Source organism: Acinetobacter sp. ABJ_C1_1 (assembly GCF_044684115.1).
Lineage (GTDB): Bacteria > Pseudomonadota > Gammaproteobacteria > Pseudomonadales > Moraxellaceae > Acinetobacter > Acinetobacter nosocomialis_A.
The window spans coordinates 346030-403700 of sequence record NZ_JBITPU010000001.1 but is presented as its reverse complement, the minus strand read 5'-3'; the positions used below and the strand labels follow the sequence as shown (position 1 = coordinate 403700).

52 protein-coding genes and 1 pseudogene (2 of these 53 only partly in view) are annotated in these 57671 nt (G+C 37.1%); 36 read left to right on the top strand and 17 right to left on the bottom strand.

Features of this window, described 5'->3' with window-relative positions:
- From ACG59Z_RS01995 to ACG59Z_RS01975, 5 genes are all read left to right on the top strand, one after another.
- Positions 1 to 7314, top strand: the 3' portion of a protein-coding gene (locus tag ACG59Z_RS01995; protein ID WP_400197726.1) for a hemagglutinin repeat-containing protein. It extends 4728 nt beyond the left edge of the window; the window shows 7314 of its 12042 coding nt (coding positions 4729-12042); its start codon lies off the left edge, out of view; its stop codon occupies positions 7312 to 7314.
- The gene (locus ACG59Z_RS01990) at positions 7315 to 7629 is read left to right on the top strand and encodes a hypothetical protein (RefSeq protein WP_191011901.1); all 315 of its coding nucleotides are present in this window, start codon (positions 7315 to 7317) and stop codon (positions 7627 to 7629) included.
- Positions 7630 to 7782: 153 nt separating this feature from the next.
- Positions 7783 to 8178, top strand: coding sequence for a hypothetical protein (locus tag ACG59Z_RS01985; protein ID WP_400197724.1), 396 nt, complete (start codon positions 7783 to 7785; stop codon positions 8176 to 8178).
- Positions 8179 to 8358: 180 nt separating this feature from the next.
- Positions 8359 to 8973, top strand: a complete 615-nt coding sequence (locus ACG59Z_RS01980; RefSeq protein ID WP_400197722.1) for a hypothetical protein — start codon at positions 8359 to 8361, stop codon at positions 8971 to 8973.
- A 257-nt stretch (positions 8974 to 9230) separates the two neighbouring features.
- A complete protein-coding gene (locus ACG59Z_RS01975) occupies positions 9231 to 9557 on the top strand; it encodes a hypothetical protein (protein WP_033846047.1) in 327 nt (108 codons plus the stop codon).
- Between the two features lie 86 nt (positions 9558 to 9643).
- Here the strand turns inward: ACG59Z_RS01975 and ACG59Z_RS01970 are convergent, their stop codons facing one another.
- Positions 9644 to 10186: an RNA 2'-phosphotransferase gene (locus ACG59Z_RS01970; RefSeq protein ID WP_400197720.1), complete on the bottom strand. Its 543-nt coding sequence runs from the start codon at positions 10184 to 10186 to the stop codon at positions 9644 to 9646.
- A 130-nt stretch (positions 10187 to 10316) separates the two neighbouring features.
- Here ACG59Z_RS01970 and ACG59Z_RS01965 point away from each other — a divergent pair, with 130 nt between their 5' ends.
- From ACG59Z_RS01965 to ACG59Z_RS01940, 6 genes are all read left to right on the top strand, one after another.
- Positions 10317 to 10649: a hypothetical protein gene (locus ACG59Z_RS01965; protein ID WP_151740397.1), complete on the top strand. Its 333-nt coding sequence runs from the start codon at positions 10317 to 10319 to the stop codon at positions 10647 to 10649.
- 519 nt (positions 10650 to 11168) lie between these two features.
- Complete coding sequence (locus tag ACG59Z_RS01960; protein ID WP_400197717.1) at positions 11169 to 11543, top strand: hypothetical protein; 375 nt, start codon at positions 11169 to 11171, stop codon at positions 11541 to 11543.
- Positions 11544 to 11636: 93 nt separating this feature from the next.
- Positions 11637 to 12104: a hypothetical protein gene (locus tag ACG59Z_RS01955; protein ID WP_400197716.1), complete on the top strand. Its 468-nt coding sequence runs from the start codon at positions 11637 to 11639 to the stop codon at positions 12102 to 12104.
- 78 nt (positions 12105 to 12182) lie between these two features.
- The gene (locus ACG59Z_RS01950) at positions 12183 to 12479 is read left to right on the top strand and encodes a hypothetical protein (protein WP_400197715.1); all 297 of its coding nucleotides are present in this window, start codon (positions 12183 to 12185) and stop codon (positions 12477 to 12479) included.
- 148 nt (positions 12480 to 12627) lie between these two features.
- On the top strand, positions 12628 to 13011 hold the full coding sequence (locus ACG59Z_RS01945; RefSeq protein WP_400197713.1) for a hypothetical protein: 384 nt from the start codon (positions 12628 to 12630) through the stop codon (positions 13009 to 13011).
- A gap of 778 nt (positions 13012 to 13789) precedes the next feature.
- Positions 13790 to 14350, top strand: coding sequence for a TetR/AcrR family transcriptional regulator (locus tag ACG59Z_RS01940; protein WP_400197711.1), 561 nt, complete (start codon positions 13790 to 13792; stop codon positions 14348 to 14350).
- Between the two features lie 55 nt (positions 14351 to 14405).
- On the opposite strand, the gene ACG59Z_RS01935 is transcribed toward ACG59Z_RS01940, so the two are convergent.
- Positions 14406 to 15527 carry a hypothetical protein gene (locus tag ACG59Z_RS01935; protein WP_400197709.1) on the bottom strand — a complete coding sequence of 374 codons (1122 nt, stop codon included), beginning with the start codon at positions 15525 to 15527 and terminating at the stop codon, positions 14406 to 14408.
- Between the two features lie 244 nt (positions 15528 to 15771).
- On the bottom strand, positions 15772 to 16689 hold the full coding sequence (locus ACG59Z_RS01930; protein ID WP_400197708.1) for a LysR family transcriptional regulator: 918 nt from the start codon (positions 16687 to 16689) through the stop codon (positions 15772 to 15774).
- A gap of 97 nt (positions 16690 to 16786) precedes the next feature.
- Here ACG59Z_RS01930 and ACG59Z_RS01925 point away from each other — a divergent pair, with 97 nt between their 5' ends.
- The 3 genes from ACG59Z_RS01925 to ACG59Z_RS01915 all read left to right on the top strand — a co-directional run bounded on the left by ACG59Z_RS01925 (position 16787) and on the right by ACG59Z_RS01915 (position 21347).
- Entirely contained in the window at positions 16787 to 18169 is a 1383-nt protein-coding gene (locus ACG59Z_RS01925; protein WP_400197706.1) for an aspartate aminotransferase family protein, read from the top strand.
- A gap of 109 nt (positions 18170 to 18278) precedes the next feature.
- Positions 18279 to 19847 (top strand): CoA-acylating methylmalonate-semialdehyde dehydrogenase, encoded by a 1569-nt coding sequence (locus tag ACG59Z_RS01920; RefSeq protein WP_400197704.1) that lies wholly within the window; start codon positions 18279 to 18281, stop codon positions 19845 to 19847.
- 102 nt (positions 19848 to 19949) lie between these two features.
- Positions 19950 to 21347, top strand: coding sequence for an amino acid permease (locus tag ACG59Z_RS01915; protein ID WP_400197703.1), 1398 nt, complete (start codon positions 19950 to 19952; stop codon positions 21345 to 21347).
- A gap of 149 nt (positions 21348 to 21496) precedes the next feature.
- On the opposite strand, the gene ACG59Z_RS01910 is transcribed toward ACG59Z_RS01915, so the two are convergent.
- Positions 21497 to 21730 carry a DUF2171 domain-containing protein gene (locus ACG59Z_RS01910; RefSeq protein WP_024439164.1) on the bottom strand — a complete coding sequence of 78 codons (234 nt, stop codon included), beginning with the start codon at positions 21728 to 21730 and terminating at the stop codon, positions 21497 to 21499.
- Between the two features lie 298 nt (positions 21731 to 22028).
- On the opposite strand from ACG59Z_RS01910, the gene ACG59Z_RS01905 reads away from it, so the two are divergent.
- From ACG59Z_RS01905 to ACG59Z_RS01880, 6 genes are all read left to right on the top strand, one after another.
- Complete coding sequence (locus tag ACG59Z_RS01905) at positions 22029 to 23003, top strand: acyl-CoA dehydrogenase (RefSeq protein ID WP_400197702.1); 975 nt, start codon at positions 22029 to 22031, stop codon at positions 23001 to 23003.
- Positions 22991 to 23785: a PIG-L deacetylase family protein gene (locus ACG59Z_RS01900; protein WP_400197700.1), complete on the top strand. Its 795-nt coding sequence runs from the start codon at positions 22991 to 22993 to the stop codon at positions 23783 to 23785. The genes ACG59Z_RS01905 and ACG59Z_RS01900 overlap by 13 nt, the downstream gene beginning before the upstream one ends.
- A complete protein-coding gene (locus ACG59Z_RS01895; protein ID WP_400197699.1) occupies positions 23760 to 24359 on the top strand; it encodes a class I SAM-dependent methyltransferase in 600 nt (199 codons plus the stop codon). Before ACG59Z_RS01900 ends, ACG59Z_RS01895 begins: the two co-directional genes overlap by 26 nt.
- Positions 24356 to 25000 carry a glycosyltransferase gene (locus tag ACG59Z_RS01890; RefSeq protein ID WP_400197698.1) on the top strand — a complete coding sequence of 215 codons (645 nt, stop codon included), beginning with the start codon at positions 24356 to 24358 and terminating at the stop codon, positions 24998 to 25000. The genes ACG59Z_RS01895 and ACG59Z_RS01890 overlap by 4 nt, the downstream gene beginning before the upstream one ends.
- A gap of 285 nt (positions 25001 to 25285) precedes the next feature.
- Entirely contained in the window at positions 25286 to 25648 is a 363-nt protein-coding gene (locus ACG59Z_RS01885) for a NirD/YgiW/YdeI family stress tolerance protein (protein WP_400197696.1), read from the top strand.
- Positions 25649 to 25810: 162 nt separating this feature from the next.
- Positions 25811 to 26281 (top strand): AnBLUF65 family BLUF photoreceptors, encoded by a 471-nt coding sequence (locus ACG59Z_RS01880; protein ID WP_263614117.1) that lies wholly within the window; start codon positions 25811 to 25813, stop codon positions 26279 to 26281.
- Here the strand turns inward: ACG59Z_RS01880 and ACG59Z_RS01875 are convergent.
- Together ACG59Z_RS01875 and ACG59Z_RS01870 are read right to left on the bottom strand one after the other, a co-directional pair.
- Positions 26278 to 26604: a hypothetical protein gene (locus ACG59Z_RS01875; RefSeq protein WP_263614116.1), complete on the bottom strand. Its 327-nt coding sequence runs from the start codon at positions 26602 to 26604 to the stop codon at positions 26278 to 26280. The genes ACG59Z_RS01880 and ACG59Z_RS01875 overlap by 4 nt on opposite strands.
- A gap of 697 nt (positions 26605 to 27301) precedes the next feature.
- Positions 27302 to 28453, bottom strand: a complete 1152-nt coding sequence (locus ACG59Z_RS01870; RefSeq protein WP_400197694.1) for an alpha/beta fold hydrolase — start codon at positions 28451 to 28453, stop codon at positions 27302 to 27304.
- A gap of 358 nt (positions 28454 to 28811) precedes the next feature.
- Here ACG59Z_RS01870 and ACG59Z_RS01865 point away from each other — a divergent pair, with 358 nt between their 5' ends.
- Together ACG59Z_RS01865 and ACG59Z_RS01860 are read left to right on the top strand one after the other, a co-directional pair.
- The gene (locus ACG59Z_RS01865; RefSeq protein WP_400197693.1) at positions 28812 to 32108 is read left to right on the top strand and encodes a M10 family metallopeptidase C-terminal domain-containing protein; all 3297 of its coding nucleotides are present in this window, start codon (positions 28812 to 28814) and stop codon (positions 32106 to 32108) included.
- A gap of 153 nt (positions 32109 to 32261) precedes the next feature.
- On the top strand, positions 32262 to 33095 hold the full coding sequence (locus ACG59Z_RS01860) for a metal-dependent hydrolase (protein ID WP_400197692.1): 834 nt from the start codon (positions 32262 to 32264) through the stop codon (positions 33093 to 33095).
- A 59-nt stretch (positions 33096 to 33154) separates the two neighbouring features.
- Here ACG59Z_RS01860 and ACG59Z_RS01855 read toward each other — a convergent pair whose 3' ends face one another.
- Complete coding sequence (locus ACG59Z_RS01855) at positions 33155 to 33835, bottom strand: hydrolase (RefSeq protein WP_000106451.1); 681 nt, start codon at positions 33833 to 33835, stop codon at positions 33155 to 33157.
- A gap of 182 nt (positions 33836 to 34017) precedes the next feature.
- Here ACG59Z_RS01855 and ACG59Z_RS01850 point away from each other — a divergent pair, with 182 nt between their 5' ends.
- Together ACG59Z_RS01850 and ACG59Z_RS01845 are read left to right on the top strand one after the other, a co-directional pair.
- Positions 34018 to 34938 (top strand): LysR substrate-binding domain-containing protein, encoded by a 921-nt coding sequence (locus tag ACG59Z_RS01850; RefSeq protein ID WP_400197691.1) that lies wholly within the window; start codon positions 34018 to 34020, stop codon positions 34936 to 34938.
- A 248-nt stretch (positions 34939 to 35186) separates the two neighbouring features.
- Complete coding sequence (locus ACG59Z_RS01845; RefSeq protein WP_400197689.1) at positions 35187 to 36110, top strand: S1 family peptidase; 924 nt, start codon at positions 35187 to 35189, stop codon at positions 36108 to 36110.
- A gap of 68 nt (positions 36111 to 36178) precedes the next feature.
- On the opposite strand, the gene ACG59Z_RS01840 is transcribed toward ACG59Z_RS01845, so the two are convergent.
- The 4 genes from ACG59Z_RS01840 to ACG59Z_RS01825 are packed head-to-tail and all read right to left on the bottom strand — an operon-like array spanning position 36179 to position 40679.
- A complete protein-coding gene (locus ACG59Z_RS01840) occupies positions 36179 to 37684 on the bottom strand; it encodes a flavin-containing monooxygenase (RefSeq protein WP_400197688.1) in 1506 nt (501 codons plus the stop codon).
- A 55-nt stretch (positions 37685 to 37739) separates the two neighbouring features.
- Positions 37740 to 38660 (bottom strand): alpha/beta fold hydrolase, encoded by a 921-nt coding sequence (locus ACG59Z_RS01835; RefSeq protein WP_400197687.1) that lies wholly within the window; start codon positions 38658 to 38660, stop codon positions 37740 to 37742.
- Between the two features lie 8 nt (positions 38661 to 38668).
- Positions 38669 to 39616, bottom strand: a complete 948-nt coding sequence (locus ACG59Z_RS01830) for a metal-dependent hydrolase (protein WP_400197686.1) — start codon at positions 39614 to 39616, stop codon at positions 38669 to 38671.
- A 22-nt stretch (positions 39617 to 39638) separates the two neighbouring features.
- The gene (locus tag ACG59Z_RS01825) at positions 39639 to 40679 is read right to left on the bottom strand and encodes an NAD-dependent epimerase/dehydratase family protein (protein ID WP_400197684.1); all 1041 of its coding nucleotides are present in this window, start codon (positions 40677 to 40679) and stop codon (positions 39639 to 39641) included.
- 164 nt (positions 40680 to 40843) lie between these two features.
- Between ACG59Z_RS01825 and ACG59Z_RS01820 the strand changes: the two genes are divergently transcribed.
- The 3 genes from ACG59Z_RS01820 to ACG59Z_RS01810 all read left to right on the top strand — a co-directional run bounded on the left by ACG59Z_RS01820 (position 40844) and on the right by ACG59Z_RS01810 (position 45308).
- Positions 40844 to 41863, top strand: coding sequence for an AraC family transcriptional regulator (locus tag ACG59Z_RS01820; RefSeq protein WP_400197683.1), 1020 nt, complete (start codon positions 40844 to 40846; stop codon positions 41861 to 41863).
- A gap of 165 nt (positions 41864 to 42028) precedes the next feature.
- On the top strand, positions 42029 to 43264 hold the full coding sequence (gene gltS, locus ACG59Z_RS01815) for a sodium/glutamate symporter (RefSeq protein WP_400197681.1): 1236 nt from the start codon (positions 42029 to 42031) through the stop codon (positions 43262 to 43264).
- Between the two features lie 208 nt (positions 43265 to 43472).
- Complete coding sequence (locus ACG59Z_RS01810) at positions 43473 to 45308, top strand: monovalent cation:proton antiporter-2 (CPA2) family protein (RefSeq protein WP_400197679.1); 1836 nt, start codon at positions 43473 to 43475, stop codon at positions 45306 to 45308.
- A gap of 68 nt (positions 45309 to 45376) precedes the next feature.
- On the opposite strand, the gene ACG59Z_RS01805 is transcribed toward ACG59Z_RS01810, so the two are convergent.
- Entirely contained in the window at positions 45377 to 46279 is a 903-nt protein-coding gene (locus ACG59Z_RS01805; protein ID WP_400197678.1) for an ATP-binding protein, read from the bottom strand.
- A gap of 96 nt (positions 46280 to 46375) precedes the next feature.
- Between ACG59Z_RS01805 and ACG59Z_RS01800 the strand changes: the two genes are divergently transcribed.
- The 3 genes from ACG59Z_RS01800 to ACG59Z_RS01790 all read left to right on the top strand — a co-directional run bounded on the left by ACG59Z_RS01800 (position 46376) and on the right by ACG59Z_RS01790 (position 48001).
- Positions 46376 to 47074: a FadR/GntR family transcriptional regulator gene (locus ACG59Z_RS01800; RefSeq protein ID WP_400197677.1), complete on the top strand. Its 699-nt coding sequence runs from the start codon at positions 46376 to 46378 to the stop codon at positions 47072 to 47074.
- A gap of 87 nt (positions 47075 to 47161) precedes the next feature.
- Entirely contained in the window at positions 47162 to 47311 is a 150-nt protein-coding gene (locus tag ACG59Z_RS01795; protein ID WP_400197676.1) for a hypothetical protein, read from the top strand.
- A gap of 3 nt (positions 47312 to 47314) precedes the next feature.
- A complete protein-coding gene (locus ACG59Z_RS01790; protein ID WP_400197674.1) occupies positions 47315 to 48001 on the top strand; it encodes a metallophosphoesterase in 687 nt (228 codons plus the stop codon).
- An 18-nt stretch (positions 48002 to 48019) separates the two neighbouring features.
- Here the strand turns inward: ACG59Z_RS01790 and ACG59Z_RS01785 are convergent, their stop codons facing one another.
- From ACG59Z_RS01785 to ACG59Z_RS01775, 3 genes are all read right to left on the bottom strand, one after another.
- On the bottom strand, positions 48020 to 48853 hold the full coding sequence (locus ACG59Z_RS01785; RefSeq protein WP_400197673.1) for an SDR family NAD(P)-dependent oxidoreductase: 834 nt from the start codon (positions 48851 to 48853) through the stop codon (positions 48020 to 48022).
- Between the two features lie 33 nt (positions 48854 to 48886).
- Positions 48887 to 49288 carry a DoxX-like family protein gene (locus ACG59Z_RS01780; protein WP_400197671.1) on the bottom strand — a complete coding sequence of 134 codons (402 nt, stop codon included), beginning with the start codon at positions 49286 to 49288 and terminating at the stop codon, positions 48887 to 48889.
- 210 nt (positions 49289 to 49498) lie between these two features.
- Positions 49499 to 50137 carry a TetR/AcrR family transcriptional regulator gene (locus tag ACG59Z_RS01775; protein ID WP_400197670.1) on the bottom strand — a complete coding sequence of 213 codons (639 nt, stop codon included), beginning with the start codon at positions 50135 to 50137 and terminating at the stop codon, positions 49499 to 49501.
- A gap of 582 nt (positions 50138 to 50719) precedes the next feature.
- On the opposite strand from ACG59Z_RS01775, the gene csuAB reads away from it, so the two are divergent.
- From csuAB to csuE, 6 genes and pseudogenes are all read left to right on the top strand, one after another.
- A complete protein-coding gene (csuAB, locus tag ACG59Z_RS01770; RefSeq protein ID WP_002049140.1) occupies positions 50720 to 51256 on the top strand; it encodes a Csu fimbrial major subunit CsuAB in 537 nt (178 codons plus the stop codon).
- Between the two features lie 72 nt (positions 51257 to 51328).
- Positions 51329 to 51877 (top strand): spore coat protein U domain-containing protein, encoded by a 549-nt coding sequence (locus tag ACG59Z_RS01765; protein WP_400198015.1) that lies wholly within the window; start codon positions 51329 to 51331, stop codon positions 51875 to 51877.
- A 4-nt stretch (positions 51878 to 51881) separates the two neighbouring features.
- Positions 51882 to 52400, top strand: coding sequence for a spore coat U domain-containing protein (locus ACG59Z_RS01760; RefSeq protein ID WP_400197669.1), 519 nt, complete (start codon positions 51882 to 51884; stop codon positions 52398 to 52400).
- Positions 52394 to 53227, top strand: coding sequence for a Csu fimbrial biogenesis chaperone CsuC (gene csuC, locus ACG59Z_RS01755; protein WP_400197667.1), 834 nt, complete (start codon positions 52394 to 52396; stop codon positions 53225 to 53227). Before ACG59Z_RS01760 ends, csuC begins: the two co-directional genes overlap by 7 nt.
- A pseudogene (gene csuD / locus ACG59Z_RS01750) lies at positions 53224 to 55720 on the top strand (Csu fimbrial usher CsuD). Before csuC ends, csuD begins: the two are co-directional and overlap by 4 nt.
- Complete coding sequence (csuE, locus tag ACG59Z_RS01745) at positions 55717 to 56736, top strand: Csu fimbrial tip adhesin CsuE (RefSeq protein ID WP_263614106.1); 1020 nt, start codon at positions 55717 to 55719, stop codon at positions 56734 to 56736. Before csuD ends, csuE begins: the two are co-directional and overlap by 4 nt.
- 77 nt (positions 56737 to 56813) lie before the next feature.
- Here the strand turns inward: csuE and ACG59Z_RS01740 are convergent, their stop codons facing one another.
- On the bottom strand, positions 56814 to 57047 hold the full coding sequence (locus ACG59Z_RS01740) for a hypothetical protein (RefSeq protein WP_331423212.1): 234 nt from the start codon (positions 57045 to 57047) through the stop codon (positions 56814 to 56816).
- A gap of 304 nt (positions 57048 to 57351) precedes the next feature.
- Positions 57352 to 57671, bottom strand: partial view of an NUDIX hydrolase gene (locus tag ACG59Z_RS01735; protein WP_400197665.1) — the 3' portion only. Its footprint extends 301 nt past the window's final position; the window shows 320 of its 621 coding nt (coding positions 302-621); the start codon falls outside the window, past its right edge; it ends in the stop codon at positions 57352 to 57354.

Below are 57671 nucleotides of genomic sequence, written 5' to 3'. Positions count from 1 at the left end.
GATGCGGGCGTAAATATCCAGACGACTCAGCAAGCACTCAATAATCAGAGTGGTAAGATTCAGGCGAATCAAGCGATTAACCTCGATGTACAGGGGCTTGATAATAGCCTACAAGGCTTGATTAGTAGTACTAAAGGTGATCAAAGCAAAATTCAGATTGATACTTACCAGCAGAACCTGAATAACCAAAATGGGCAGATTAATAGCGGTAATACATTACAGATTAGTACCAATGGTCTGAACAATCAGCAAGGTTTAATCACTGCACAGGGTGATCTTGGTATAAACGCCGTGCAACTGATTGATAACAGACAAACCTATCTAAATGCTACCTTGCCAGAGTTGGCCCAAGGTATTCAATCTTTAGGACAAGTCGTTTTACAAACATCAGAATTAAATAATGAACAAGGTCAGGTCATTGCTGGCAATGGATTAACCATTCAAGCGCCTAAGGTGAATAACAGTAATACGGGCTTGTTAGCCAGTGGACAAGACTTACTGATCGACAGTGTTGGACAAGCAGGTACGATTAATAATCAGAAAGGCAAAATCAGTGCTAATCAGAACATTAGTCTAAATACAGGCCTAATGAGTGGAAGCCAACTCGATAATAGTCAGCAGGGCCTCATTAGTGCTGCAAAGCAAGTCAAAATTGTTAGTCAAAATATTGATAATTCAAACAATGACCAGAACCAAGGTATTCAGGCAGGGCAAATAGAAATAGCTGCTAGTACTTTAAATAATAGTGCTGGGCGCATTTCTGCTGAGCAGCAACTTAATTTAAATATTTTAGATAATTTAAATAACACCAAAGGCTTAATTAGTAGTCTTGATCAATTAACAATACAAGGTCAGCAAGATAATAACCGTCTAATCGTAAACAATCAGCAAGGGACTATTATTGCAGGTGAAGAAGGCTCATCAACTGCAGGTTTAAATATTCTGGCCAAAGGTTTAACAGGCGACGGTAAGGTCTTAAGTCAGGGACAGTTAAATCTTCAGCTCAATGATGATTATGTACAAGATGCTCAAGGTCAGTTGCAGGCACAGGGAAATTTAAACCTTAGCTCTAAGGGTAAAGTTACCAATCATGGTGCAATCAAAAGCAACGGACAGTTATCTATTTCAGCAAATACAATTGAAAATGCTGTAGATGGCAGTTTGGAAAGTCAGCAAACACAACTTGAAGCTGTAGGCGTACTCAATAACTATGGACTCATTAATGGTTCAAATACATATGCTAAGGCAAGCCAACTCAATAATATTGCCGGACGTATTTATGGTGACCATATTGCAATTCAGGCGAATACTTTAAATAACCAAAGCCTCAATGGTTTAACGCCAGTCATTGCCTCAAGAGGTGATCTGGATCTGGGCGTACAGGTTTTAAACAATCTGGAAAATAACCTAAATCATCAAAGTGGTTCGCAAATTATTGCCATGGGAGACTTGCGTATAGGAGGTTCGCTTGACTCACAGTGGCATGCTCAAGGAACTGCGCAGCAAGTCAATAACCGAAGTTCTGTAATTAATGCGAATGGCAATATCAACTTGAATGCTGATATTGTTAATAACCAGAATGTCTTTTTTACAACCAAACAACAGCAGACCACAGAGCAACTGGATTACTGGAATATGTATATTTCAGATTCGCGTGCCGGATGGTATAACCCTGGTCCTCAGTCCTTAATTACTCAGGAAATCTATAGCCAGAATCCAGATTTATTTACTAAATTAAAGCCTGCACAACAGCTTGTGACTTCCTATGACAACGCAACGATGCAGGATTATTTAAGTCGTCCTGATGGTTATTTCTTCATTGTAAATAACTATGACGATAGCTCAGCCGGCAACATGTTTAAAGGCTATGTTGTTTATAACGGACAACTGTATAGTACTGACCATTATGAAAATGTGAAAAGTACCCAAACTACGACAACGACTGTAGCAGATGAGTCAGCACCTGCTGTGATCAGTGCAGGGGGTAATTTAAGTTTCACAGGCACAATTAATAATGACAAAAGCCAAATTATGGTGGGTCAAAAGCTGATCGGAGATGCAAACGCAATTCACAATGTCGATGCCAAAGGTCCTAAAATTACGCATGAAGAAGGAACGGTAACACCGAGTTATGGAAGTTATGGGGGCAAGGGGCACGATAGAGTATGGGCTTCTGCTGAACAAGCTTATAACCCAGCAGATGTTACCAAAGGGGTGGATTTATTTATCTATGAAAATCCAACCAGTGCGATGCCTGTTAAAGTGCAAGACCAAACCCAGCAAGTCAATAAAGACAATTTGACTGAACAGGCACTTAGTCAAAACCATGACTCCAATATTGTTGGTCAGCAAAATACACAGGTTAATCAAACAGAAACTGTTCAACAAACTACAGCTCAAACAGATCGTATTCAATCAAATGAAATTAAAACAGGTCAGGCACAGCTTAAAGGCGTAGTTGGGGCAAACACTACCGATCATAAAGCTATGAGTAGTAGCGCAGTCGATCAAATTCAAAACACTGATACTAAGGCGACATCTGTTCAGGGACAAACAACACAGATTGATGGTAGTGGTTTTGAAATTCGTACTAACAACGCTAACGTTAAAGTTCCGAATAATGCGTTGTATAGTAAAAATCCAGACAGCCGTGCTAACTACCTTGTTGAAACAGATCCAGCGTTTAGTAACTATCGCAACTGGTTATCTTCAGATTATATGTTGAATGCATTAGGACTTGACCCAGCGCTTCAACAAAAAAGATTGGGTGATGGTTACTATGAACAACGTATGGTACAGGACCAAGTTGCTCAACTGACCGGTTACCGTTTCTTACAAGGATATGGTTCTGATGAGGAGCAATATAAAGCGCTCATGAACAATGGGCTGAGCTATGCAAAACAGTACAACTTACGCCCTGGTATTGCACTCACTCCTGAACAAATGGCGCAATTAAGCAGCGATATTGTTTGGTTAGTAGAAAAAGAAACTACCCTACCAGATGGTACAAAAACCAAAGCTTTAGTCCCGCAAGTTTATGTTAAAGCGCGTGTAGGTGACTTAAAAGGCGATGGAACTTTAATTAGTGCCGATAGTATTCAGCTCAATTTAAATAAAGATTTGACCAATGCGGGAACAATTGCTGGACGACAAGTTGTTCAAATTAATAGCCAAAATTTAAACAACCTTGCTGGAAACATCCGTGGTGGTGTAGTTAGCCTTGGTACTGAAAAAGATTTAAATAATATTGGCGGTATGATTCAGGCCGATCAAGCCATGAATTTGCAGGTAAAAGGTAACCTGAATATTCAGTCAACTACACAGAGCAACCAAAATGCATTAGGCCAGAGCAACTATAGCTGGACAGGAATAGATCGAATTGCTGGTCTTTATGTCGGTTCAGCACAACAGCAAGCGTTGAGCGATCAGCCAACCTTGGTGATGAACGTGGGTGGTGATACTCGCATATTGGCTGCAAATATCCAGAATAACAGCGGTGGACGAAGTATTATTCGTACTGGCGGTGACCTTAAAGTCGGTAGCCTGAATACGGAAGTGACCAACAATGTGGTGGGTAGCTCAAAAGCTTATCATTTAGATACACGACAAGTCGAAGTTGGCAGTCAGATTAAGAGCCAAGGTGATTTAAGCTTACAAGGCAATAATATTCAGATTCATGGTTCACAAATTAGTAGTTCAGAAGGCTTAACTGCGTTACAGGCTAAAGAACAGCTACAGATTGAAGAAGGTCGAAACAAACTTGATCAACAAGATCAGTCAAGCTTTAGTAAGAAAGGTAAGCTGAGTAGCTCTACAACCAGTGACTTTAGCCATCGTAGTTCAGATGTTGCGGTCAGTAGCATTGTTGAAGGCAAAAAGGTGCTATTGGATGCAGGAAATATCAATGTCCGTGGCAGCAATGTTGTTTCTGATGAGTTGACGCAGATTCAAGCCAAAGACAATGCAAATATTGAGGGAGCTCAGAACCAATACAACAGTCAAACCAATAGTGTTGTTAAAAACTCTGGTGTTATGTCTACGGGGGGTATTGGTTTTAGTTTAGGTAAAAAACAAGAAACTACTTTAAAAACCGAGCAACAACTCACCAATAGTGCTTCTCAGGTGGGCAGCTTAAACGGTAATACCAGTATTGTAGCGGGCAAGACCTATCAGCAAACGGGAAGTACCGTTTCATCACAGAAAGGCGATGTGAATATATTGGCGCAACAAGTCAATATTGAAGCTGCTAAAGAACAAAGCACAAGTGACTATAAGCATGAGATGCAACAGAAAGGTTTAACACTTGCGGTAAATGTTCCCGTAGTCTCGGCTGTACAAAGTGTAGCGGTGTCTGCTAAGCAGGTTGGTCAAAGCAAGAATGATCGTGTGAACGCAATGGCAGCAGCCAATGCTGGCTTTGATGCTTATAAGGCTGGACAGGCTTTAAGTTCATTACAAGGTGCATTATCAAATGCAGGTTCACTCAATGGTGGTGTAGAAGTTGGTGTTAGCCTGACTTATGGTGAACAGAAAAATACTGAAACAAGCCATTCACAAAGTACCACTGCGAGTCAAAGTCAGGTCAATGCTGGCGGACGTACATCTATTGTGGCCACAGGCGCAGGGGATCAATCGAATATTAATATTATTGGTTCAGATGTGTTGGGACAACAAGGCACACGCTTGGCTGCCGACAACAATGTTAATATTAAAGCAGCAGAACAAAACCATATTGAAGAAAGTAAAAATGAAAGTGCAGGCTGGAATGCCGGAGTTACTGTAAGTAACCAAACCGGTTTTGGTGTAACGGCTGGCGGTAACTTGGGTAAAGGAAAGAGTAATGGTACCGACACAAGTTATGTGAATAGCCATGTGGGTTCTAAAGATAGTCTAACCACGATAACAAGCGGAAAAACGACGAATATTATTGGCGGACAAGTACAAGGTAAAGGTGTACAGATTGAAGCCGATAACTTAAATGTTGAAAGCTTACAGGACAAAGCGACATATAAGAGCAAACAACAGAATATGTCAGCACAAGTGAGTGTAGGTTTTAGTGGGGGTAGTGTATCTGGAAGCTTTAGCAACTCTAATGTAGATGCCAATTATGCATCTGTAAATGAGCAGACAGGTGTATTTGCAGGCGACGACGGTTACCAGATTAAGGTAAATAAAAACACTGACTTGAAAGGTGCAATTATTACGTCGACTCAGACTGCTGAGAACTTGAAGAAAAATAGTCTAGATACAGGAACTTTAACATCTTCTAACATTCAAAACGTGACTGAATATGATGCTAAGGGCATTTCTGTAGGTGGTGGTTTTAATGCCGGAAAAAGTGGTACGGCAGGTAACAAAGAACCTGGCACGGTACTTTCGACACCAAACAAAATTGATCAACACGCTTCAACTACAGTAGGAGTAAGTAAATCTGTTGGGTTTGGTCTAGACAGTGATAAAGACAGTAGTGTGACCAAGAGTGGTGTGAATACCCAAAACATTACAATTCGAGATGAACAAGGCCAGCAAGTGTTAACAGGTAAAACTGCCGGACAGATTAAATCTGAGATATTGACGTCTGTAACTACAGATACAGCACGTGAGAATAGTGGAGCACTGCAAAACAACTTTGATAAAGATAAAGTTCAAAGTGAAATTAATTTGCAGATGGACGTAACGAAGAACTTTGATGCGAACCGTCAGGAAGCAAAAGCTGAGATCAATAAGAAGATTGATGATGCAAAAAAAGAAAATCAATCTATTATAGACAAGCAAAAACAAGGTCTAGGCTTAAGTAAACAAGAGCAAGACCAATTGAATGCTTATAATGACAAAGTTGAAAATTATCAAAGACTAGGCATATTACTAGACAGTATATCAACAGGTTTGTCAGCTCCAACAAGTTCAGGTCTAGGTATAGCGACTGCAACCTTAAGTCCAGCGGCAAGTTATAAGATTGGTCAATACTTCAAAGAACAAGCAAATAATAATGCAAATGGTCAACTCACTAGTGGTCAGGAAGCAGCACATATTTTAGCTCATACCGTCCTTGGTGCAGCAGTTGCCGCGGCTGGTGGTAATAATGCGTTGACTGCGGGACTTTCAGCAGGAGGAGCAGAGGCAGCGGCACCAGTATTATCGAGTTTCTTGTATGGAAAAGATGCTAAAGACCTTACAGCAGATCAGAAATCTACAATTAGTTCTATTGTAGGTTTGGCGGGTAGTGCAGTTGGAGCAACGACGGGTGATATTGGTTCTACAGTTCAGAGTGGGCAGGTTGCGCAGAATGCGGTGGAGGATAACCTATATGCAATTTTAACAGCAGATAGAAAAAAATATGATGCTAAGAAAAATACTGAATATTTTAATGCTCTAAGAAATTGTACTCACATTCAATGTATAAACATGGTTTTAACCAATAATGCAGAAGATGCAATGAAAAATGCACCTCAAATTTTGGTATTGAATGGAACTACTTACAAAGAGGGGCAAATAATTGGGAGTGGTTTACAATATTTAGTGGTTAATGAAAATGGCGTGCTAAAAGCAAAATTACTACCATTAAATTATCAAGTTATTAACTCCATTAAAGAACTTGAAACTGGGCAATCTATAGCACAGGGTGGAGCATTAGCTGCACCATTAGCAAATTTAATAAAAGGGCTTCATGACTCTAAGACAGGTACATCATTATTAACGAATCAACAGTTAGATATGGTTGATCGAGCATTTGCTGCATTAGATGCAGTAGGTAGTTTTGGTATGATAACAGGAGCATTTGTACCCAAAGGAGTTAAAACTATAGGTGATTCAAAAACAATTCAGGAAAATAATATTTATCGTGATAACGATGTATGGAGCAACAAACCAAGTGGTAAACAGGAGTATGTACCTTTAATAGGGAAAGAAAACTTATTAGGGACACCAACAAAAATACATTCAAAAGATGATATGGTAACAAAAAATGCTATTACTCGTGAAAATGAAAGTGCAAAGATACTCGCAAACTATGGAAAAAAAGTGGAGCAGAATCCACCTACCTTATCAAATGGAAGAAATCCTGATTATTTAATAAATGGTGAAATATGGGATAATTATGCACCAACATCTTCTAATGTTAGAAATATCTGGTCGGAAGTAGGAAAAAAAGTTAAGAAAGAACAAGCACCTAATATTGTTGTCAATCTTAAGGGATCCAAAACAGAGGTTAATGAGGTTATTAAACAATTTGATAAGTATCCAATAATCGGTTTGGAAAAAGTTATTATTATTGATAGAGCTGGAAAACCAATTGAAATGAAGTTAGGTAAATAGATGAGTATACATATACATGCTTATAGTGCTTTCACTAAAGAGGAAACAGATAAAATTAATCAGATTATAAAGTTTGAATTTCCTAGTTATTTTAATTATGACTTTATAATTTATGAGGCTGATGATTTAAATGGGTATGAAAAAGAAATAGCTGTTGAAGATGTTGGAATTCCAGCTTCATTCAAGGCTGATTTTTTAATTTCTTTAAATAATAAAAGCGCAACTTCTAATATTTTTAAGGTTGCGCTAATTATAAAAGAAAGATTTGGTTCTGAAAATATTATTTTAATGCAAAATGGAGATGTAAGAATATAACTATGTTAATGAGTTTGTTAATAAAGCAATAATCTGAGAAGTAATGTAATGGAAATTAATGAAATGAAATAAGAGATGATTTTTATTCTTCAGAAGTTTATTAAATTTAACAATAAATTGGTATATAGAAAGCAGGGGATTATAGGGGGTGTGATGCAATATATGATTGAGTGGTTGAGAACGAATCGAAATGAAATCTTAAAAAAACATCCCGAAGCAGACCCTGAATTATCTTTTTTTATGGACTATTTTGTTACATCTACTGGAGGGTATACATTTATTAGCATCCTTAAAGATGCTATACGAGGTGAGGGTTCTAGCCTCCAAGAAACGTCAAGTTATTTACTTATGAATGATGTAACAGATGATGGACATATTATTGATGCGGCAGAATTTTATTTTAATGGTGAATTTGATGGCAAAGTGCCATTTAAAGTTTTTGCTTCGGTTTTAGGATTAATAGCATTAGCATATGCTGAGCATAATCCAAAGGAAAAGGGACAAATTATTCATTTAATACCGCGCCTTAAAAAAGTTTATGATATTTGAATAAATTTAGTTGTTAAGCTAAGTCCCTATCTGAGTCTCGGATAGGGACTTAGCTTATAAAGAGTGTATAACTATTTATTAACTTATAGAAAAGAATAATCTATCATATATTTGTTATTTACAATATTGATTACAGGGGCTAGATGTTATACTAATAAATAGTTTTGGGAGCGTTTTAAAATGACTATTAAAAATAATAATAAATATGAATTTTTATTAAATTCTATATTTGAAGATAGTTGTGAAATAGCTATTATTGTTTCAAAAGGAAAGCATTATTTCATTGTTGATGATAAAGAAAACTTTGTTATAGATATAAAACCATTTTATGATTCATATTTAGAAAAAGGTATACTTGATGAAAATAGCTATAGTTTTGCTTTAAAGGAATTTAGAGGGGGAGCATCAATTTTAAATAATGAAACTTTACCACTATATTTGTCAAGCTTGCCTGAAATGAATATTAAAACGCTTGATTGGATGAAGAATTTTTTTAAATATAAAACTAATATGGATGAATTGGAAAAATTATATATTTATATGGAAGACTATCTTATGTCTGGGGAAGGAGATATAAAAAATGAATTATGGGCTGTAATGGAATCTCGATTGCCAAAATTTTACTTAAATCTTGATAGGAATTTATTTTTCCATACAGATTGGCAACGTGAGTTTGAAAATCAATTGCCAGACAATTGGAAAGGAAAGGCATCCAGTCAATTTTGGTCATTAATTCCAGATAGATATCAATATTGGATTATTAATGGAATGAATTTTTGGAAATTATATGGGTAGTATATACTATATTTAGAGATAAAAGAATCATCTTCTGAATACGATTGTAATTTCACGTCTAAAAAAATAACTTCCAAAACAGTATAACTCCGGTTTCAATAATATAGATGTACGAATAAAAATTTGCCTGAGCTATTGTAAGTGATGTAATGAAGTTAAGATTTACAGGTATAGAGCTACCAACTCAATTTTTAGACAGGTTTTTATAAAATTAAGAAATCCAAAATGAGAATTATTAATATAGAGGAGATCTTTTGATGAACTCATGGAGAAATGAGCACAATGAGAGACAATATAATCTAATGTTAGATATGATCTTCGAATTTAAAAAGGAGAAGATTGGTATTAAGCAACTTATTTTAAGTTTAAAATCCTTATGTAATGCTCTGGAATCCGTTCCTGAAAGTTGGAAAAATTCTTTTAATGAGGAATGGTTTACACTTGAAACAGTTTATGCCTTAGCTTTAGATAGGCAAGAAGAAAGTTTAGATAAAAAGTTCATTCTCACTAGTGAGGAAATAAATATAATTAATAATACATTAGTAAATTTACAAAACTTAATATCTGAGAGAAAGGCTAAATAAGATGGAAAATTAGGTAAAATCTAAACTAATATAGATAGTATTGTTGAAAAATGCTTCCACCTCTGAGTGGAAGCATAATTTTCATTTTACTGAAAAACAATAAACTCTACTGGTACATGTTTAACCAACCAGACTCCATTTTCAGCTTGGAAAAATTCAAATCCATTCTTATGCATTTCTAAAGCATGAATAATTAAAATCTCAGGTTTGCCATAACGTGCTCCTACGGATAGAGCCGTGTCGTTGTTTTCTGTTAGATGTACATATTGACGATCTTTTGAGATTAAACCTTGCTCTTTTATGGAGTCTATAAACCTTTGAGCTGTACCATGATAAAGAGAAATTGGCGGCATAAGCTTTTTAAGTGTGATATTAACATTTGGAGTTGAGTGGCCTTGTACAGCGCGAATATATTTTCCATCATCAGAAATTTGGAAGCGCTTTTTATCACTATTGCTCACAATTTTCTTAATAATTTCTTCGTCTAAAGCTATATTCTTGACTGGTTGTGACTTAGAAATTAAGTCTTCAATATTTGCCCAACCTTCACGATCTAATGTTAGATCAATTTCTTCTGGTTTGTGTCTTAGAATAAAACTTAAATATTGGCTAATTGCTTTTTCGTTCATAGATATAAGAGTATTAGAGTTTTTTATATTTTAGTGATTTTATTAACTTAAGAGTAGTCTTATAGTGAAACTAAAAAATTGACATGAAAATTGTTGGTTCATTGTTAGGTGCTTAATAAAGGAGTTAACTGTGTTAGGTATATCTTTAAGTGAAGAGTGGAATGGTGACACTATTTATATATACGGCATATACCATAGTAATAACGATATATTGTTTTATGGAATTTCTGGGGAACATGGTAATGAACTAATTGCATTTAAGCAGAGAGAAATAGAAATAAAAGATCCTAAAGTACGGTATGAGATGGTCTATTATGGTAATGATGGTCGTAGTCATTTTATGATGCTTCATTGGGCTTTAGCTGAAGATGGCTTATTAGATAAATTATTAGAACGTGACCCAGATTCTTTAGCACTTTTTTCTAAGTTAAGGTGGCTTGATAGTAAGCAAGATTTTACTTGATTCAATGATCTTTATTTCTTGAAAATTTCTTTAAAGGGTTATTTATCTAGAGAAATAAGCCTATATGGGATGAAAAAAGTATTGCAAAAGTAGTACTAAAATCAACAGTGTGACAATTACACGTATTTTTACGGGATTAGAAGTAAATTTCTATTTGGGATATTATTTATGCTTGATGAGCTTAGTTTTTTTCAAAAAGTTGGTATTTTCGTACAACCAATTATTTTAGTGATAATGGGAATTTATGGGCCGAAATCATTAAGAAATGTCTCATGGGGAATGATGTTTTTTACGTTAACTACATATCTTTTTAATTTATTTTGAAGCACATGGCTGCATACAAGCGTATCAAAACTATAGTGATATAAAAAGTATTCACTATTTGAAGTTAAATCTAGTATTGGTTTTAGTAACTGTATTAGCAATACAGGAGCCATCCAATACATCATGTTATATTCCGATAGAAAGCTTTAAAAAGGCATTCACTGGCGAAATAGTAATAATTAGGAATTATAAATAGTGTTACAAGTTCATGCTAAATTTGAAGATGATCTTCATACAGAAAATATGCTTAAAACATCACAAATACCGTGTTTATGTAAGATTGCTGAAAAATTTGAAATCGACTTTTTAGTCGCTTATCCTCAGGTTACAGGTTTTGTAACAGGTTGGGAGTATAAAGAAATTGATTTAAGAGTATCCGCAGGTGCTGGTGGGGAATATCTTCATTATAAATATGGATTAATTACTTTATCTAAGCTTGAGAAAGATTTATATATTATTGAAAACTTGTCTATGTTCGAATCAGGAAGTGGATGGCTTCCAGTAGTTGAAAATAGAGAATATAGCCATGTAGTTGAAGTTGAAGAGCCAGATTGGTTGAAAGATTTATGACCTAAGTCCATAGAAAATTTAAAAAATCCTTTAAAAAGCCTATCTAATATTGATAGGCTTTTTATTGAATTAGAGATACTTGGAGAAAATAAAATGAGTGAACTAAAGTTGTACACTTTTTTTTGCGCAGAATATCAAGAAATAAATACACCGATTATAGAAGTTATAATTGACAGATCATTAAATTTTATCGGTGATATTACTGAATATATCGGTCAGCATGTTTATAAGGATTATCCATATGATAATCCTATATTTCCCGGCAATAAATATTATTTTGGTGGTGCTAGCGCTGATGCTTTTTTTGACTGTTTAACTGATTATTTGAATTTAAGAAATAAGAACGTAATGTTGTGCTTAAAGATATTGAGCAAAAGTGAAGGAGTAACAGATAAAGAACTTTTTTTATTTTTAAATGCTATAGCAATTGCTATGCTTTCTTATGATTATAACTCAAGGTTAAAAGTTTATATTTCAAAAGAGATATTAGATATCTATTTAAAGGAATCAAAAAGATTGCTTGATTTAGATACATATCCTGATGATTTTGTTGTTTATTAGAATTTTATAAATAACAAAATTTTAATATATAAAAATCCTATCAATAGTAGATAAATTTTTAAAAATTTAGGTAATTATGTGAAAAAAATGATTAAGTTGATGCCAGATTATCAATGCTATCCTTTATGGGAATATGATGAACTTGGTTTAGTAGCTAATTTAAATCCAGAAGATTTACCAATATCAAAGGTATTAATAGATAAGCTTATATTATGGTCTGATATCTATGATGAAACTTTATGTTTAGATGATCCTATTAATTCTGGTTTTAAATCTATAGAGGATGAAAAAAAATTCCAACTATTAGGAGAAGAATTATTTAAATCATTAAGAGAAGAGTTAACTGGTCAGTATGACGTTATCTATGAAAGTTAAGATAGCTTAAAAAATTACTCCCCAATTAACCTAATTATATGACATTGTATGGCTTCTAAAAATTTTTTAATATTTTTGAAAAATAGAAAAATTGAAGCTTTTCCTTCTCAGAACGCACCAATTTCAAATCAATAGATATGGATAAAACATGAATTTAATAAATCGCAGTAGTAAGTTCTTTCTTGCAGTTTTTCTGATGATGAGTCTTTCAAATACATATGCAGCAAAGACACAGGTTGAAGAGGTTGATGCAATGGAAGCTGCTGGAGCAGAAGTGGCAGAAGCGGGTGGAGCTGATGTTAGTGGAATGAACGGTCAATGTCGTGCTGATGGAGCTTGTTATGGTGTAACTTCTGTAGCTCCTGTTTCTGAGGATGAAATGTACGGTGGTATTGAACAGGAATATGTTGTAAAAGGCTGTAAAGTAACGGTCTACAATGATGGGCCAGTGAAAATGGTCGATGTAAAGACAGATCAACCATGTGATGCTCCACTTCCTAAAGGTCATAAATTCTCTAAAAAGAACCATTAATTATTTTGTGTAGCATCTTTAAACGGGTGCTATTGAAATGAATTTACCAAGCCTCAAGCCAACTGAGAGTACGAGGCTTATTTTTCATATCCATTCTAATTGGGTACTACATAAATAGCCCAATCTTTTATTGCTGAACGCAATTATTTTTTAAAAAAAACTATAGAAATAACAACATCTGACTTTACTCGTAGATTTTGTAGTTCATCTTAAAACCCACTGATTTATCAAATACTTTGTCTGTTTTATTTTAAAACAGTTGTCACTTTTTGTGCTTGACGATAAATAGAGTGACTATTATCCTTTGCGTGCTGGCCTACATTGCCAGTCGGTTGTCGCAGACCGAATCAAACGAGCATTAAAAGATTCTTCTTTTAGTGTGTACACCCTCGTGCCCCCTCTACGGTGGAACGGAGGGGGACACCTTTGGGTGTGCTGGCCTCGTTTGACCAGTCTGCGAACCCCCTTCGTTCTGCCACCATAATTTTAATGTCTGGCAGAACTCCCAATAAAAAGGAGTTGGCTTTGCACATCCATTATTTCTTGGCTCTCGATGCCAAAAGCTATAACAACACAACTTAGTTGGTTACGAGTTTGATCGCCATTAGGTTTATCAAGCTTTAAATCATCACGACCAAAAACTTAGTAACTATAAAACTCAAGATGTGCCAAGCACAGTCTTTATGGGTTTTGCTGTGCCTTTTTTTCTCCCAGAAAGGGCACAGATTTTTATATCTCATTTATATACAACAAAAATTTATTTTATAACGGTAAAACTATGCCAAATTTAACGCTCCCAACACGTGCTTTTGAAGTTGTAAAAAAAGGGATTCATCTGTTCCATCACGGTGGGTTTCACACTGTTGGTGTCGACAAGATTGTGAGGGAAACCGAAGTCACAAAAATGACGTTTTATAACTATTTTCACTCTAAGCAACGTTTTATTGATATTTGTTTAATCGTGCAAAAAGAGCGACTTCAAGACCAAGTGACCGAACTGGTGGAGTATGACCATGACACAGCCGCAATAGATAAACTCAAGAAACTTTATTTTTTACATAGCGATATAGAAGGGCCATATTACTTATTATTTAAGGCTGTTTTTGAAACTAAAAATAGCTATCCAAACGCCTATCAAACCGCGGTAAGGTACAGAACATGGCTGACCAATGAAATCTATAGCGTACTTAGAACATTAAAAGCGGATGCATCATTTAATGAGGCCAGACTCTTTTTATATGTGATTGAGGGTGCAATTATCCCACTTGTGGATAACAGCAGTATAGGTGAAACAGATAAGACGTTAGATTATTTTTTACTGAAGGTTGGTCTGGTTTAGATAAATATCCCAAAGTACATGGGTAAGGTACTTTGGGATATACAGGTTTTAGATTTTACTTATAGTAAGATTGGATTTGGGCAGTAAGAAAGTCATAACTCGCTTTATTGAATAAAGCAAAGTCACTTTTTGATTGGTAATTGGTGTTCCATGTAGTTGGTGGTGCACCATATGTTTCAGAGAGAACATTACCTTTAACCTGCCATTCACCATCGTAAATTTTGCCATTCATTTCAATGGCTGGGTCTTTACCATTGTCAAACATTGGGTTATCTGCACTATCTACGAAATAAGTCACTTTATAGCCAGCAACAGTATCAAATTTATACTTAAAATTCGGATAAAGTTTTTGTTGCCATTCAGCTAGTGTTTTGAAATCAGTGAGTGAGCTATCAAACAAATAAAACTCTGTATTGTTATAAACAACAGACTTTGGTACATAAATAAAAGAGCCACTTGGGAACGTTGCATTACTATTTACTAAGCTTGCAAAGGCTGTTTGATTATCTTTAAGAATACGAGAAAATTGATCACCAATATAAATATAGTCTGAATTTTTTGGAGTTGAATTTATGATATTAGGAGGGAAAATATCAGCTATTTTTTTACCAGAAACATCAATTTTCTCATAATCGAAACTAACATTATCTGAATTTAAACTACAAGTATCATTAAATTGAGCAGTTGTAATTTGTGAACCTTGTGATGCAACAATATAGCCCTCAGGCCAACCATTATTTTGCTTCTGATAAGTCTTTTTAGTGAAAAGACCAAAAGAGTTAAGGTCGTAAGTTTGTACAACATCTTCAGCCAAACTACTTTCGATTTCGTCAGCAGTTACATTATAAATTGCTTTTGGAGATGAATATATCATCTGCCCATTTCTTTGGAATTCATCTGCATACAATTGTTTTACTGTAGTGTAGCTATTAGCTGTTGAGACTTGTTTATAATTGTATGTAAGAGAGTATAACGGCTCATCAAAAATTGTATTGGTTGAAAGGGTAGAATTTAAGAGAATACCTCTATCACACTTTAGACTATTTACATTTTGAGTAGATTGCCCTTGAGCTTGCAATGATACATTTTCAGTATTATTAGAGCTTGAACTGCCTCCACCGCACCCCGTTAACATAATAAATGAAATAGAAACTGCTAAAGTTGAAATTTTTTTCATGAATAAACCTTAAGTATTTATGTTTACTTTGCGGTGCGATTATATATTTTTTATTTATTAAAAACAGACTGTTAAATTATATTTGTTAAATATTAAATTGATTTAAATATACTGGATAGTCATTTTTATCTAAAAACACCACTATAAAAATTGTTTTATTAATGTCTATTATGAAGTTTTTTTAAATAAAAAGATTCATTATTTATAAAATTATGTATATCTTTCTATCTATATATAACTATTTTTAATCATTACTGATTCGTTTCTCAAGCATCTCCATAAAGGTTTTTAAAATATTATTATGGTTTTTGCCTTTATGCGTAATTAAGCATATAGGGGTGCTGTAGTGCATCTTCTCTTTTAAAATAGGTTGCATAACACCATCTTCAACCCATTTTTTTGCATAGTGATCGGGTAAAAAGCCTAAGAATTTTCCGGTTAAAATCAAAAAGGCAATCCCTTCACGGTCACTTGCCGTCGCTTTACAGTCTAAAAGCTGATGCAACTTCGCTGCTTCCGAGGTAATCGCATAATTAGGAAGAATGGCTTGCCATTTTTTTAATTCATTTAAATTGATGCTACTGCATTGGTTAAATAAAGGATGGTTTTTGCCGCAGTATAAAAATGAACTTTCACTATATAAATCGAAATAGTCTAGACCAGATAAAGGCGTAACAAGTGGAATAACACCTGCATGTAAACGGTTATCGAGTACGCGGCATTCAATATCTGACAAAGTACTCATACTAATATTAATAATAACTTCGGCATGTTCTTCGGCAAGTTGAGTCAAGGTGTTGGTGATATAGCCTCTAGGCATAGTCACAAGATTGTTAATAATGCCGATATTAAACTCACCCTTAAGACGGTTATGCATTTGGTTGACTTTAGAGCGGAAGTCTTCAATCGCTGCTGTGAGTACTTCAATATATTCTAAAATTTCCCGTCCTTCATCGGTGAGGGCAAACCCAGCACGGCCACGTTGGCACAGCCGAATACCCAGACGATTTTCTAAATCACTCATATGCAAACTAATTGCAGAGCGGCTAATACCTAAAATGCTTTCGGCAGATGTAAAGCTGTGACAGTCGCAAACCGTTTTAAATATTTTGAGAAGTTTTATATCAAAATCAGTAACTTGATTTAATTTTTTAGGTTTCATTTAGTTTTGTTTTTTTAAATCTAAACTCAAGATAATTTGAATTTATCAAACTTATCTCGCTATGTACACTCAAACCATAATTTGAAAATAAACAGGAATGGTTATGTTTGATACGGATAAATTCAGCGACTCTGAGCATACTTTGGATGCGGTTCAAACCAATAATAATATGCACATAAATTATCAGGCACACTGGATGCCTTTTTCTGCAAATCGAAACTTTGCTAAAGATCCGCGCATGATTGTGGGTGCAAAAGGGTCGTACTTAATTGATGATTCTGGCCGTGAAATTTATGACTCACTTTCAGGCTTATGGACGTGTGGTGCAGGCCATACCTTACCTGAAATTCAACAAGTGGTAAGCGCCCAATTAGGTCAGCTCGACTACTCACCAGCTTTTCAGTTTGGTCATCCGCTTTCTTTTAAGCTGGCAGATAAAATTGTTCAGCATATGCCTGAAAAATTACAACACGTTTTCTTTACCAACTCAGGTTCAGAGTCGGCAGATACGTCTATCAAAATGGCGCGTGCCTATTGGCGTATTAAAGGTAAACCAAGCAAAACCAAATTGATTGGTCGCGCCCGTGGCTACCATGGCGTAAACGTTGCGGGAACAAGTTTAGGTGGGATTGGCGGCAACCGTAAAATGTTTGGTCAACTTATGGATGTAGACCATTTACCGCATACCTTACAGCCAAATTTAACTTTTACTAAAGGCTGTGCAGAAACAGGCGGGGTAGAACTTGCCAATGAAATGCTTAAGTTAATTGAGCTACATGATGCTTCAAATATTGCAGCCGTCATTGTAGAGCCTATTTCTGGTTCGGCAGGTTGTATTGTGCCGCCAACGGGCTATTTACAACGTTTAAGAGAGATCTGTGATCAGCATGACATCTTGTTAATTTTTGATGAGGTGATTACAGGTTTTGGTCGCCTAGGAACGTGGACGGGGGCTGAATATTTTGGGGTAACACCAGATATTTTGAACTTTGCGAAACAGGTGACCAATGGTGCTATTCCTTTAGGTGGTGTGGTGGCAAGCCATGAAATTTACTCTGCCTTTATGCAGCAAGAGTTACCTGAACATGCCATTGAATTTACTCACGGCTATACCTATTCGGCACATCCGGTTGCTTGTGCGGCTGCTTTAGCTGCGCTTGAAGTTTTAGAAAAGAAAAACCTGTTAGCTCAATCTGCGGCGTTGGCTCCAAGTTTTGAAAAAATGCTACACGGTTTAAAAGGCGCACCGCACATTTTAGATATACGTAACTGTGGTTTGATTGGTGCGTTGCAGTTAGCTCCGCGTGATGGCGATGCCACCATCCGAGGTTTTGAGCTTGGTATGAAACTTTGGAAAGAAGGATTCTATGTTCGCTTTGGAGGCGACACGCTTCAGTTCGGTCCAATGTTTAACAGCACTGAGGCAGATATTGATCGCTTAATGAATGCCGTGGGCGACGCGCTTTATCAAGTGAAATAAGGCTTAGAGACATTTCATGGGCATCTATCACGGTAATAGATGCTCTTAAAAAAACTAAATGAAAAATACAGTTTGATCTGAAAACTAATTGTAGTAAGGAGTAACAATAATGACAAATGGCCTAGAAGATTTTAGCTATGACGAAGTTTCAACTGAAAATAGTACGCATAGTGAACAAGCCAAAAAAGTGCTAGGGCATTTCATTCAAGGAAGAATTGTATCTAAAACGGCAAGAAAACAGCCAGTTTACAATCCTGCGACGGGTGAAATTAGTAAAGAAGTCGAAATTGCAGATGCTCAAACGGTAAATGAAGCCGTTCAGGCAGCCGAGCAAGCATTTCCTGCATGGCGTGATACACCAGTCATTAAACGTGCGCGTGTCATGTTCAAGTTCAAACAATTATTAGAGCAAAATGCCGAAAAGATTTGCGCTTTGATTGGGCAAGAGCACGGTAAAATTTCTCATGATGCTCAAGGCGAATTGCAACGTGGTATAGAAAACGTTGAATACGCTTGCGGTGCACCAGAGCTTTTAAAAGGGGAATATTCAAAAAATGTCGGTCCAGATATCGACTCATGGAGTGAGTTCCAACCATTAGGTGTTGTGGCTGGCATTACTCCATTTAACTTCCCAGCCATGGTCGCTTTGTGGATGTTCCCAATGGCACTAGTCTGCGGTAACTGCTTTATTTTAAAACCTTCTGAAAAAGCGCCTTCTGTGGTTTTATACCTTGCAGAACTATTAAAACAAGCGGGTTTACCCGACGGCGTGTTTAACGTGGTGAATGGTGATAAAGAGGCGGTAGAAGCCTTATTGCATCATCCTCGTATTCAGGCAGTCAGTTTTGTGGGTTCGACGCCAATTGCTGAATATATTTACCGCACAGCAACTTCAACAGGTAAACGTTGCCAAGCATTAGGCGGTGCAAAAAATCATGCGATCATTATGCCTGATGCTGATATTGATAACGTAGTCACTTCATTGTTAGGTGCAGCTTTTGGCTCTTCGGGCGAACGCTGTATGGCACTTTCGGTTGCGGTTGCTATTGGCGATGAAGTTGCCGATGTTGTGATTGATAAGCTGACTCAAGAAATGAAAAAATTGAAGTTCGGCAACTATGCAGATGCAAGCAATGACTTTGGGCCACTGATTACCCAAGCACATAAAGACAAAGTACAGGCTTATATTCAAAGTGCAGAACAGCAAGGCGCAAAAATTGTGGTAGATGGCCGTGATGCAAAACCGGCAGGCTATGAAAAAGGTTTCTTCGTTGGACCAACTTTAATTGATCAAGTCACACCAAACATGACCAGTTATCAGCAAGAAATTTTTGGTCCTGTACTGCAAGTTATGCGTGTGAATAGCATGCAAGAAGCCATGCAACTGATTAATGACCATGAATATGGTAATGGTACCTGTATCTATACCCGTGATGGGGAAGCTGCTCGCTATTTTAGCAGTCACATTCAAGTCGGTATGGTGGGGATTAATGTGCCTTTACCAGTACCTGTTGCTTACCATAGCTTTGGTGGCTGGAAGCGTTCGTTATTTGGTGATTTACATGCGTATGGTCCAGATGGTGTCCGTTTCTACACACGCCGTAAAACCATTACACAGCGCTGGCCATCTGCTCAAGTCCGTGAAGCAAAACAGTTCTCAATGCCGACTTTAAATTAATTATTACTATCAGGGAAAACAGCAGTTTTCCCTTTTTTCATGACTGTAGGATTTTGACATGTAATAGATTGTTTTTATGGATATATTTTTAAGGAATGAAATATGAATAATGATACAACAAAAAAATTAGGCGAAGGACTCTCAAATCGCCATATCACAATGATTAGTATTGGCGGTGTTATTGGCGCAGGTTTATTTGTCGGTTCATCTTCTGCAATTGCCAAAGCAGGCCCGGCAGTGATTCTTGCATACCTGATTACCAGCATTATGGTATTTCTGGTGATGCGCATGTTAGGTGAAATGGCCGTTTTAGAGCCGGACACAGGTTCATTTTCTACCTATGCACGTAAAGCAATTGGCCCGTGGGCAGGCTTTACCATTGGTTGGTTGTATTGGTGGTTTTGGGTACTTGCGATTCCGGTAGAAGCCATTGCAGGTGCTGAAATTTTACATTCGTGGTTTCCGAGCGTTTCAGTTTCTATTTATGCATTTTGCTTTATTGTGTTCTTAAGCTTAGCCAACTTTTTTAGTACCAAAAGTTTTGGTGAGTTTGAGTTCTGGTTTTCTTTAGTCAAAGTGGTTGCCATTATTGGGTTTATCATTATTGGTATTTTGGCAATTTCAGGTGTTTGGCCTTTAGCTAAAAATGTCAGTGGAGTTGCCAATTTATACAACAACGCAGGTTTTATGCCGCACGGTATGGGAGGCATTTTATCTGCCATTTTAATTACGGCATTTTCATTCTTTGGGGTGGAAATTGTCTCGATTGCCGCAGCAGAGTCATCTAACCCTAAACAGAAAATTAGACGTGCCACCAACTTGGTGTTGTACCGTATTATTCTTTTCTTTGTGGTCTCAATGTTTATTGCTGTTTCACTTGTCGATTGGCGTTCACCGGACTTACAAAAGTATGGGACATTCCAATACGTTTTAATGACCTTAAACGTACCTGGCACTAAACTTATTATTGATACCGTTGTGTTTATCGCCGTGGCGAGCTGTATGAATGCGGCAATTTATACATCTTCTCGTATGTTATTCCGTTTAGGAACACGCAATGAAGCACCGCAGGCAGTTACTAAAGTGAATTATGCGGGTGTACCGGCAATTGCGGTGTTTTCCTCAACTTTTATTGGTTTAGTGTGCTGTGTCATTAATTATGTATTTCCGGGAAAAGTGTTTAGCCTATTGCTTTCAAGCACAGGTTCCATTGCTTTGTTGGTGTACTTGGTTATTGCATTCTCACAATTGCGTTTAAGACATAAGCTCGAGGCAGCTGGAGCGGAAATTCCATTTAAAATGTGGTTATTTCCATGGCTGACTTGGTTTGTGATTATCATTATTTTAAGCGTATTGGCTTATATGTTCTTCTCGCCAGCCTATAGTTATGAAACCACTTTATCATTAGGTGTGACTTTAGCTGTGGTGGGTTGCGGATTATTTGTGACCCGAAAGCGTAAAGCAACCCGTTCGGTTGCGATCAATCAGAGTAACTTATAAAAATATTAAATAAAAAATTTAATGCTATAAATAAAAAGCTCCTTAATGAAAAGGAGCTTTTTACTTTTTTAATTCTAATTGTTTTATTTTAATTGTTGTTTATATTTTTAAATAAGCTGCACAGTTAAAAAATCCCTGTGCAAAGAAGTTTAAATGGCTTGCCAGTTTTCTTGAACTTCTTTTGAGTTTTTATTTAAAATGACTTGATCATCTTTTACCTCCCCAATCCAAGAAGTAGGAATAAGGTGATGTTGATCATTTTCATCACGAGTGAGTTTCAACTGATTTTCACCTTCTAGATGATCGACAGTCCCTACTTTAGTACCACAAGAAGCAATAACGTCTGCATGTTTTTTAATATCATTAATATTTAAAGTACTCATTTTGGACCTCTTCTTTGGAAATAGAAAAACGGTAGAAACTAAATTACTGGATAAAACAGCAGAAATCTTTGTTTTTTAATAAACCTTACATGATTATTTTATAATTTCACTTAAGCGATATATTTAGATAACAATGAAATAAAAAGAAATATTCATTTAATAAAGTTATAGAAAATATCTTTTCATTACATTTTATATCTTTAATTAAACAGAATTATTTCGATATGTTTAAGTGAATACTTTTGAATAATTATTTGTAATGAATATTAAAATATCTATAAATATGACAGTCTTGAGTATGTTGAGTGAATTCGAGCATGCTCAGCCTGAAAACAAAAGTCAGCTACGCCAAGATTTGCTTCGCGAATTGGTAAGATTAGCTAAAAATTTACCCTATCCAGCTTCAGGTCAAACCTATCAGCGGTGGCAAATGTTTGCTCAAGTGGCAGGGTATGATTTAAGTCTAGCTAAATTATTTGAATCACATTGTGATGCCTTAAGTATTTTAAATGAACTTGGTTATCAAGATGAAATAGACGATCAGACTTGGGCCGTATGGGCAGCAGAGGGTGGACCAGTACCCGTACAAGTAGAGAACAATCAGTGTAGTGGTATAAAAACTTGGTGCTCAGGTGCTGAGTTTATTCAAAAAGCCTTAATGAGCTATAAGGACAAACAAGGCCAAGCACAGCTTTGTATTGTTGAATTGGCTCATCCTTCGGTTCAAGTTGACCTACGTCACTGGCAAGCAGTGGGCATGCAAGGAACCCAAACAGCCCAAGTACATTTTGACAATACTCCCGTTACTGCTATAGGTCAGCCAAATCGCTATTTGGAACGTCCAGGATTTTGGTATGGTGCAGCCGGTGTCGGGGCCTGTTGGTATGGTGCGGCGGTACGCTTAGTCAGTTTTTTACAGAAAAGCTGCCAAACCCATCCAAATGCATTTAAAAAAATGTATTTGGGAGAGTTAGCTCAACAGCTCTCTGTAACTAAGCAGTATTTTCAATATGTTGCCAAGCTTATAGATGACGAACCTATGCTCAGCCATGAGCGTGAAATCCGTATATTACGTGCCCAAACAGAACAATGCTGCCAGAGTGTTATTCAACTCGTTGGCAAAGCTTTAGGTGCACGGCCTTATTGTGAAGAAGCTACATTTTCACAGCTCATTGCTGATTTGCCTGTCTTTATTCGACAGAGCCATGCAGCTTTTGACTATGAGTCTATTGCAGAGCTCTGTTTGCCGGAGAAAAGCTTATGGGAACTTTAACGCATCCCTTGGTCGAAGACCGTGTGATTTCAGGTGAAGGGACACCGAAGTTCAGGTGGCTAGAGGCATTTAAAAATCATCCTTTAGACGGGCTGAATTTACAGTTATTTCAATCTAAAAGAGTGGTGATTGTCGCTCCGCATCCCGATGACGAAGTGCTTGGCTGTGGTGGTTTAATGCAACAGTTAGTCAAAGAAAATTGTCACCTTGTTATTGTGGCTGTCAGTAATGGAACGCAAAGCCATCCACACTCAACAAAATACAGCCCAGATGAATTAAACGATTTACGGCCACAAGAAACTTTAGCTGCTTTGGACAGTCTAGGTGTGTCAGATTTTTCTGAACGAATTGCTTTAAATCTAATGGATGGTCAGATTCATTTACAGGCTCATCAGTTGAGTCAAGCACTCAGCAGAATAGTTCAGCCTGAAGATATTTTAATTTGTAGCTATGCACTTGATGGTCATCCAGACCATGAAGCTGTCGGAAAAACGGTACAGGCCTTTGCCGAAGCTCATCAGTTACTCTGTCTACATGTATTGATTTGGGCTTGGCATTGGGCAGAGCCTTTAGACCCACGTATTAATTGGTCCAAAGCAAAAGCTTATGCCTTAACGGACAGCCAGTTAATTAAAAAACATCGTGCGGTTATGCAATTTAAAACACAACTTGAAGCTGATGAAAGCACTGGTAATTCCGCCGTTTTATCCTCAAGTGCAATTAGCCGTCTTTTAATGCCTTATGAGGTATATCTGAGTGACTCATTCTCGTATGTATTTTGAGGAGTTGTATTGTAGTAATAATGATCCATGGGGCTATGATTATCACTGGTACGAAGCCCGTAAAAGACAAATCTGCCTTGCATTATTAACACGACCACACTACGAAAAAGTTTTAGAAATTGGCTGTTCAAATGGGCATTTAAGTGTTTATCTGGCTCAGCGTGCGGCTCATCTGTTATGTATTGATGTGTCGAAGCAAGCCGTTCAGCTCGCATCCCAACGGTTAGAAGCATTTGAACATGTAACTGTTGAAAATAGAAAAATACCTGAAGAATTGTACGAACAAAAATTTGACCTGATTGTAATTAGTGAAGTGGCGTATTACCTCACATTCGAGGAGTTAGGTGAGTTCATTAAAAAATTAAAGCATGCACTAAACTCCGAAGGCGAAATTTTATGTTGCCATTGGCGACATGATATTCAAGATTTTGAATTGAATGCCCAGCAAGTCCACCAAAGCTTTCAACAATCTTTTCCATTTCATCACTATTTAAGTCTGAACGATCCGGATTTTATGGTCGATGTTTGGACGGTTAATCCTTCATCAATAGCTCAGCGAGAACAATTACGATGAAAATAGGTGTTGTAGTTCCAGCGCATAATGAAGAGCAACATTTGCCAGCCTGTTTGCAATCAATTCAGGAGGCGGTTGAAAAAGTACCGGATGAACAAGTCGAGGTCATGGTCGTACTTGATAGTTGTACGGATCAGTCGCGCTCAATTGTACAGCGCTACGGAGTAAGCTGGATTGAATGCAATTATGCATGTGTCGGAAAGGCACGGGACTTAGGGATTCGCCAACTTATTCAAAACGGAGCAACTTGGCTGGCCTGTACCGATGCCGATAGTGTGGTTAGCCCAGACTGGTTACGCTGCCAAATTTTGCATCAACCTACCGATGCAATTTGCGGTATTGTGACTTTAGATGACCTGAGCCGTTTATCGGTTATAAAACAAAAAAAGTATTTGTCACATTATCAAGACTGTATGGATCATCATCATATTCATGGGGCAAATTTAAGCTTTAGTGCTGCCGCTTATATGCAAGTTGGTGGTTTTGAGCCGGTTCCTTGTCATGAAGATGTTTCACTGATTGAGAAATTGATTAGGCAGTGCTGCAATATTACATGGAGCAATTTAGTTCGAGTAACCACTAGTAGTCGACTAGAAGGAAGAGCACCTGAAGGTTTATCAAAATTTTTAGAAAATCTTTAATTAATATTATTTTCTTAAGTTTATTTTAATAATTGATTTATATTCTAAACTCATATCCTCTGGTATACATTTGTTTCAGTATTCATTGAGTTATACCTTTTTGCCACATCACCCGATGTGGTTTTTTTTCATTATAACGATTAGAAAAATGAGTCAATGTAAAAGTATTCCCCAACAAGAATATGGTACATCTGACACGATGACACAAAAAATCACAAAAGCTAAAACTCACAGTTTCAAGAAATTGTTTAGATAACTATGAATAAAACAAGAGGAGAAGTTTTAATGAAAAAAATACTACTCACCACGATTACTAGCTTCGTTTTATTAGGTAGTAGTGCAGTATTTGCAAGAACTGATCCGGCGATACTGAATCAAGCTGCAAAAAATGTAGTCACCGTTTCAAAAGCAAAAACTTTGGCTGATGAAACTGGTGTCACTTTAACAGGTACGATTGTTAAACATATTGCTGGCGACCATTATGAGTTTAAAGACAAAACTGGTTCAATCATCATTGAAGTAGATGATGATTTAGCAAAGGGTTGGGAATTAAAAGCAGGCGATAAAGTCCGCATTGTAGGTGAGGTTGATACTCATCGTATGAAACCGACCGATATAGAAGTTTTACAAATTGAACGTGTTAAATAATACGATTTAAAATGCAAAGGCCCGAATTAGTTTCGGGTTTTTTTATTGAAATCAGTAAGGTTGCGATTTTTTTATAATAATGAAATATAAAGTATTTCTAATAAAGGTGTGTTAAGTTGAAAATTCCATTAATTATGAAATTTTAGATTTCACGGAAGTCTTATGAACGTTCGACTGTGTTATGCCAGCCAACGAAATGAAAATAATGAAGATTTGCTACAAGATTTGCGTGATATCCTGACAGAAGCTCGTGATTTCAACGATTTAAACGAGATATGTGGGGTGCTGTATTATGCCGATAATGCATTTTTTCAATGTTTAGAAGGCGAAAAAGAGATTGTTGAAAAGCTATTTGAGAAGATTCAGAAAGATCAAAGGCATTACAATATTAAATGGTTGTGCACATATTCCATTGAAGAAAACTCTTTTCAACGTTGGTCAATGAAATATGTGCAACGCAATACAAATATTGAGGCTTTCTTTCTTGGCATGGGAGAGAATACCTTTAACCCAATTTTGCTAAATCAACAAAATCTCAAATTTTTCTTAAATGAACTATTAATTGCAGAGCAAACTAAAATTAATACGGTTAAGAAAGTTGGAATGGTTAATCGGGGAGTAAACCCATTCTAGCTATTTGAAGCTATACCGATATGGATGTGCTTGAGTTTAGGTACAATTTTAGTCATGACTAAATATACAATCATTGAAACCGAAAGCATCCATATCACTTCTAAACTTTGACTAATCACAAACATTGCCCAGTAAAAAAAACTAAAAAGGGCTATACACAGTCCACTACCTTTGTAGTACCACGTAATAAACATTCCGAAAAGTGCTGAAGAAATTAAGAGATTAAGCGTCTCGTTCATTCCTACATAATTAAAGAAAATAATTAGTAAGCATAAAGCTAACATTGATAGTAAATATACAAATATATTTTTTGCGATAAACATTTTCTATATCCTATCTGAAGAGTTTAAAAGGTATCTTTCCTCTGTTTCCAGAGGAAAGATAGTACATATTAATTTTTTGAGATTCTTTTTCTATTATTAAGAGTTTTTATATTAATAAAGATGACTTTATCATTTTCTCCAGATCTCTTTATTAATATTCAGCTTTCTATTTAATAGTAAAGATTGCTTATATGTACTGAAATTAATTATAGGAAAAACAATCATTTGTATTGTAAGCTTTGGCTTACATAGTTGTGAGAGATTGCCTACATTTGTATAAAAAATGATCTAATTTTACAAAATTAATTGATTTTAAATTGTTATATTACAGTTGCTTAGTTAAAATTATTGTTGAGATGAGCTTTACATAAATAACAAAAAGTAACATCACCTTTAGAAAGTTAATTTTAAAAAGTTAAATTAATTGTTTGGCGGGAGCTGTTTGGATTTAAATTTTTTTAACGTTTGATAAAATTTTATTATATGAAAATATTTTTTAATAAATAAAATTTATATTTTTAGGGATTAAATATATTAAATAAGTGAAGGAGCGTAATATTTTAAAAATCTAACTTGTAAATTGTGATAAGCAAATGAACATGTTATCAATCAATAAAATGATATAGAAGAATGAGTTAAAATTTGAATTTTTAACCAGCGTAGAGATGACTACGCTGGCTTACTTTTTTGACTAGATTTAATCTGAACGTGTAGCTAACCAATTACTCATTTCAGGCCAAACAGAACTTGGAGCTTGGCTACCAGAAACAACACCCATATGGCCGCCTGGAACCACTTTAAAAGTTTTATCTTGGCTACTAATTAAATCCATAAGCGGTTTCACTGCGTCGGCGGTCACAATAATGTCTGTATCGCCCCCTACAGCTAACACTGAACAATTAATATCTTTTAAATAAGCTGTTAGTTCACCAAATTTGATTACACCTGTTGAGAGTTCATTATCTATCCAAAAACGTAGAATGATGTCGCGCATCACACCACCCGGATACGCCAACATATTGTCGATAAATGAACTAGACGTAGCGTGGTCAACAATAAATTCACGATTATCAAGATTTTTAAAAAGCTGCCAATAGGTTTTTAAATTTCCAATCGGATCAGTTAGCTTAAAGCCAAGTGTGTTTTGCCAGCCATGAATATGAAACACTTCACTTGGTACATGTTGGCGAATCCGGAAAGGGGTATGCTTACGAACCCACTGTGCAGGTTTAGTCAAGCTGCCATAGAGTTTACCCATATAACCCGCTTTATGGGTGTCGATAGGTGAAGCGAGAATAATCAGATTTTTAATATCGTTATCTTTAAATAACGCGGTATAGCAGAGTGAAAGTGCACCGCCTAAACTCCAGCCATGTAATGAAAGCTGCTGTTGTCCACTATGTGCACGGACTTGCTTTAACATTTCAGGCATAAAAACTTTAATGTAGGTGCCAAAATTATATTTTGCTTGGTGGCGGGTTGGCACACCCCAGTCAATTAAATAGACATCAAAACCTTGAGCTAAAAAGTAACGTATAAGGCTGCGTGTAGGGAATAAATCGTAAATGAGCATGTTCACTGCCAATGGCGGAACAATCACTAACGGTACGCGGTGTTTATGTGTAGGAGCTTCAGTCTCATTTCTATAGTGACGTAAACTCATAATCTCATGCTTATAAATCACATCAAAAGGTGCTTTTCCTGACAAGGCAATTTGAGGACCTCTAAAAAACAGATCTGATGCATTGGTTAGCATGTGAGGTAATTTCTGACCAGCATGCTTTTTAAGAGATGTTTTAATCGACTTCACTTGAGGAACATTCTGTCGAACTTTAAGCAATAAACTCATTGAATATAAAACCTATAAAGATGTTGCCCAGAGCAAATAACGAGCTGGTCTTTTGCGGATATTAAATGGAATAAAAGGTGAGTTCAGTGACTTAAAAGACAGGATTTCGCTTTAAAAATACCAAAAGGAATTTTTTATAAACATGTTTGCGAACTAATTATCTTAATTTAATAAAATAGTTATTTAATATTAAAAATATAAAATTTTTAAAAAATAGATCTAAATTTGATTTTAAGTAAATTTAAAAAAAATAAAAAATATGTCGCTAAATGGTAATTTTTGTCGCCAAAAGAGGTTCTTCTATTAAGTGAAATTAAATAGTATTTCCTCTATCAATAACAAAAATAAGGAAACCTCAATGGTAACTTATGGCAATGATCAAAATGGTTTATGGCTAAAGTTCGATAATTTTACTTCAAATGATATTAGGCAAATTGAATACATAAATAGTGTTTTATACGTCACTAATTATTCAGGAACTTATTATTCACTAAATTTTAACTCTCTTGCTAAAGCCCGTATGATTTTTAGTGACGGGGTAGAAAAGCAGGTTTTATTTACCAGTGCTGGAAATGGTTTAAATATTTCTACGGCAAATAGTGAGTGGATTGTTGGTACAAACTCAGCTGATCAAATCAGTAGTGGTGCTGGGAATGACCGTCTCTTTGGTGGAGTAGGAGACGATATTTATCAATTCAGTAAAGGGGATGGTATAGACAAGGTCACGGACTATAGTGGAAATAACACCATCCAGTTCATGGCGAGCAATTTGGCCGATATTTCTATACAAGGAAATGGAAGCAATTTACAGGTCAAATATTCGGATAGTGATGCTGTATTAATTGAAGGGAATGTAAGTAGCTTTAAATTTTTAGATGGGACAACTGCCACACTCGATCAATTACTCACCAGTAAAACCATTACGCTCACTGGCACCAAAGGCAATGAAACGATTAATGGCTTTGCATCCAATGACATTATTAATGGTCTTGAAGGTAACGACACCTTAAACGGAAATGCAGGGAACGATACGTTAAATGGCGGCGCTGGCGATGATAAGTTATATGGTGGAGCCGGTAATGACTTAACTGTCGGTGGAACAGGAAATGATTGGTTAGCTTCAGGAAGTGGCGACGATACTTATCAATTTAGCAAAGGAGATGGTAACGATACGATTAATGACTACTCGGGCACAAACACTATTCAAATTACCGATGTCTCTTCAAAAGACATTACATTCACAACTAACAATAATAATGAGTTAGTCATTAATTATTCAGCAACGGATAGCATCACTTTAAAAGCCTATATTAACAACTACATTCTTTCAGATGGTGTAGTCCAAACCTATCAACAGTTTCTAACAGGAAAAACTGCAACATGGAATGGTACAGATAATGCCGATAATTTTTTGGGCACTCTTCCAAATGATGTGATTACGGGCGGTAAAGGTAATGACACGTTAAATGGTCGCGAAGGTGACGATACTTATCGTTTTTCTTTAGGCGATGGAGTAGACACAATTAATGGAGACTATTCGGGTAACAACACGATTGTATTTACAGACGTTAAATCTACCGATGTTCAATATAGTTTTGATAAAACCACTTTAAATATTCAATACGGCGATAGTGATATTGTTAAGCTAACTGGCTATCTCGCTAACAACAATAAAAACTTTAGTATTCAATTTGCCGATGGCATTACGATTGATCGTGCTCAATTAGACACAGCGGTTGGAGTGAATTACTGGGTACGTGCACTTGTTGCCACAACTAATAGTAATCCAGATTTTAAGTATATTTTCCCTTCTACTGCCCCTGATTACCTACTCGATGCAAATGGTCAAGCGCCTTCATGGTGGAGTCCTTTTAGTAAAGCTCAACAGGACTTTATGACTCAGGTCTACCAAAAAGCTTCTGACTTTTCAGCTTTATCTTTTACGTTAACGGACAATGCATCACAGCTTAATACCATTGCTGCCTACAGGAACAGTACCGCAGCTACGGCTTATGCACAGTATCCAAGCGGAGCATTTGTTGGTTCAGATGTGGCTTTTGGACCAGGTTTTTGGTTTGACCCGGCAGGCACTTGGGTGACTGCAAGCTATCCGCATGAGTTGGGACATGCTTTGGGTTTACGTCATACCTTTGAAGGTTCCACCATTGATAGCTTCTCAAAAGAAGAAGACACACGGGCATGGTCAGTGATGTCATATGACCGTACTGGTATGTCATATGACGGATCTTTTGCGCCGTTTGATATTGCGGCTTTGCAAGCGATATATGGGGTAAACAATTCATCCCGTGCAGGTAATGATACTTATACCTTTGATGGCACTAAAGGCGTATTGGTCTGGGATGGTGCAGGCATCGATACAATCAATGCAAGCAATGCTACACAAGCCGCTACCATCGATCTTAATCAGGGCGGCTGGAGTTATATTGGTGAAAAATCTTCTCATATATCGAGTGCAAACCAACTAAGCATCAACCTTGGAACCCAGATTGAAAATGCAATTGGCGGTGCTTACGATGATATTTTAGTCGGAAATAGTTTAGCTAACCGACTTGAAGGTGGTTCTGGTAACGACACTTTAAAAGGAAATTGGGGTGATGATGTTCTATTGGGCGGTGCCGGAAATGACACACTTGATGGAGGAAAAGGTGCGGATAGCCTGATTGGTGGAACAGGTGACGATACTTATTATGTAGACAATGCAGGTGATAGCATTGTAGAGAATACTGCTGAAGGTAACGATAAAGTAATCTCGGATATAAATTATACCTTAGGAGATAACCTAGAAAACCTCACTTTAAATGGCGCGGATAATTTAAACGGCAATGGAAATGCACTGAATAACGTCATCATTGGTAATGCAGGTAATAACATTTTAAATGGATATGCTGGAAATGAAACATTAAATGGCGGAGCTGGAAACGACACCTTAGATGGTGGAGTCGGCAATGATAGTCTCGATGGCGGAAGTGGAGCAGATACGCTGATTGGAGGCTTGGGTGATGACATCTATTATGTTGATAATATTAGCGACATCATTATAGAGAAGATTAACGAAGGGTTTGAGACCGTCAACTCAACCGTGAGTTATACGTTAGATAGCGGCAATGCGCTTAATAATTTGAATCTGTTAGGTACAGATAATATTGATGGAACGGGTAATGGAAATGGAAATACGATTGTTGGGAACAGTGCTAATAACATTTTAAGCGGCGGTACCAATAATGACGTTTTAAATGGCGGTGCGGGTAATGATATTTTAAATGGTGGAAAAGATAATGATACCTTGATTGGTGGCTTAGGTTCTGACACTGCGTTATATAAATTATTAAATACAAACGATGTAACGGGTGGTAACGGAGCTGATGTTTGGAAAGACTTTAAAGTCGGCAATACCTTAACCGACAGTGAAGCCGACAAAATTGATATCAGTGAACTGCTCATTAATTATGCCAATGGCGGCACTGTTAACTCTATTTTTTCTTATCTCTCATTAGACCTCAATGAAAATAACAGTATTTTGAGTATTGACCGAGATGGTGCAGGAACTGCTTATAACAGTACCTCATTTTTAACCTTAAATAATGTCAACACTACTTTAAATACGTTATGGGACAACCATCAGATCCTTGTCTAAATGAAGGAAGTACAAGTGGCTAACTAATTTTAAAAAGATGCTTAGGTGAGACGGCTTAAGCATCTTTTTTAATAGAAACATCAGATCACTGATTAAACCTCAGAAAAATAAATCCATTGAATTGTATTCAATGAAACAATGAAGGAATAAAAAATGGGAATTCTAGCTAAAGTCTTTGATCGCGGTGCTCACTTTCCTGTGCGCCATATGAGTTTTAATTTTAATCAGTCTCAAGCTACTTTATTTAAGGATAACCCTTGGGGAGAGTACTGGCTGGCAACCTTGTCTGCCATGTTTCCTGCGGGTGAGCGATTTTTTGTACATAGTGTAAGAAACTTACAAAATCAGGCTAAAACAGAAAGACTTCAAAAAGATATTGCAGCCTTTATTGGACAAGAGGCGATGCATGCAAAAGAACATGAACATCTGAACCAACTTATACAGTCATCTGGACTCGATACCGAACCTGTTTCAGCCAATGTGGAATGGTTAATGGCTAGGCTGAAAAAATATTTCACACCCACCCAGCAATTAGCAATTACTTCGGCTGCTGAACATTTTACGGCCATTATTGCACGGCAGATTATGAGACGTTCCGATTTGCAGGAGCGTTTATCGAGTAATGAAACTTTAAAAAATATCTGGTTATGGCATGCGGTAGAAGAAAGCGAACATAAAAGTGTGGCCTTCGATTTATATCAAGATGTCTCTGGAGGCAATTTCATTCGGCTTCTTGTGATGCCTTTTGTGACTTTATACATGGCAGGAATAATGGCAGCGGGTACGGTATATTTAGGCATAACTCACTTTTCCGCATGGAAGTTACTCCACCTAAAAGAATTTAATGTATTAATTCTTGGAAAGAATGGCTTTTTAAGTACGTTATGGAAAGATTATTTGGACTATTACAAACTAGATTTTCATCCAGAACAACACGACTCAAAAGCATTAGAAGAAAACACTAAAGCACAGCTTGGCTTTTTATAGATTTATTTTTAAATGTCCAATCGTAATAGATTGGACATTTAAGCTGAAAAACTGATGAGTTAAGTTCTTTCAGAATCTAGCATTTCATTGTTTTTAACAACATCTTGCGCTTTTTGATAGCTTTCGATGAGCAATTGGTATGGTGGGAAAATTGCACTATAAGCTGCTGCAAAGTCTGCTGCATCACTACGATGCCATGTTTTTTGTAGTTCCGAACAAACACCCGCTGTATCAATTGGCACCACACCAGCTTGTACAACTCGAGCTAATGTAATTTCTTGAGCCATTTTTGAATATGTTCCAGATGCATCAATCACTGCAAAGACTTGGAAACCTTCAGCAACAGCACTGATACTTGGGAAAGCCATACATACGCTGGTAATGGTACCGGCAATAATGAGTTGTTTTTTACCTGTTGCTTTGACCGCTTCAACAAAGTCAGGGTTATCCCAAGCATTAATTTGACCTTTACGGGCAACATATTGTGCATGAGGAGCAAACTGGTGAATTTCTGGAATTAAGGGACCATTTGGACCTTGAGGAACAGAAGCAGTAGTAATGACAGGTACATTACATAGGGTTGCAACTTTAGCGAGTGTAACCACATTTGCACGTAACTCAGGAACAGTAAGATCTTTTACAGTTTGAAATAAGCCACTTTGATGATCGATTAGTAGCATTGCAACATTATTTGGGTCGATTACGGGTGCTTGACCGTTAAAATTTGCTGGTGTACTCATTTTATGCTCCACTTTATTTCGATAAATTTAAAGTCGGAAGGATGACTAAATAAAACAGGGGGATAGCTGTTTTTGTATAGTTATTCACTTCTTGTTTAATTAAGATATAACGAAAATATGAGCCTAGAAGCTGCCGAAATTTGATTTTAGTGTTCTATTATTTGAACAATAAGAGGTAGGAAATGCAGGATTTAAACGATCTATATTATTTTGCAAAAATTGTTGAATATGGTGGTTATTCTGCTGCCGCTAGAGCGCTCGATATTCCAAAATCTAAACTCAGCCGAAGAGTTGCACTTTTAGAAGAAAGACTCGGTGTACGTTTATTGCATCGTTCCACTAGACAATTTAGTGTGACAGAACTTGGCCAACAATATTATCAATACTGTCACGCGATTTTGATCGATGCTGAAAATGCCCAAGAATTTATTGATTTAAACCAGTCAGAGCCGCGTGGAACGATTCGGGTGTCTTGTCCACCTGCCTTATTGCATCATCACATGGGCGAGTTTCTGACTAAATTTATGCTGCAATTTCCAAAAATAAAAATCTATATTGATGTGACCAACCGAAATGTTGATGTCTTAAATGAAGGAATTGATATTGCTTTTCGTGTTCGCTATCCGCCACTCAAAGATAGTGGTTTGGTCATGAAAAAATTTGTGACCAGTGATCAGTGTTTAGTCGCGCACCCTCGGGTTTTGTCTAAGCAGCCGATACCTCAAACTTTAGATGAATTGCATCAGTTTAGAACTATTGGGCTTGGCAATGCAGAACAACAAAGTGTGTGGGTACTTCACCATCAGGAGCATGGAACAACTCATTTCCAGCATGATCCTGATCTAATTGTGAATGACATGACCGGGGTATTACAGGCTGTTATTCATGGTTTAGGTATAGCTCCTTTACCGATTATGATGGCTCACGAATATGTTTTGCGTAAAGAACTGATTGTGGTTTTACCTGAATGGAAACCTACAAGCGGTATAGTCCATGCGGCTTATGCTTCTAGAAAAGGGTTATTACCTGCCATCAAAAGGTTGCTGGATTTTTTAGAAGAGCAATTTAATCAACTCGATCAGGACTTGTTAGGTTATCGATAACTAAATTGAAAACAGTAAAAAACTTAAATTTTGATTATTTTTTATAGATTAACTTCATGAAAAATAAATAGAAATTAAAATGATTTTATATTGTCGTGAAATGGTCAGTTATGTCGTGAAATGAAGTTCTCCTCAAGAAGTTAAGTGGTTAATCTCTGGCTGATAAATCATCACAGTACCGTGAAAATATTTATCAAAAAAACAGTCATAACACCCTAAATACTTCTAAATATTTGAAGGAGACAAACATGTATAAAAAGAATATTGGGGGACTAATTAATGCTCTAGCATTAGTTATATATAGTTCTTCAGTCATGGCAGCAGATAACTCAAGTTCTTTTGTAAAACTGGAATTTACCGTCACCAAACCTTTCCTTTTTTTCTCACAGACATCAGGTAATACTTGTGGTGGAGTATTAATTCGTAATGATGTTGTTTTAACGGCGGCACATTGTACGGCGGCGGTTTGGGGTGATAGTGCGAATCAAGGTTATACACTTGGTGGGGCTGTGAAATATGGGGCGAGCTTTTTGTCTCAAGCTCAAGCAACATCTTTTAAAAAAGATGAAGGTTGGGTTGAGATTCCCGATGTAGATATCGCTTTAATACGTCTATCTCATCCTATTGATAATAATAGCGGTGCAACCATAGCCAAAATTCCAGCTGCATGTAGTCAAACTGAAGCAAGGCAAAATATTGGGCGCGGTGATGTAACGGCTTATTTAGGTCGTAGTAGTACGGGCACAGCCTTACCTGCAAATTTATATGGCACTTCATATGTCAATATTCGAGATGTAGGCTCTTCACCGTTAGCACGAGGGATTTACTACAAAGCAACTGCTTCTATGAATGCAGGGGATTCTGGTGGACCTTGGCTGTCAGATGATAATACTTTGATCGGTATTAATAACGGTATTGCGGGTACTGACAAATATGGCGCCGTAATCTGTCAGTATGCTCATCAAATTAATGATGTATTGGTGAAATGGTCTGCTGCCGGAAACCAAACTGGAGGAACCACGCAGCCAACTACGCCGCCTTCAGTAGAGCCAACGGCTCAACCGCCAGTGACAAATCCTCCAACACCTTCACAGCCGCCAACTGAACCTAAAACTACCGATAACGTTGTTTTTAGTTTCTTTAACTGGCTTGCTTCGTTGTTTGGTTTTTAATTTGTACTTATTAAAAGATCAAGATACTTCGGTATCTTGATCTTTTTTACTTAGATTGAATGGGTTTATTAAGCGACCACTTTAATTACTTTGGTTGTGGCGTCATAGTCTTTCAAATTGACGTGATGCAGCTTATGTTTAATCACAAAACCAAACTCGGGCCAAATAATATGGTTACGACCTGCATCATCTAGATAATAGCTTTTACAAACATCGGGCCTTACCGGCATTTTAGCCAATCGTTTATCTATACGGTCATTAAAACGTTTTTGAACATCTACTTTGACTTCGACACGGTCAAAGCGTTGCTGCTGTATTAACTTCACCATTTTTGCGATATAAACGGATTGCTGTTCAGCGGTCCACATCACTGAACCCACGGTGTTTTGAGAGTTTGGGCCTAGCATCATAAACATGTTAGGGAAACCATGAATTGACATCCCCATATATGCACGCGGTTGACGCTGCCATACCTCGCTTAAACTGCGGCCTGCTGCACCTTTAATAATTTTATAAATCGCAGGTTCTGCGACCGCATAGCCAGTACCGAAAATAATGGTATCTACTTTAATTTCTTTCCCGTCTTCACCGACTACACCATTTTCAGTGATATGAGACAAGCCCTGAAAGAGGACAGTCACATTCGGTTTGGCTAAAGCCGTATACCAGTTATTAGAAAACATTGGACGCTTACAACCTAAGGTATGTGTAGGTGTTAATGCCTTACGCATTTCTGGGTCTTTAACACCTAAAAAGATGTTTAACTTTCCTAAGGCATGCAGTTTTCGCATGATGTTTTCATTCATGAAAATAGGAAGTGAAGGTTCTAGGCTCCACAGCGCACTTTCACGAATAATTTTTTCTAAAATTGGCGCTTTCTTAAATGTAACTTTTACAATATTTGGAACGGCAAAGTCCGGTTTTGGTAAAACCCATGAAGGTGTACGTTGGAAACTATAAAGATGGCCAACTTTAGGCTGAATGGCTGGTAAAAACTGAATAGCTGAAGCGCCGCTACCGATCACAGCTACTTTTTCACCTGTTAAATCATGCTCATGATTCCACTTACCTGAGTGAAACATAGTGCCTTTAAAATTTTCTTGACCCGGGAAGCTCGGCATTTTTGCTTCGCCAATAAAACCTGTCGCAGGTACAAAGATTTTTGCACTATATTTTTTACTATCACGTGTGCTAATGAACCAGCGATTTAGGTCATTATTCCATTCGGCATGAGTGACTTCGGTGTTAAGTTTAATCTGATTCACAATCTCAAACTTATGAGCCACATCTTCTAAATATTGTCGAATTTCAGCTTGAGGCGCATAGGTTCGCGACCAGTTTGGATTTGGAGCAAATCCAAGAGAATACATTTCACTCGGTACGTCACAAAATAGGCCTGGGTAATCATTTAATGCCCATGTGCCACCAATACGGCTAGCCATATCTAAAATGACGACGTTTTTAATTCCTTGCTCTTTTAACTTGATGCAGGTACTTAAACCTGAAGGACCAGCTCCAATAATAAGTACATCTACAAGTTGAGCCTGAGTAGAGGGTTTGACTAATTTATTCATAGAAAAATCCTGAAATAAAGTATAAATGACTTGGCTGATAGAGTTGTGTGCAGCCTTAAATGGAATGATCAGTCTTTTGAAAATGTTGAATTAAGTACTGAGCGATAATGTTGGGTTGTTCAGCTTGTAAAAAATGGCCGCAGTCGGGAACGTAGACACTCTCAATTCCTTGTGGGAAATAAGATGTCTGGGCTAAAGCTTGATGTAGCCGTATATTCATACATCCATCGTCTAAACCCGCTAAAGCCAGTGTGGGTGTGGTGACTGGATTTAATAAGTGGCGATTTGCTCTGAGATTGTCAGAATTTAAAACTGCAAATAAGTTGTGGTAATAGCGGGTAGCTGCCCATGCAATATCTGGATTTTGAAAAGCTTTACGAGTTGGCGAAAAATCCGACTCAGTAAATTTCCATGTAGGCGACCATTTACGCCAGATTTTTTCTACAAAACTTGCGTTATTACGAGATAGCACCTGTTCAGCAAATCTTGATTGCATGAGCAGCATATAAGAAGACATGTAGAGCTGACGTGGAAAATTAGGTAAGGCTTTAAAAACATCCTTAAAATTAGGGATTGGAGGAACAGCCAACAAACTAATGCTATGCAAAGCTTCGGGTTGCTCACTTGCAAAGCTCATTGCAATTGCAGCTCCCCAGTCATGTCCTACGAGGTGAGCTTTATTTTTTAAGTGTCCTTTTGCTTTTAAAAGTTCTAACCAAGCTGTTAAATCTGCTAGAGCAGAGGCGAGACCGTAATGTGCCTGCTGATTTACAGAATCTTGGGTGTAACCACGCAACCAAGGAACAAAAACTTGATAGCCTGCTTTTACGAGTAAAGGATATACGTGGTCCCAGCTATGCGGCGTGTCGGGAAAGCCATGTATAAGTACCACCAAAGGGACATCAGCTTCACCATATAGAGCCCCGTGCAAAGTGAGTCCATCACGGCTTAAGGTTAATTGCTCGACTTGAATCATGGCACTGCTCAGCTTTTCATTTTTGAAGAAAGCGCTTTGGCGTAAGCCTCTGCGGCTAATTGAGCTGCTGGTGACTGAGCTAAATAAGCTAAAGCTTTTTCGACATCACCATCATGTTCAGGGTGATAACTTAATTTGCTCCATCCTTTTAAAGCAGTCAAAATCATGCCGAGATCAGGTAAGCTTTTCTTTTTCTTTGCAGTTTTTTGAAATAGCCAAACTAAAGCCAATGGATTTTTTTTAGCAATTTTTTGGGCTTCTTTGGTACCATCGAGATGACAAAGATAGACCGTTGAACCGAGCCAGAACCCAACCATTGCAGCAAAAGCAAACCCCATGCTGAGCTGTCTACCTAAATAGCCTCTAACGCCGTCTCCAGCTAAAGCGCGATAAGCATCATAGCCAACTGTGCGATGCTCAACTTCTTCGGCGCCATGCCAGCGTACAATATCTAGCATGGCTGGATCTGCACCTTCTAGACCTTCTGCATCTAGAGCCCATGTGCCAAAGAAACAAAAATAGTGTTCAAGCCCTGCAATAATGCCCATACGAAAAGCGAGCCACTGTTTTGGATAACGCTTAAAAGGACCATAAATTCCAAACGGCGTGTCGCCCATAAAGCCATCTTTAAAGAACCAGTTTAAAAAATCTTTAAATGGTGTTGGGTCTATGCCATGAGTCTGAAAATAAATCTCTGCACCTTTATGGGCATTGGCATGGGCCGCTTCTTGGGCAATAAAACCACGGATATCTGCTTTTAGGTTTTTATCTTCAACATAGGGCAACGTTTTGTTTGCAAGGCGACAAAACCAGTGCTCAACAGCAGGTAAAAGAACGTGCATGCTGTTCAGCACATGTGTCGTTAACACATCATTTGGAACCCAATGCCGAGGTGTTTGAGAAAAATCAAACTGTACTTTCCGTGCAACAATATGATGATCAATAAATGTGCTCATAGTAGAATCCTGCCTACTTAAATCAGATCGAAATTGACTCAATTTTTTTGATCAAGCTACGAGATTTGACGTAACCATTGGCTGCAAACCACTGCAATGCATCACGTACTGCAATTTCAACGGGCGTTTGAGGAAGTCCAAGCTCTTGAATGGCTTTTGTACAATTAAATGAGGTACCGAGCTGACCGATTTTGGCTGCTGAAGGGGTCACAAGGGGAGCTTTATGAGTAATATGCTCGGTTACCCACAAAGCTGCATGGCCTGCAAGTTGAGATGAGACGCCTTCAACTACACTTGGAATGGTCATTACTGGGCGCCAGATGCCTAAGAGCTGATGAACTGTTTTTGCCATTGCTACGCCGTCAAGATCTCGATTACCTAAAATATAGGTTTCACCACTTCTACCTTTTTGCGCAGCCAAGACATGGCCTTTTGCTACATCGCGTACATCAACCATATTGTTAATTGCACCCGGTACAGCAAGGGCAGGCATGGTAGCGATGGTGAGTAATAGTTTTCCTGTCGGGGTTGGGGCAATATCTTGAGGACCAATTGGACCTGTCGGGCAGACAATCACAATATCTAAGCCGCCCGCGGCAAACTGTAAGGCAACCTGATGTGCTTCAAATTTTGTTAAAACGTATGCATCTCCAGTCGAGCCTAAAGCAAATGGACTTGTTTCGGTGGCCTGAATGCCTTTTGGTTGACCTGCAAAACATGCGCCTGTACTGGTGTAAACAACACGTTTAACACCAGCCTTTTTTGCAGCATTGAGTACGGTTCGTGTTCCTTCAACATTGACTTTACGCATAAGCTCAGGCTTTGGAAGCCATAAGGCATAAATTGCGGCAGTATGAAAAACCAAATCACAACCAGATACTGCTTCATCCATTTTTGCTGGGTCGGTAATGTCGCCTGCAATTAACTCAACATCTAACCCTTCTAAATTGGTTAATTTTTCTTGAGGTAAATGCAGTACACGTACTTCGTAATTTTCGTTGAGTAAAGTACGTACAATGTGGGAACCAATAAAACCAGCACCACCAGTAACCAGAGCTTTCATATTTCACCAATCTTTATTAGATTTTTATCCTGTACAAAATGGATAAAAATGCGGCAACTTAGTAAGAGGTACTATGCCGAATCTGAAATATGTGTCATAGTTCTGGAAATGACAGTTTTGACCATTTCACGACATTTTATCGAGAAAAATAAAGAGAGCGTATTGTGAATCCGTCTTTACCTGGAACCTATGTCAGCCTTATGGCTGATGTCGTCCAAAAGCTAAATGTATCTCCTGAAGAACTCTTGGAAGGAAGTGGAGTTTCTGTTGAGCAACTGTTGGAGCCCTTTTGGTATTTAGATTTCAATATCTTTAATGATCTACTGAATAGAGCAGTCGAACTGACCAATGAGCCTGCATTAGGTATTTATCTTGGCCTGCAAATGACCGTGTCTTGTCATGGTTCGGTTGGTCTTGCTGCAATGGTTTCACAAAATTTGGGTGAAGCTTTAAATGTCATGGAACAGTTCATTGGACTACGTTGTCCGGCGTTAAAGCCACGTCTTGAAATAGAAAACGATTTAGCTTTTTTATATTTAGATCAACCCATGACAAACTTTAAAATGGGTATTGTAGGGATGACATTTTTAATGGTGGGCTTTGCTCAAATGTCGAATGCCATTACTGGACAAAAACTAGAAATAAAAGCCGAACTAAATTACCCAGAACCTGCTTTCTTAGAACAAGTTCAAGAATTATTGCCATGTGAAATTCAATTTAATCAGCCATTCAACCGATTGGTTTTTTCTGAAGCATTTTTGGCTCTGCCATTAATTATGGCTGACCCATTGGCGGCACGTTTAGCCCGTGAACAGTGTAAGCATGATTTAAACAAGTTAGCTGCTAAACGTGGAGAAAAACACCCACTGACGGCTTTAGTGCGTGAGTTACTTTTTGATGAAGTAGAAGGCTTCTTTAAAATGAAAGATGTTGCGGAAAAGTTGCATTTAACTGAGCGAACTTTACAACGTCAGTTAGCAAAAGAAGGGGTTACTTTCCAAGTATTGTTAGACCAAGTCCGAGAGCGTCACGCAAAAAAATTATTAAATCATCATGAATATAGTATTTCTTATATTTCTGAGAAACTAGGTTATTCCGAAGTCACACATTTTACGCGGGCATTTAAGCGTTGGACTAATCAGACTCCCAAGCAATATCGAAATTTAAGAGAGAGCACATCGTAATTTTTTACTAAATACTCAAAATAATAATTTGATTTATTTAGATATTCTTAAATAAATAGGGATTTTGTAAAGTTTGTTTGTGTTTTTTTTAAATATGCAAAAATAAAATATAATTATTTTACAATCGATTAGGAATGTAATCAGAAAGTAGTCTATGTAATATATATGGAATTTGTTTTTAATGGTTTTTATACGCTAATTTCGGCGGTCATTGTTTTATTGTTGGGCCGCTTTCTTGTCAATCGGATTGATTTTTTAAAACGTTATAATATCCCTGAACCTGTAGCGGGTGGTTTGGTTGCTGCTGTAGTTTCTTTACTTGTCCACACTTTGTGGGGGTACAGCATTGTTTTTAGTAGCGAATTACAAACCAGCTTTATGCTCGTGTTCTTTGCTTCAATTGGTTTAAGTGCCAATTTTATGAAGCTTAAAGAAGGTGGTACTGCTTTAGTCATCTTCTTAATTTGTGTGGCCTCATTTATTGTTGTGCAAAATGCTGTTGGTATGAGCCTTGCGACTTTATTGGGTTTAGACCCACTGATTGGTTTGATTGCAGGTTCAATCACTTTAACGGGTGGTCATGGTACAGCAGGTGCATGGGGTGAAATCTTAGAAAGTCAGCATGGCATTCAAGGTGCTTTAGCACTAGGCATGGCGAGTGCAACTTTTGGTTTGATTATTGGAGGTGTGATTGGTGGACCGTTAGCTAAATTACTTATTAACCGTTATAGCCTTGCTCAACCAAAAACCAATGCTGAAATCCAACATCGTGATACGCATGTTGAACAAAATTCAGATGACCTTGCGCCGTTTGAAAACCCGCATCAGGTTCGTTTAATTACAGCCGATAATGCAATTACCACGCTGGGTATGTTTGCAGCGTGTTTAGCGTTTGCTGAATTTATGACTGGCTTTAGTAAGGGAACTTGGTTTGAGTTACCAACTTTCGTTTGGGCACTTGGTGGTGGTGTAATCTTAAGAAATATTTTAGAGAGCGTGTTGAAAATTGATATTTTTGACCGTGCGATTGATGTTTTTGGTAATGCATCTTTGTCGCTTTATTTAGCAATGGCATTGCTTTCATTAAAGCTTTGGCAACTTGCCGACCTAGCTGGCCCCTTAGTTGTAATTTTGGGTGCGCAAACAATTACGATGGCTTTATATGCGGCATTTGTGACGTTCCGCGTCATGGGAAAAAACTACGATGCAGCAGTATTGGCAGCAGGTCATTGTGGTTTCGGTATGGGTGCGACACCAACAGCCGTGGCAAATATGCAAGCGATTACCAACATGTATGGTCCATCGCATAAGGCATTTTTAATTGTTCCACTTTGTGGTGCATTCTTCGTCGATTTAATTAATGCGACAGTGATTCAGCTCATGTTGAAATTTATTGCTTAATTAAAAAAGCCCGTAAGGGCTTTTTTTTTATGGGTGCTTGTTTATGAATATTAAGATGAATAGATATTTTTTATACATATAGGCTTAATTTTCAATTTTGGGTGATTTAAGCCATTTTGTTTTTAGGACACTTTTTCTCAAAACTAATAATCGCCCCCAAAGCTCGTTTCACTTAGAATAAATTGCAGATAAATAAAAAGAGAAATGTATGAGCTCAGAAGCACATTCAATTAGCTTGGTTGCCCCCGTAGTTTTATTGGCAGCAGCTGTTATTGCAGTCCCTATTTTTAAACGTATTGGTTTAGGTTCAGTATTAGGTTATTTAATTGCGGGTCTGGTTATTGGCCCATTCGGTTTCGCCTTTTTTCAGGATTCCACCGCAATTTTGCATATTGCCGAATTAGGAATTGTGATGTACCTATTTGTGATTGGTTTGGAAATGCAGCCATCACATTTATGGAGTCTTAGGCGCGAAATTTTCGGCCTTGGTACGCTACAAATTATCATTTGTGCGCTGGCTTTGACTGGCGTCGGGTTGTTGTTTGGTTTTACGTGGCAAGTCGCTTTTATTGGTGCGGCAGGGTTTGTATTAACCTCGACTGCCATTGTGATGCAGTTATTGGGCGATCGCGGTGACTTAACTCAACCTCGTGGGCAAAAAATTGTAGCCATCTTACTTTTTGAAGATTTATTGATTGTGCCTTTGCTGGCTATTGTCGCTTTTATGGCACCAAATCATGTGGTCGAAAGCACAGCGGTACGTCTAGAAAATATAGGAATTGGTTTACTCGCAATTGCAGGTCTGATTGCGGCAGGGTATTGGTTACTGAACCCATTATTTAGGCTTTTGGCTGCCGCTAAAGCCCGAGAAGTTATGACTGCTGCCGCTCTACTGGTTGTATTAGGTGCTGCGTTACTGATGCAAGTCAGCGGTTTGACCATGGCGATGGGTGCTTTCTTGGCGGGTGTGCTTTTATCTGAATCGACCTTTAGACATCAAATTGAAGCCGATATTGAACCGTTCCGTGGAATCTTGCTGGGTCTCTTTTTCCTTGGCGTGGGTATGTCACTGGACTTATCAGTGGTTGCGCAAAACTGGCAACTGATTGTGAGTGGGGTAATTGCCCTGATGTTTGTCAAAGCCCTCATGATTTATATAGTCGCCCGAGTAACGAAAAGCTCTCATACAGAAGCGTTGGATCGCGCTTTACTCATGGCGCAAGGGGGCGAGTTTGCCTTTGTACTTTTCTCTGCCGCACTAAGTGCACAAGTTATTGATAGTACTGTTAAATCTAACTTAACCGCGATTGTTGTGCTTTCAATGGTGTTGACCCCAATTGTTGGTATTATTTTCAAACGTTTTACTCAAGCGAAAACAAAGGTTTCATTAGAAAATATTAATATTGCCGACGGGCTAAGTGGCAGCGTTTTAATGATTGGTTTCGGGCGGTTTGGGCAGGTCACCAGTCAATTATTATTAGCAAGAGGTGTCGATGTCACCATTATTGATAATAATACCGACATGATTCGAAACGCAGAAAAATTTGGTTTTAAAATTTATTATGGCGATGGTTGCCGCCTAGATATTTTACATGCTTCCGGTGCTGCAACAGCACAGGCGATTGTGGTGTGTGTAGATAGCAAGGAAACGACCAATCGAATCGTAGAACTTGTGACTCACGAATTTCCTTTAGCAAAATTATTAGTCCGCTCATATGACCGCGAGCATTCACTACATTTAGTCAAACAAAAAGTGGACTTTATGATTCGTGAAACATTTGAATCTGCGATTAAGTTTGGCGGCGTGATTTTGCAAGAACTGGGTGTCGATGAAGACGAAGTAGAAAGAATTACCGAAGAAATTCGAGATTTAGATAACGAGCGTTTTGAAACTGAAATCGCAGCAGATGACGTAAATGCGGGAGCTGGTATGCAATATACACATACTCATCATCCAAGACCGACGGCGCCATTGATTCGACCAAAACAAGAAGGACGTATTCTAAATAAAGATAATGTCTCGGATAATGATAACGTAGATTAATATAAGGCTCAGTAAAAGCACTTTTTAGCAAACTTTTACTGAGCCATTTTATGGTGAGAATGACGTATTTAAACCGTTAAATCTGCTGCGCTCAGCATTTCTTGACCTACAATCATTTTAGCAAATTGATTGGCAATTCTTCCTGAACGGTTACCTTGCTGAGTTGCATATTGAATAGCTTTTAACTGAACTGTTTCCCAGCTTTCATGCTGCTGCCATTTATATTCATTTAGCCAGTATTGAACTGTTTTTAAATACTCCTGCTGGCTAAAACCATAGAAATTAATTTGTAGACCAAATCTGTCTGCCAAAGAAATCTTTTGTTCAATGCTATCCCCAGGGCGTAACTCGCCGTTTTCACCCACATTTAACTCGGTATTATCTTTATTGTACTCGGCTACCATATGCTTCCGATTTGACGTTGCATAAATGAGGGTATTATCCGAACTAGAGGCCAGTGAGCCGTCTAATACAGTTTTTAAAGTTGCATAACTTGTGTCGCCAGCTTCAAATGCCAAATCATCACAGAAAATGATAAAGCGCTCATCACGATCTTGCAGTAAGTTAATGATTTTAGGTAAATCTTCTAAGTACTTTTTCTCAAGTTCAATTACTCGAAGGCCCAAGTGGTGATATTCATTTAAACAGGCTTTTACAATAGAAGACTTACCTGTGCCACGTGAGCCAGTCATCAATACATTATTTGCCAATAATCCTTTTGCAAAAGCTTCGGTGTTTAACTTCACTTTGGTGAGCTGGTTGTCGATATTGCATAGATGATTAAAAGAAATGAGTTGAGGCTTGCGTATAGCAATGAGTGAACCTTTGTTATTTTCTCTTTCCCATCTAAAGGCAATCGCTTCATCTAGTACATCTACCGAAATTTCTTGGCCTTTAGAAATCTTTTCGACGGCCTGAGTAAGCTTTTGGATTTCAAAAATAAGATTTGAAATTGTCTGACTTAATTCCATGAGCTCAACCTTTAAAAATGTATGAAAGAGAATTTGAACAATTAAACATAGGATGATAGTATCACCGTATGTTTTAGCTTGCTAGTACCAATTTTAATGATTGAGCAAATCCAAAAAAGATCTCTCGTAGACGAAGTGATTCATGTTGTACGTCAGAATATTAAAAATGACATGTGGAAAGTAGACGAGAAAATTCCAACTGAACCCGAGCTTGTGCAAGGTTTAGGTGTGGGCCGAAACACCATTCGTGAAGCAATTAAAATTTTAGAATATTTAGGTGTTTTAGAGGTCAAACAGGGGCTGGGTACCTTTGTACGAACTAAAAATGATTTTTCGATTGTCATTAATTCCATTCATCATTCTGATTTATATGAACACCTAGAAGTGAGGTGTTTATTAGAAATTGAGATTGCAAAATTGGCTGCTCGACACAGTACGCCTGAAGACATGCGTGAAGTTATAGAGTGCTTAGAAAATAGAGCTAGAACAAATGAAGAAGATGTTGCGAACTTCATGTTAAGTGATAAAAAACTGCATTTGGCAATTGCTAAGGCAACTCATAATAAAGCCTTGCAAGCAACCTATGAGTATTTCTTAAACTCAAGCTATCAATACACTTTAGAGTTAGTCACCAATAAAAACTTACCTGACCCAAATCAGCACATACATAGCGAACTCGTTCAAGCCATTTCCAATAAATCTGAGACAGAAGCTATGCGTATTGCTGAGTCCATGTTGGCTCCAATATTACGCGCGTTAGATGTAATCAAAGCTGACCCTACCCAAAAGAACTAAATAGATAGACCAAATACGATGAGTTTTATGATTGTTTCGAATAATTTTGAGGTTCCTTACTATTTAAGTCTTAGGAAAGAGAAGGGTATGACTGCTTACTATTGGGCAACTCATCAATCTCACCTAGCTTTATTTGAAACTTATGAGTTGGCTTATCGGTTTTATTTTCCATCGCGACATATTCTGATTCGAAGTGAAATTAAAGCTTTTGCTCAACATGTTGAAAATAAAGTTTAAACCATGAAAGAGATGTGTACGGTCATTCAAAATGCTGATTTAAAATATCAAAATATATATGTAGTCGGCGATATACACGGCTGTTATTCACTTTTAATGGATGCGCTTGCAAACGTTAATTTTAACTTTGAGCAAGATTTATTAATTAGTGTCGGTGATATAGTCGATAAAGGGCCGCAGAGTTACCAGTGCCTTGAGCTGATAGAAAAGAAGTGGTTTACCATGGTTCGAGGTAACCATGAAGAACTATGTATTCAAGGTAACTATAATTCCTTCTTCCGTAAAATTCATAAAAAGTATGGCGGTGAATGGTTCTATGCATTAGAGAATACTGCAAGAAACCAAATTGTTGCGAAGCTAAAAAAGCTCCCCATAATGCTTGAGCTGCATACACGCCGAAAAAAGATTGGTATTGTTCATGGCGATATTCAACTCGATGACTGGAACGCACTGAAAGCTCGCGTTGAAGTGCAACATTCGGATGTAACCAACACATTTTTAACTTATGCCGATGTTCTGTGGGGTAGGTCCCGAATAAAAAATAATAAAGATTACGGCACCGTTCAAAATATTGACGAAGTTTATTTAGGCCACACTGTTGTTGAAACTATGGTTAAGCGTAATAACTGCTTTTATATCGATACGGGTGCCTATCAATCAAACCGTCTTACTTTAGTGAAGTTAGATTAATAATCATATTAAACTAACCTAGAGATGCTCTAACGCCGTGCCTTTAACTGGGTTTCTACGCCAGTAATAAGGTTGCAAAAATCTAAGAAAAAGCTTCCAAGGTGTAATCCACGCGATGCGTCGGTTAGCTTTTTTGTTTTGCATAATTTGCTTTGCTAAATACGCACAAACCACTTCTGGTGAATCAATCACAAAGAAAAATAACCGTTTCATCTTTTTCCAGTTTTGGATATTTCCGTTAGTCCAAGACGAAACTAATAAATCGGTTGCCACCATGCCCGGACTTAGTGTGCCAGTTAAAATTGCTGTCGATTTGGTCTCTTTATAAAGTGCTTTACTAAAATAACTTACCGCTCGTTTTGTGGTTGCATAGGGAGTCATACCTGCACTCCATTCACCGTTGCTTCCCCAACCTTCCATGTTGAAGATTTGGCCATAACCTTGTTTGAGCATCCCTTTTAAAGCGACTTGCGAACCGAGCATCGTACCTAAAATATTGGTTGAAACAGCTGCGTTTAATTCATCAGGTTGAAGGTCAATAAAGTCTTTCGTTGGGTGGCAGCTGCCTGCGTTATTAATCCATACATTGACTTGTCCAAAATGCTGAATTGCTCCATCCCATAAGGCTTGTACATCCGCAATTTGTGTCACATCACAGCATAAGCCAATAAACTTCTCTTTATTGAATTGAGTTTCTAAATGAGAAAGAGCATGGTGAAGATGCTTCGTGTTCCGTCCAGCGATGACAACTGAACATTCCAGCTCTAAAAAAGCGTGGGCGAGTGCTAAACCAATACCTTTTGTGCTTCCAGTGATAACTACACAGCCAACTTCACGACTAGATAAACTCATTGAAATCTCTATAAATTTTTTAAAAACTTAATGCTATTGAGCAGCTTTATGAAAATGAGTTGTTTGCTCTTTTAATAAAAGCAAATAGATAATTGATAAACTTATCATCGAAATATTCATTACGATAGGGTTATAAGGCGAGATAAGTGTAGGTGGTTTTAAAACACCAATTAAGAGCAGTAAGCCGAATAAACCTAAAATACTTAAATAGTGAATATATTTATGAGTAGAAAAAAGAAACAATAAACCAAAAATAATTTCAGCTATACCGCTCGCACGCCCTGCAAGTTTTGCATACTCAAAAGAAAGTCCGATGGTTTGCCATACAAATATTTCATCAGAGTTAATAAAAATTAGTTTAGGAACGAGTCCTTGATAAATCCATAAGAAAGCAAGAATAAAGTTTATAAATTTTAATGATTTAGCATTGTTCATTAAGATTCTCTAAAAGTTCAAAATTTCAATTTTCATTAGTGCGACTATTATGTTTTGATTTAATTTATTCTTCAACAGAAAATAAGATGAGCTTATTTTGTAATCATTTTTTATGGTTGTTTTTTTAACAGTAATGTAGGGCTAGGATAGAAAAAGTCTATTTTAATTTTATATTAAAAACATAGGAGAAGTGCTCCTATGTTTTTAATCTTATGGTTCACTAACTAATCTTGATATATTTTTTAAAAGTATATTTCTTAGGAATTCTTTATAACATTCATCTGTATTTTTGTTTGAATGTTGAACTAAATAACCGTTGAGTTGTGTAATTATAATTATGGCTCTTTCTTTATATTCTTCTGATGAAATTTCATTATGAATAGGAAGGATGATTTTATATATAAGTTCAAAATTATACTTTTGTATGATTGACAAAGAATCATATACATAGGGTAAGTGGTCTGAAATAGAAAAGACCTCTTTAAATGTATGCGTAATGACCGGTTGTTCAATTTCATATATTATATTGGTAATAATATTCATAAACCGATGTAAAGGTGGCTCATTTGCATTTAAGTTGATTAAAATTTCAATTCGCTGTATGTAATCGCAAATTAATTTATTAAGTAACGCTTTTAATAAAATATCTTTATTTTTGAAATAATGCTGTAAGGTGCTTAAACTAATATTTGATTGAGCTGCAACTCCTCGCATACTAAAACCAGAATAACCTTTCGTAAGGAAAACTATTTCAGCATTTCTTAAGATTTGCTTTATTCTTTCTTGTCCTTTTAGTGTGGTAAAGGACTTCTTTATTTGCATAGTATCAAAGGTATCAATTTTGATCATTATCCAGCCTGTAAGTACTATTTAAAAAAAGCATTCTAAACCATGAAATTAGAAAAATATAAATAAAATATTTAAATTCTATTAAACTAAATATAGGTCAATTGACCTATATTAAAAAACTATAGGTCAATTGACTCAATTAAAAACCAAAAAATAGGTCAAATGACTTAGTTTTGTTTGTTTAGTAGTAGTTAAAATAGGTCAACCTACCTATTTTAAGAAAGATAATTAATATTAAATATTATAAAATTTATAAACATTTGTATTTAAATGAATATTTTGGTTTTTTGATTAAAAAAAGAATATTTGTTTTTACTAATTTTTAGCCATTTTTCTAAAGTAGGGGTGGGTATTTAATCAGGCATTTTTATAAGAATTCAAAAATTGATTTTAAATAACACAACATAGTCTTTTTGTAATGTGTGTATACAAGTTAAATAATTGTTATTAAATTGTGAAGAGAATCACACAATAGTAAAAGGTAGTTTGTTTTATATATAAAACAAATTGGACATATTTTATTTATCACGTTTGATTCATTTTGTTCTACAAAACTAATCATTATATATGTAGGTTATGAATATGAAAAACATTCAGAAATCACTTCTTGCAGCATTAATAGTTGCTGGTTATGCGGTAAATACTCAAGCGGCTGTTACTGGACAGGTTGACGTTAAATTAAATATCTCAACAGGCTGTACTGTAGGTGGTAGTCAAACTGAAGGGAATATGAACAAGTTTGGTACTTTAGATTTTGGTAAAACTTCCGGTACTTGGAACAACGTATTAACAGCTGAAGTCGCTTCAGCAGCAACAGGCGGTAATATTTCTGTTACTTGTGACGGCACGGATCCTGTTGATTTTACAGTTGCAATTGATGGTGGTGAACGTACAGACCGCACTTTAAAAAATACTGCTTCTGCTGATGTAGTTGCATATAACGTTTACCGCGATGCTGCTCGTACAAACCTTTATGTTGTAAACCAGCCACAACAGTTCACTACAGTGAGTGGCCAAGCTACAGCGGTACCAATTTTCGGTGCAATCGCTCCAAACACTGGCACAGCAAAAGCTCAAGGTGATTATAAAGATACTCTATTAGTTACTGTAAATTTCTAAATATAAAAGAAATAATTAATTGAGTAGCAGGTTTACTTAAAAGTGAGTGAACCTGTTTTAAATGGAGGGAAGATGATATTCAATCGTGGTTCTATATTTATAATTTCTTATTTTTTAATTTCTTCATTAAATGCGGGTGGGATTGGAGCTAAATTAACAAATCAAATTGAATTATTACCCTCTTGTTCTATTAATAATAAAGTTGTTGAAAATAATACGACAAATTTAAATTTCGGAACTGTTGATTTTGGTGAAACCTCGACTGGTTTTAATGGGGTGATCGACGCAAGTTTGGTAAATAATGGAAACTCTGGTTTACAAATACAATGTGCTGGTATTTCTACTGTGAAAATAATATTTGGTTCTGGAAATAATGATAGTAAAGTTCCTACTTCATTTTCACAAAATTATTATCATGCATTAAGTAATGGTAGAGATTTTGTTGCTTATAACTTGCTCTATGGTTTAAATAAACAAGTGATTAGAGCGAACGATGCTTTTATTCTTAATGATATGAATACTAAAAAGAATATTGATATTTTTGGTCAAGCCATACACGATGGTGGACGTATATCTAAGGGTGAGTATACAGATATAGTGCCAATTACAATTGAGTTTTAAGAAAATGAAATATTTTTATTTTAAAGCAATATTATTGCTATCTGTAAGTCCATTTTTATATGCGGTAGATCCTCAATTAAATTCTAGTTTTAAAGTTCAAGCTAAAATTGAAAATGGATGTTCCATAGATAATATCGAACAAAAAATGGATTTTGGTCAGTATTCAGCTTTATCAAAAGATAAAGTCGTTTCCAATATTATAAATAGCAAAGAATCTTGGAATATCCGATGTACAGAAAGTTTGCCTGTTAGTATTTCTATAGATGGTGGTGAAAATCTACAGAATAATGTAAGACGCATGAAAAATGGTTCATCTTCGAATTATTTACCTTATAAATTATATAACTCTAGCAGTTTATCTACTGAATATATTGTTGGTAATAAATATTTATTGCCTGCCACAACACCTACAAACCGTCTGGCAAATTTTGAAATATATGGTGTCGTTGATTTAGAAAATAATAATGAACCACATACGGCCGGAATTTATAAAGATACTGTTTCAATAATGATTACATGGTGATTTGTATGAACAATTCTGCATTTATTAAAAATGGCATTTTAAACTCTTTTTTATTTGCAAGTACATTATCACTTGTTACACCTGTGATGGCACAAGCAACTTTTTTAATTTGGCCTATTTATCCAAAAATTGAAGCCAATGAAAAAGCAACTGCGGTTTGGCTCCAAAATACTGGCAAAACCGACGCGATGGTACAAATTCGGGTGTTTAAATGGAATCAAGAAGGTTTAAAAGATAACTATAGCGAGCAATCAGAAATTATACCTAGTCCACCTGTAGCTAAAATTAAAGCAGGTGAGAAGCATATGCTTCGTTTAACCAAAAGTTCCAATTTGCCAGACGGCAAAGAACAGTCATATCGTTTGATTGTAGATGAGTTACCGATTCGCCTTTCTGATGGAAACGAGCAAGACGCTTCTAAAGTGAGTTTCCAAATGCGTTACTCCATTCCGTTATTTGCCTATGGAAAAGGTATGGGTAGTGGTTTAACTGAAGAAAGCCAAAAAGCGAATGCAAAAAATCCTTTAGCCAAACCCGTTTTACAATGGTCAGTCCGCAACAATGATCAAGGCCAGTCTGAGCTATATTTAAAAAATAATGGACAGAAATTTGCTCGCCTTTCAGCACTTAAAACTTCAAAAACTGGCCATGATATTTCTTTAGGGAAAGCTGCTTTTGGCTATGTTTTATCGAATAGTACCGTGAAGTTTGCTATCGATAAATCGACTGCAAATGAGTTATTAAAAACTTCTAAAATTTATGGTGTTGATAGTTCGGGCATAAAACAAGAGTTGATCGAAATTAGCAAAATGGAGGATCCAACATGATCCTTCGGCATAATAATTTATGCAAAAGTATTTTGCTAATTTTGTTGTCGGGTGGATGTTTAAATATTCCAAATGTTGCTCTTGCTGGCGATTTACCTCCACCACCAAAAGATATTAACGAAATTAATCAACTGTTTAAGCTGTACCTAGACTTGGTTGTAAACCAATATTCAGTGCAGCAGGTTGTACCTGTTATTGTTAAAAATGATGAGTACTTCATACAAAAAAACAAGCTGATTGATGAGTTAGAAATTCAAATTCCTCAGGAGCTACTGACAAACAACGACACTGCTTTAACCAATCAAGATATCTTAACTTTGGGGTTTAGTGGTGATGCGAGTGACTGGATATCTTTAGATAAGTTGAAAGATGTAAGCTATGAATATCAATCATCAAACCAATATTTTAAGCTTAACTTTCCACCTGCTTGGATGCCGACTCAAGTTTTAGGTAAGGACTCATGGTATAAGCCTGTCGTTGCTCAGTCGGGCATAGGGCTACTCAATAACTATGATTTTTATACTTATAGGCCGTATCAGGGTGGATCAACCAGTAGTTTATTTACAGAGCAGCGTCTGTTCTCTCCGTTAGGGGTCATTAAAAACTCTGGTGTCTATGTCAAAAACCAATATAAAAATGAAGGTAATGCCGAGTCTTTAGACAATGACGGCTACCGTCGTTATGACACTTCTTGGCAATTTGATAACCAAAAGAATGCTACATCTTTTGTACTGGGTGACATTATTACCGGTAGTAAAACGACTTGGGGAAGTTCTGTCCGTCTAGGTGGTTTTCAGGTACAGAGAAACTATTCAACCCGACCAGATTTAATTACTTATCCCTTACCACAGTTTATTGGGCAAGCTGCTTTACCAAGTACAGTCGATTTAATTATTAATGGGCAAAAGACCAGCTCAACAGAAGTACAGTCTGGTCCGTTTATATTAAATAATGTTCCCTTTATTAATGGTAAAGGTGAAGCCGTTGTGGTTACGACCGATGCAGTCGGACGTCAGGTTACCACTGCCGTACCGTTTTATATTTCTAATACTTTGTTAAAGCCCGGCCTATTTGACTATTCATTATCCTTAGGGAAAATTCGTGAAGACTACGGACTTAAAAATTTCTCTTATGGAAAGTTTGCAAGTGCAGCCGACGCCCGTTATGGGGTAAATGACTGGTTGACTGTAGAAGGACGTACTGAGCTTTCCTCAGACTTACAGTTATTTGGTGCTGGGTCTGTACTCAAACTTGCAAACTTAGGTGTGCTGAGTGCTTCTTTTAGCCAAAGTAAGGCCGACAAATCTATGTCTGAAGATCGCACCAAAGACTTAGAGGGTAAGCAATATACGGTCGGGTACAGCTATAACCGTAATCGCTTTGGTTTTAGCATTAACCATAACCAGCGTGATGATGAATATACCGATCTTTCACGGCTGCAATATAGCAATTTAATTTCGGTCAATAGTAATAAAAGCTTAACGGCCAATACGTACTTTGCCACCAAAAACTCGGGAACCTTTGGGGTAGGTTATATCAATACCAAAGCAAATGACTTTAAAAACCGCTTTTTAAACTTGTCATGGGCACCTGTTTTACCGACCTATATGAATGGTGTGACCGTTTCACTCAGTGCCAACCGTGACTTTATCGAAAAAGAGTGGAGTGCTGCATTTCAGCTTTCGATACCACTGTTCCAGCGAAACGCGACTGTGAACTCGGGTTATGCATTTAATAAACAGGGCGATACGGGCTATGTTAATTTCAACCGTTCTGTACCGTCTGAGGGTGGTTTCGGAGTCGATTTAACCCGACGCTATAATGAAAATAGTGAAGATTTAAATCAGGCACGCGTCAATTACCGCAACAGTTATATTAATACTGACTTTGGTCTGTCTGGAAACCATGACTATAACTACTGGTTTGGTCTATCAGGTTCACTTATTTATATGGCGGGTGAGGTATTTGCTTCAAACCGTTTAGGCGATTCTTTTGCCTTGATTGATACCAACCAAGTACCGGACGTTTTGGTTCGATACGAAAACAGTTTAATTGGCCGCAGTAATAAAAGGACATATTTTTGTGCCGTCGGTGACGCCTTATTATTCGGGTAAATACAGCGTCGACCCAATCGATTTACCTTCAAACTTCACCATCACGCAAGTTGAACAACGTATTGCTGCTAAACGCGGCTCGGGTGTTGTGATTAAGTTCCCAGTTCATCAGTCTATTGCTGCCAACGTTTATTTAACTCAAGCAGACGGCAAACCTATGCCTGTTGGTTCTGTGGTGCATAGAGCTGACCAAGAGTCATCTTATGTGGGAATGGATGGCATTGTCTATTTAGAAAACTTAAAACCGAACAATACCGTGACTGTTCAACGTTCAGATCAGAGCGTATGTAAGGCAGATTTTTCTGTAGATGTAGAACAAGCCAAGCAACAGATTGTGGTGGTTAAGCCTGTTATGTGTCATGAGGTATCTTTACCATGAAAATAAAAACAAAAAAATTACTCAGTCATTTATGTATGTTTTCTGGACTGATGCTGGCTGGAAATTTGGCTCATGCTGCATGTAGTGTGAGTGCTTCCGGTTCATCTTCTATTTCGGTTCCATCTATCTATTTAACGGAAAACGGTGAAAACTCTTCACAGTTTAATTCGGGTTTGTCGTGTACGGGTTTTAGCTTGGCTTTGGCGAACATGACCTATTTAAAATATCGGGTTGAGCAAATGTCGAATTCATTTACCAATGCTCAAACTGGGGAAAAACTCAATGCTGTTATTTTAGATAGTAACAATGAAATCATTAGCTTAGGCCAAGAAAAAGACATGAGTAGCTTTACGCTGGTCAATCTTTTTAGTGGGCCAGATGGCAACTTGCCTTTCTATATCCGCCTTCCGGCTGGGCAAAGTGTATCACCGGGTGTGTATCAAGCTGACTCACCATTAAAAGTAAAATGGTTTTATTCTGTACCCGCAGTTGCGATTGTGGGAATCGGGGTCTTCTTTGAAAGCCCAGGGTTTAGACGTGGGGCATTAGGAATTGGCTTTAACTGGGGAAGTGGAGCCGACTCGCTTGGTTCGCTCTCTATTACCGTACTTCCGGACTGCCGAATTTTAACGCAAGACGTAAACTTTGGTACGGCCGCTTTTGCTTCTAAGCTTGAGCCTGTGCAGTCGTCTATGGGAATCCGTTGCTCGGTAAATACCCCATACTATGTGAGTTTAAATAATGGACTTTCCCCGCAAAATGGCAACCAACGAGCGATGAAGTCACAAACGGGAAATACATATTTAAAATACGATATTTTCAAAAACTCATCGAATGACCGATGGGGTAGTGGTAACGAGCGTTGGTCGAGTTTAAATGCGACTCTTAACCCCGGTGTACATAACGGTGTGACGCAGCAGAGCTATGTGTTTACCACAAAAATTGTCGATGAAAATGCAGACACAGTACCAGCGGGAACGTATCAAGATACGGTTACGGTACAAGTCGAGTTTTAAAAGCTGATTTATATAGAAGATAAAAGCTCAGTTCATGGGCTTTTTGACTTTAAAAGAAATGCTTAATTTTTATAAACTTACTCAAGCTCTAATTGGTCATCATCTTTAGTAATTTTAATCTTTATCTTTTTATATTTTCGTTTATTTGGATCTAACGCCGAGTTCATTACTTCATCTGCAAAAGGCGGGCATTGCATGAGCTTTGCATACGCTCTATAGCCGATGCGTAATCGAGTAGGTGGGCAATCGGTTCTTTTTGAATAGTATTCAATGAGAGAGTTCAGTTCTTGTAATAAAGTTTGCTGTTCCATCATACATACTTAACACTTAGATAACTCAAGCATAATAGACTTAAATGTTTAGTGGAATATGTATTTAAAATATACAAGTTGCTTAAATTGTGACCCAGTTCGCTAAAACTACTATTTTATGTATCAAGTTTGTTTTTATATAAGTATACGCTGTTTTTTTAACCGAAATGTCATAATGAAAAGTTAAGTTAGGCCTATAACAAGAAAAGATGAAGATTGTTGCGAACAATAAAACCAAGAAGCAATTTTCAAGTAAAGCTGGTCTGTTGTAATTAAGCTAATTCGAAAGAATTGGCTTTTTTGTTTAATCAAACTTCGTTGCTTCGGGAATTGATTCTAAATAATCAAAAAATTGTTGAATCTGTTCTTCAGTTACGCGTGATGTAGAAATTGGTGGTAATTCATCTCTACCAAAGAAGCCAACCTCTGGTGTTTCAATACTTGGGGTAAGCTCACCATCAATAATTTCACACCAGAAAAATGCCTTATACACATGTAAAAACATTGGAGGATGAGGGTGCTTGGTTCTATCAGTTAAAGCTAATAATTTAATGGCCTTAACTCGTAATCCTGTCTCTTCTAAAACTTCTTTTTCTGCGTTTTCCGATGCAGAGTAGCCTACAT

Excerpts from the sequence above, each read along its gene's own strand:
- ACG59Z_RS01990 (WP_191011901.1), top strand. The coding sequence starts at position 7,315 with ATGAGTATACATATACATGCTTATAGTGCTTTCACTAAAGAGGAAACA.
- ACG59Z_RS01985 (WP_400197724.1), top strand. The coding sequence starts at position 7,783 with ATGCAATATATGATTGAGTGGTTGAGAACGAATCGAAATGAAATCTTA.
- ACG59Z_RS01980 (WP_400197722.1), top strand. The coding sequence starts at position 8,359 with ATGACTATTAAAAATAATAATAAATATGAATTTTTATTAAATTCTATA.
- ACG59Z_RS01975 (WP_033846047.1), top strand. The coding sequence starts at position 9,231 with ATGAACTCATGGAGAAATGAGCACAATGAGAGACAATATAATCTAATG.
- ACG59Z_RS01970 (WP_400197720.1), bottom strand. The coding sequence starts at position 10,186 with ATGAACGAAAAAGCAATTAGCCAATATTTAAGTTTTATTCTAAGACAC.
- ACG59Z_RS01955 (WP_400197716.1), top strand. The coding sequence starts at position 11,637 with ATGAGTGAACTAAAGTTGTACACTTTTTTTTGCGCAGAATATCAAGAA.
- ACG59Z_RS01945 (WP_400197713.1), top strand. The coding sequence starts at position 12,628 with ATGAATTTAATAAATCGCAGTAGTAAGTTCTTTCTTGCAGTTTTTCTG.
- ACG59Z_RS01940 (WP_400197711.1), top strand. The coding sequence starts at position 13,790 with ATGCCAAATTTAACGCTCCCAACACGTGCTTTTGAAGTTGTAAAAAAA.
- ACG59Z_RS01935 (WP_400197709.1), bottom strand. The coding sequence starts at position 15,527 with ATGAAAAAAATTTCAACTTTAGCAGTTTCTATTTCATTTATTATGTTA.
- ACG59Z_RS01930 (WP_400197708.1), bottom strand. The coding sequence starts at position 16,689 with ATGAAACCTAAAAAATTAAATCAAGTTACTGATTTTGATATAAAACTT.
- ACG59Z_RS01925 (WP_400197706.1), top strand. The coding sequence starts at position 16,787 with ATGGTTATGTTTGATACGGATAAATTCAGCGACTCTGAGCATACTTTG.
- ACG59Z_RS01920 (WP_400197704.1), top strand. The coding sequence starts at position 18,279 with ATGACAAATGGCCTAGAAGATTTTAGCTATGACGAAGTTTCAACTGAA.
- ACG59Z_RS01915 (WP_400197703.1), top strand. The coding sequence starts at position 19,950 with ATGAATAATGATACAACAAAAAAATTAGGCGAAGGACTCTCAAATCGC.
- ACG59Z_RS01910 (WP_024439164.1), bottom strand. The coding sequence starts at position 21,730 with ATGAGTACTTTAAATATTAATGATATTAAAAAACATGCAGACGTTATT.
- ACG59Z_RS01905 (WP_400197702.1), top strand. The coding sequence starts at position 22,029 with ATGTTGAGTGAATTCGAGCATGCTCAGCCTGAAAACAAAAGTCAGCTA.
- ACG59Z_RS01900 (WP_400197700.1), top strand. The coding sequence starts at position 22,991 with ATGGGAACTTTAACGCATCCCTTGGTCGAAGACCGTGTGATTTCAGGT.
- ACG59Z_RS01890 (WP_400197698.1), top strand. The coding sequence starts at position 24,356 with ATGAAAATAGGTGTTGTAGTTCCAGCGCATAATGAAGAGCAACATTTG.
- ACG59Z_RS01885 (WP_400197696.1), top strand. The coding sequence starts at position 25,286 with ATGAAAAAAATACTACTCACCACGATTACTAGCTTCGTTTTATTAGGT.
- ACG59Z_RS01880 (WP_263614117.1), top strand. The coding sequence starts at position 25,811 with ATGAACGTTCGACTGTGTTATGCCAGCCAACGAAATGAAAATAATGAA.
- ACG59Z_RS01875 (WP_263614116.1), bottom strand. The coding sequence starts at position 26,604 with ATGTTTATCGCAAAAAATATATTTGTATATTTACTATCAATGTTAGCT.
- ACG59Z_RS01870 (WP_400197694.1), bottom strand. The coding sequence starts at position 28,453 with ATGAGTTTATTGCTTAAAGTTCGACAGAATGTTCCTCAAGTGAAGTCG.
- ACG59Z_RS01865 (WP_400197693.1), top strand. The coding sequence starts at position 28,812 with ATGGTAACTTATGGCAATGATCAAAATGGTTTATGGCTAAAGTTCGAT.
- ACG59Z_RS01860 (WP_400197692.1), top strand. The coding sequence starts at position 32,262 with ATGGGAATTCTAGCTAAAGTCTTTGATCGCGGTGCTCACTTTCCTGTG.
- ACG59Z_RS01855 (WP_000106451.1), bottom strand. The coding sequence starts at position 33,835 with ATGAGTACACCAGCAAATTTTAACGGTCAAGCACCCGTAATCGACCCA.
- ACG59Z_RS01850 (WP_400197691.1), top strand. The coding sequence starts at position 34,018 with ATGCAGGATTTAAACGATCTATATTATTTTGCAAAAATTGTTGAATAT.
- ACG59Z_RS01845 (WP_400197689.1), top strand. The coding sequence starts at position 35,187 with ATGTATAAAAAGAATATTGGGGGACTAATTAATGCTCTAGCATTAGTT.
- ACG59Z_RS01840 (WP_400197688.1), bottom strand. The coding sequence starts at position 37,684 with ATGAATAAATTAGTCAAACCCTCTACTCAGGCTCAACTTGTAGATGTA.
- ACG59Z_RS01835 (WP_400197687.1), bottom strand. The coding sequence starts at position 38,660 with ATGATTCAAGTCGAGCAATTAACCTTAAGCCGTGATGGACTCACTTTG.
- ACG59Z_RS01830 (WP_400197686.1), bottom strand. The coding sequence starts at position 39,616 with ATGAGCACATTTATTGATCATCATATTGTTGCACGGAAAGTACAGTTT.
- ACG59Z_RS01825 (WP_400197684.1), bottom strand. The coding sequence starts at position 40,679 with ATGAAAGCTCTGGTTACTGGTGGTGCTGGTTTTATTGGTTCCCACATT.
- gltS (WP_400197681.1), top strand. The coding sequence starts at position 42,029 with ATGGAATTTGTTTTTAATGGTTTTTATACGCTAATTTCGGCGGTCATT.
- ACG59Z_RS01810 (WP_400197679.1), top strand. The coding sequence starts at position 43,473 with ATGAGCTCAGAAGCACATTCAATTAGCTTGGTTGCCCCCGTAGTTTTA.
- ACG59Z_RS01805 (WP_400197678.1), bottom strand. The coding sequence starts at position 46,279 with ATGGAATTAAGTCAGACAATTTCAAATCTTATTTTTGAAATCCAAAAG.
- ACG59Z_RS01800 (WP_400197677.1), top strand. The coding sequence starts at position 46,376 with ATGATTGAGCAAATCCAAAAAAGATCTCTCGTAGACGAAGTGATTCAT.
- ACG59Z_RS01795 (WP_400197676.1), top strand. The coding sequence starts at position 47,162 with ATGACTGCTTACTATTGGGCAACTCATCAATCTCACCTAGCTTTATTT.
- ACG59Z_RS01790 (WP_400197674.1), top strand. The coding sequence starts at position 47,315 with ATGAAAGAGATGTGTACGGTCATTCAAAATGCTGATTTAAAATATCAA.
- ACG59Z_RS01785 (WP_400197673.1), bottom strand. The coding sequence starts at position 48,853 with ATGAGTTTATCTAGTCGTGAAGTTGGCTGTGTAGTTATCACTGGAAGC.
- ACG59Z_RS01780 (WP_400197671.1), bottom strand. The coding sequence starts at position 49,288 with ATGAACAATGCTAAATCATTAAAATTTATAAACTTTATTCTTGCTTTC.
- ACG59Z_RS01775 (WP_400197670.1), bottom strand. The coding sequence starts at position 50,137 with ATGATCAAAATTGATACCTTTGATACTATGCAAATAAAGAAGTCCTTT.
- csuAB (WP_002049140.1), top strand. The coding sequence starts at position 50,720 with ATGAAAAACATTCAGAAATCACTTCTTGCAGCATTAATAGTTGCTGGT.
- ACG59Z_RS01765 (WP_400198015.1), top strand. The coding sequence starts at position 51,329 with ATGATATTCAATCGTGGTTCTATATTTATAATTTCTTATTTTTTAATT.
- ACG59Z_RS01760 (WP_400197669.1), top strand. The coding sequence starts at position 51,882 with ATGAAATATTTTTATTTTAAAGCAATATTATTGCTATCTGTAAGTCCA.
- csuC (WP_400197667.1), top strand. The coding sequence starts at position 52,394 with ATGGTGATTTGTATGAACAATTCTGCATTTATTAAAAATGGCATTTTA.
- csuE (WP_263614106.1), top strand. The coding sequence starts at position 55,717 with ATGAAAATAAAAACAAAAAAATTACTCAGTCATTTATGTATGTTTTCT.
- ACG59Z_RS01740 (WP_331423212.1), bottom strand. The coding sequence starts at position 57,047 with ATGGAACAGCAAACTTTATTACAAGAACTGAACTCTCTCATTGAATAC.